The organism is Nocardioides cavernae (genome assembly GCF_016907475.1).
GTDB lineage: Bacteria > Actinomycetota > Actinomycetes > Propionibacteriales > Nocardioidaceae > Nocardioides > Nocardioides cavernae.
The window spans coordinates 2326161-2382579 of the sequence record NZ_JAFBCA010000001.1 but is presented as its reverse complement, the minus strand read 5'-3'; the positions used below and the strand labels follow the sequence as shown (position 1 = coordinate 2382579).

The 56419-nt window shown below is 71.8% G+C and carries 54 protein-coding genes (2 of these 54 only partly in view); 18 read left to right on the top strand and 36 right to left on the bottom strand.

Translation table 11 applies throughout. The features are described 5' to 3' along the window. The 5 genes in view from JOD65_RS11120 to JOD65_RS11100 are tightly spaced (at most 13 nt apart) and all read right to left on the bottom strand, a layout consistent with a single transcriptional unit that may run on beyond the window. On the bottom strand, positions 1–547 hold the beginning of the coding sequence (locus JOD65_RS11120) for a GAF domain-containing sensor histidine kinase (protein WP_191196813.1). The gene continues 623 nt to the left of window position 1, outside the view; only the first 547 of its 1170 coding nucleotides appear in the window; the start codon lies at positions 545–547; the stop codon falls past the left edge of the window. Beyond that, positions 544–1116 (bottom strand): PspA-associated protein PspAB, encoded by a 573-nt coding sequence (pspAB, locus tag JOD65_RS11115; RefSeq protein WP_191196812.1) that lies wholly within the window; start codon positions 1114–1116, stop codon positions 544–546. The genes JOD65_RS11120 and pspAB overlap by 4 nt, the downstream gene beginning before the upstream one ends. Positions 1117–1126: 10 nt before the next feature. Beyond that, a complete protein-coding gene (gene htpX / locus JOD65_RS11110; RefSeq protein WP_191196811.1) occupies positions 1127–2041 on the bottom strand; it encodes a zinc metalloprotease HtpX in 915 nt (304 codons plus the stop codon). A gap of 13 nt (positions 2042–2054) precedes the next feature. Beyond that, on the bottom strand, positions 2055–2333 hold the full coding sequence (gene pspAA, locus JOD65_RS11105) for a PspA-associated protein PspAA (protein ID WP_191196810.1): 279 nt from the start codon (positions 2331–2333) through the stop codon (positions 2055–2057). Continuing rightward, positions 2330–3130, bottom strand: a complete 801-nt coding sequence (locus JOD65_RS11100) for a PspA/IM30 family protein (protein ID WP_204811114.1) — start codon at positions 3128–3130, stop codon at positions 2330–2332. The genes pspAA and JOD65_RS11100 overlap by 4 nt, the downstream gene beginning before the upstream one ends. Positions 3131–3324: 194 nt before the next feature. Here JOD65_RS11100 and JOD65_RS11095 point away from each other — a divergent pair, with 194 nt between their 5' ends. The 5 genes from JOD65_RS11095 to JOD65_RS11075 all read left to right on the top strand — a co-directional run bounded on the left by JOD65_RS11095 (position 3325) and on the right by JOD65_RS11075 (position 5913). Further along, positions 3325–3906, top strand: a complete 582-nt coding sequence (locus JOD65_RS11095; RefSeq protein ID WP_191196809.1) for a DUF3043 domain-containing protein — start codon at positions 3325–3327, stop codon at positions 3904–3906. Positions 3907–3961: 55 nt separating this feature from the next. After that, positions 3962–4486, top strand: a complete 525-nt coding sequence (locus JOD65_RS11090; RefSeq protein ID WP_307821089.1) for a GNAT family N-acetyltransferase — start codon at positions 3962–3964, stop codon at positions 4484–4486. Positions 4487–4604: 118 nt separating this feature from the next. Further along, positions 4605–4829 carry a hypothetical protein gene (locus JOD65_RS11085; RefSeq protein ID WP_191196807.1) on the top strand — a complete coding sequence of 75 codons (225 nt, stop codon included), beginning with the start codon at positions 4605–4607 and terminating at the stop codon, positions 4827–4829. Between the two features lie 56 nt (positions 4830–4885). Further along, entirely contained in the window at positions 4886–5617 is a 732-nt protein-coding gene (locus tag JOD65_RS11080) for an AzlC family ABC transporter permease (RefSeq protein ID WP_191196806.1), read from the top strand. Then, positions 5617–5913: an AzlD domain-containing protein gene (locus JOD65_RS11075; RefSeq protein ID WP_191196805.1), complete on the top strand. Its 297-nt coding sequence runs from the start codon at positions 5617–5619 to the stop codon at positions 5911–5913. The genes JOD65_RS11080 and JOD65_RS11075 overlap by 1 nt, the downstream gene beginning before the upstream one ends. Positions 5914–5947: 34 nt before the next feature. On the opposite strand, the gene JOD65_RS11070 is transcribed toward JOD65_RS11075, so the two are convergent. Together JOD65_RS11070 and dapB are read right to left on the bottom strand one after the other, a co-directional pair. Continuing rightward, positions 5948–7561: a M4 family metallopeptidase gene (locus tag JOD65_RS11070; protein ID WP_191196804.1), complete on the bottom strand. Its 1614-nt coding sequence runs from the start codon at positions 7559–7561 to the stop codon at positions 5948–5950. Between the two features lie 121 nt (positions 7562–7682). Continuing rightward, positions 7683–8426 (bottom strand): 4-hydroxy-tetrahydrodipicolinate reductase, encoded by a 744-nt coding sequence (dapB, locus tag JOD65_RS11065; protein ID WP_191197052.1) that lies wholly within the window; start codon positions 8424–8426, stop codon positions 7683–7685. Between the two features lie 116 nt (positions 8427–8542). Here dapB and JOD65_RS11060 point away from each other — a divergent pair, with 116 nt between their 5' ends. Then, positions 8543–9058, top strand: coding sequence for a class I SAM-dependent methyltransferase (locus JOD65_RS11060; protein WP_191196803.1), 516 nt, complete (start codon positions 8543–8545; stop codon positions 9056–9058). Between the two features lie 15 nt (positions 9059–9073). On the opposite strand, the gene JOD65_RS11055 is transcribed toward JOD65_RS11060, so the two are convergent. The 4 genes from JOD65_RS11055 to JOD65_RS11040 form a co-directional block, all read right to left on the bottom strand. Further along, positions 9074–10384 (bottom strand): M16 family metallopeptidase, encoded by a 1311-nt coding sequence (locus tag JOD65_RS11055; RefSeq protein ID WP_307821085.1) that lies wholly within the window; start codon positions 10382–10384, stop codon positions 9074–9076. Positions 10385–10493: 109 nt separating this feature from the next. Then, on the bottom strand, positions 10494–12731 hold the full coding sequence (locus JOD65_RS11050; RefSeq protein WP_191196802.1) for a polyribonucleotide nucleotidyltransferase: 2238 nt from the start codon (positions 12729–12731) through the stop codon (positions 10494–10496). A 272-nt stretch (positions 12732–13003) separates the two neighbouring features. Next, positions 13004–13279 carry a 30S ribosomal protein S15 gene (rpsO, locus tag JOD65_RS11045; protein ID WP_056906479.1) on the bottom strand — a complete coding sequence of 92 codons (276 nt, stop codon included), beginning with the start codon at positions 13277–13279 and terminating at the stop codon, positions 13004–13006. A 209-nt stretch (positions 13280–13488) separates the two neighbouring features. Then, positions 13489–13755, bottom strand: a complete 267-nt coding sequence (locus JOD65_RS11040; RefSeq protein ID WP_191196801.1) for a DUF6458 family protein — start codon at positions 13753–13755, stop codon at positions 13489–13491. Between the two features lie 129 nt (positions 13756–13884). On the opposite strand from JOD65_RS11040, the gene JOD65_RS11035 reads away from it, so the two are divergent. Together JOD65_RS11035 and JOD65_RS11030 are read left to right on the top strand one after the other, a co-directional pair. After that, complete coding sequence (locus tag JOD65_RS11035; protein WP_191196800.1) at positions 13885–16014, top strand: molybdopterin-dependent oxidoreductase; 2130 nt, start codon at positions 13885–13887, stop codon at positions 16012–16014. A gap of 98 nt (positions 16015–16112) precedes the next feature. Continuing rightward, complete coding sequence (locus JOD65_RS11030) at positions 16113–17063, top strand: TauD/TfdA dioxygenase family protein (protein ID WP_191196799.1); 951 nt, start codon at positions 16113–16115, stop codon at positions 17061–17063. A gap of 88 nt (positions 17064–17151) precedes the next feature. Here the strand turns inward: JOD65_RS11030 and JOD65_RS11025 are convergent, their stop codons facing one another. The 4 genes from JOD65_RS11025 to ptsP all read right to left on the bottom strand — a co-directional run bounded on the left by JOD65_RS11025 (position 17152) and on the right by ptsP (position 22928). Next, positions 17152–17586: a PTS mannitol transporter subunit IIA gene (locus JOD65_RS11025; protein WP_204811112.1), complete on the bottom strand. Its 435-nt coding sequence runs from the start codon at positions 17584–17586 to the stop codon at positions 17152–17154. 156 nt (positions 17587–17742) lie between these two features. Continuing rightward, positions 17743–19251, bottom strand: coding sequence for a PTS mannitol transporter subunit IIBC (locus tag JOD65_RS11020; RefSeq protein WP_191196797.1), 1509 nt, complete (start codon positions 19249–19251; stop codon positions 17743–17745). A 131-nt stretch (positions 19252–19382) separates the two neighbouring features. Beyond that, entirely contained in the window at positions 19383–21125 is a 1743-nt protein-coding gene (locus JOD65_RS11015; protein WP_191196796.1) for an alcohol dehydrogenase catalytic domain-containing protein, read from the bottom strand. Positions 21126–21236: 111 nt separating this feature from the next. Further along, positions 21237–22928 carry a phosphoenolpyruvate--protein phosphotransferase gene (gene ptsP, locus JOD65_RS11010; RefSeq protein ID WP_191196795.1) on the bottom strand — a complete coding sequence of 564 codons (1692 nt, stop codon included), beginning with the start codon at positions 22926–22928 and terminating at the stop codon, positions 21237–21239. 99 nt (positions 22929–23027) lie between these two features. Here ptsP and JOD65_RS11005 point away from each other — a divergent pair, with 99 nt between their 5' ends. Genes JOD65_RS11005 through JOD65_RS10990 form a run of 4 tightly spaced genes read left to right on the top strand, consistent with a single transcriptional unit; the run spans position 23028 to position 27181 of the window. Then, positions 23028–23795: a DeoR/GlpR family DNA-binding transcription regulator gene (locus tag JOD65_RS11005; RefSeq protein WP_191196794.1), complete on the top strand. Its 768-nt coding sequence runs from the start codon at positions 23028–23030 to the stop codon at positions 23793–23795. Next, positions 23792–24757: a 1-phosphofructokinase family hexose kinase gene (locus JOD65_RS11000; protein WP_191196793.1), complete on the top strand. Its 966-nt coding sequence runs from the start codon at positions 23792–23794 to the stop codon at positions 24755–24757. Before JOD65_RS11005 ends, JOD65_RS11000 begins: the two co-directional genes overlap by 4 nt. Further along, positions 24754–26883 (top strand): PTS fructose transporter subunit IIABC, encoded by a 2130-nt coding sequence (locus tag JOD65_RS10995; protein WP_191196792.1) that lies wholly within the window; start codon positions 24754–24756, stop codon positions 26881–26883. Before JOD65_RS11000 ends, JOD65_RS10995 begins: the two co-directional genes overlap by 4 nt. 55 nt (positions 26884–26938) lie before the next feature. Next, positions 26939–27181, top strand: coding sequence for an HPr family phosphocarrier protein (locus JOD65_RS10990; RefSeq protein ID WP_135840713.1), 243 nt, complete (start codon positions 26939–26941; stop codon positions 27179–27181). A gap of 183 nt (positions 27182–27364) precedes the next feature. Here the strand turns inward: JOD65_RS10990 and JOD65_RS10985 are convergent, their stop codons facing one another. The 9 genes from JOD65_RS10985 to rimP form a co-directional block, all read right to left on the bottom strand. Then, on the bottom strand, positions 27365–28357 hold the full coding sequence (locus JOD65_RS10985; RefSeq protein WP_191196791.1) for a hypothetical protein: 993 nt from the start codon (positions 28355–28357) through the stop codon (positions 27365–27367). After that, on the bottom strand, positions 28354–29289 hold the full coding sequence (locus tag JOD65_RS10980; protein ID WP_191196790.1) for a bifunctional riboflavin kinase/FAD synthetase: 936 nt from the start codon (positions 29287–29289) through the stop codon (positions 28354–28356). Before JOD65_RS10980 ends, JOD65_RS10985 begins: the two co-directional genes overlap by 4 nt. Before the next feature lie 80 nt (positions 29290–29369). After that, the gene (locus JOD65_RS10975) at positions 29370–30230 is read right to left on the bottom strand and encodes a hypothetical protein (protein WP_191196789.1); all 861 of its coding nucleotides are present in this window, start codon (positions 30228–30230) and stop codon (positions 29370–29372) included. Positions 30231–30385: 155 nt separating this feature from the next. Continuing rightward, positions 30386–31258, bottom strand: coding sequence for a tRNA pseudouridine(55) synthase TruB (gene truB / locus JOD65_RS10970; protein ID WP_191196788.1), 873 nt, complete (start codon positions 31256–31258; stop codon positions 30386–30388). Beyond that, positions 31258–31761, bottom strand: coding sequence for a 30S ribosome-binding factor RbfA (gene rbfA, locus JOD65_RS10965; RefSeq protein WP_191196787.1), 504 nt, complete (start codon positions 31759–31761; stop codon positions 31258–31260). Before rbfA ends, truB begins: the two co-directional genes overlap by 1 nt. A gap of 130 nt (positions 31762–31891) precedes the next feature. Beyond that, a complete protein-coding gene (gene infB / locus JOD65_RS10960; protein ID WP_191196786.1) occupies positions 31892–34717 on the bottom strand; it encodes a translation initiation factor IF-2 in 2826 nt (941 codons plus the stop codon). Positions 34718–34816: 99 nt separating this feature from the next. Then, on the bottom strand, positions 34817–35110 hold the full coding sequence (locus JOD65_RS23715) for a YlxR family protein (protein ID WP_307821368.1): 294 nt from the start codon (positions 35108–35110) through the stop codon (positions 34817–34819). Between the two features lie 110 nt (positions 35111–35220). After that, a complete protein-coding gene (gene nusA, locus JOD65_RS10950) occupies positions 35221–36198 on the bottom strand; it encodes a transcription termination factor NusA (protein ID WP_191196784.1) in 978 nt (325 codons plus the stop codon). After that, positions 36198–36695, bottom strand: a complete 498-nt coding sequence (gene rimP / locus JOD65_RS10945; protein ID WP_191196783.1) for a ribosome maturation factor RimP — start codon at positions 36693–36695, stop codon at positions 36198–36200. Before rimP ends, nusA begins: the two co-directional genes overlap by 1 nt. 116 nt (positions 36696–36811) lie before the next feature. Here rimP and JOD65_RS24010 point away from each other — a divergent pair, with 116 nt between their 5' ends. Then, on the top strand, positions 36812–37327 hold the full coding sequence (locus JOD65_RS24010; protein ID WP_191196782.1) for a hypothetical protein: 516 nt from the start codon (positions 36812–36814) through the stop codon (positions 37325–37327). Continuing rightward, positions 37324–37758, top strand: a complete 435-nt coding sequence (locus tag JOD65_RS24005) for a ferritin-like domain-containing protein (RefSeq protein WP_191196781.1) — start codon at positions 37324–37326, stop codon at positions 37756–37758. Before JOD65_RS24010 ends, JOD65_RS24005 begins: the two co-directional genes overlap by 4 nt. Positions 37759–38040: 282 nt before the next feature. Here the strand turns inward: JOD65_RS24005 and JOD65_RS10930 are convergent, their stop codons facing one another. From JOD65_RS10930 to JOD65_RS10920, 3 genes are all read right to left on the bottom strand, one after another. Then, positions 38041–38766 (bottom strand): HAD family hydrolase, encoded by a 726-nt coding sequence (locus JOD65_RS10930; RefSeq protein WP_191196780.1) that lies wholly within the window; start codon positions 38764–38766, stop codon positions 38041–38043. 75 nt (positions 38767–38841) lie between these two features. Next, positions 38842–39723: a hypothetical protein gene (locus JOD65_RS10925; RefSeq protein ID WP_191196779.1), complete on the bottom strand. Its 882-nt coding sequence runs from the start codon at positions 39721–39723 to the stop codon at positions 38842–38844. Positions 39724–39730: 7 nt separating this feature from the next. Further along, complete coding sequence (locus tag JOD65_RS10920; RefSeq protein ID WP_224748071.1) at positions 39731–41509, bottom strand: proline--tRNA ligase; 1779 nt, start codon at positions 41507–41509, stop codon at positions 39731–39733. A 124-nt stretch (positions 41510–41633) separates the two neighbouring features. Between JOD65_RS10920 and JOD65_RS10915 the strand changes: the two genes are divergently transcribed. Next, entirely contained in the window at positions 41634–42638 is a 1005-nt protein-coding gene (locus JOD65_RS10915; RefSeq protein ID WP_191196778.1) for a hypothetical protein, read from the top strand. Positions 42639–42806: 168 nt separating this feature from the next. On the opposite strand, the gene JOD65_RS24000 is transcribed toward JOD65_RS10915, so the two are convergent. Further along, positions 42807–45392, bottom strand: a complete 2586-nt coding sequence (locus JOD65_RS24000) for a CHAT domain-containing protein (protein ID WP_191196777.1) — start codon at positions 45390–45392, stop codon at positions 42807–42809. 79 nt (positions 45393–45471) lie between these two features. Here JOD65_RS24000 and JOD65_RS10905 point away from each other — a divergent pair, with 79 nt between their 5' ends. Beyond that, the gene (locus JOD65_RS10905) at positions 45472–46755 is read left to right on the top strand and encodes a S8 family peptidase (protein WP_191196776.1); all 1284 of its coding nucleotides are present in this window, start codon (positions 45472–45474) and stop codon (positions 46753–46755) included. A gap of 36 nt (positions 46756–46791) precedes the next feature. Here JOD65_RS10905 and JOD65_RS10900 read toward each other — a convergent pair whose 3' ends face one another. The 6 genes from JOD65_RS10900 to dxr form a co-directional block, all read right to left on the bottom strand. After that, a complete protein-coding gene (locus JOD65_RS10900; protein WP_191196775.1) occupies positions 46792–47250 on the bottom strand; it encodes a hypothetical protein in 459 nt (152 codons plus the stop codon). After that, positions 47247–47840 (bottom strand): RNA polymerase sigma factor, encoded by a 594-nt coding sequence (locus JOD65_RS10895; protein ID WP_204811110.1) that lies wholly within the window; start codon positions 47838–47840, stop codon positions 47247–47249. The genes JOD65_RS10900 and JOD65_RS10895 overlap by 4 nt, the downstream gene beginning before the upstream one ends. A gap of 89 nt (positions 47841–47929) precedes the next feature. Further along, positions 47930–48781, bottom strand: a complete 852-nt coding sequence (locus tag JOD65_RS10890; protein WP_191196773.1) for a GNAT family N-acetyltransferase — start codon at positions 48779–48781, stop codon at positions 47930–47932. 49 nt (positions 48782–48830) lie between these two features. Continuing rightward, positions 48831–49982 (bottom strand): flavodoxin-dependent (E)-4-hydroxy-3-methylbut-2-enyl-diphosphate synthase, encoded by a 1152-nt coding sequence (ispG, locus tag JOD65_RS10885; RefSeq protein WP_191196772.1) that lies wholly within the window; start codon positions 49980–49982, stop codon positions 48831–48833. A gap of 163 nt (positions 49983–50145) precedes the next feature. Then, a complete protein-coding gene (locus JOD65_RS10880; RefSeq protein ID WP_191196771.1) occupies positions 50146–51492 on the bottom strand; it encodes a M50 family metallopeptidase in 1347 nt (448 codons plus the stop codon). 30 nt (positions 51493–51522) lie between these two features. Further along, positions 51523–52608 carry a 1-deoxy-D-xylulose-5-phosphate reductoisomerase gene (gene dxr, locus JOD65_RS10875; RefSeq protein WP_191196770.1) on the bottom strand — a complete coding sequence of 362 codons (1086 nt, stop codon included), beginning with the start codon at positions 52606–52608 and terminating at the stop codon, positions 51523–51525. Positions 52609–52634: 26 nt separating this feature from the next. On the opposite strand from dxr, the gene JOD65_RS10870 reads away from it, so the two are divergent. Together JOD65_RS10870 and JOD65_RS10865 are read left to right on the top strand one after the other, a co-directional pair. Beyond that, entirely contained in the window at positions 52635–53699 is a 1065-nt protein-coding gene (locus tag JOD65_RS10870) for a tetratricopeptide repeat protein (protein WP_191196769.1), read from the top strand. Positions 53700–53720: 21 nt separating this feature from the next. Then, entirely contained in the window at positions 53721–54965 is a 1245-nt protein-coding gene (locus tag JOD65_RS10865; RefSeq protein WP_204811108.1) for an AAA family ATPase, read from the top strand. Between the two features lie 4 nt (positions 54966–54969). Here the strand turns inward: JOD65_RS10865 and JOD65_RS10860 are convergent, their stop codons facing one another. Continuing rightward, entirely contained in the window at positions 54970–55578 is a 609-nt protein-coding gene (locus JOD65_RS10860; protein WP_191196768.1) for a hypothetical protein, read from the bottom strand. 2 nt (positions 55579–55580) lie between these two features. Further along, positions 55581–56419: the 3' portion of a M1 family metallopeptidase gene (locus tag JOD65_RS10855; protein ID WP_191196767.1), read on the bottom strand. 607 nt of this gene lie beyond the right edge of the window; 839 of the gene's 1446 nt are visible here — the last part of the coding sequence; the start codon falls outside the window, past its right edge; it ends in the stop codon at positions 55581–55583.

Genomic DNA, 56419 nt, shown 5'->3' with positions numbered 1-56419 from the left:
CCTGGCCGGCGAACTGGGCGAGGCGCTCGTTCGAGGTGCTGAGCCGGGCGTTGGCCTCGCTGAGGCGACGCGAGGCGAGCTCGAGCTCGAGGACGTCCACCACGCGGTCGGCGAGCTGGGCCAGGCCTCGGGCCGCCTGCGGCGTCACCTCGTGGGACCGGTCGTCGAAGACGCAGAGCGTGCCGATGGTGACACCGGCGGGCGTCGTGAGCGGGTGGGAGCCGTAGTACTTCACCTCGGCGATCTCGCCGGTCGTCCACGGGTTGTGCGCGAAGCGCACGTCGTCACCGGCGTCCTCGAGCATGATCGGCTTGCCGCTCTCCACGACCAGCCGGCACATCGAGTGGTCGATCGGCGAGTCGGCTCCGTCGAAGCCGGACGTCGCGACCTGGTGCTGCGAGTGCGAGCTCAGCAGGTTGACGGCGGCGAAGGGAACGCCCGCGACCTGGGCGGCGAGCTGCACGAGGGCGTCGAGCTCGCGGCGCGGCGCCCCGTCGAGGACGTCGTACGCCGCGATCGAGCGGTCGCGTGCCTCCGCGTCCTTCACAGCCCCGGGGCCTTCCAGACCGCCAGCCACCGCTGCAGGTCCGGCTCCATGGGCAGCTCGGCTCCGAGCAGGTCGCGCACCGACAGCTCCAGCAGCGTGTCGCGGGTCTGCTCGCCCGTGGGCGCGAACGGGTAGAACGTGCCCTGCTTGTAGAGGTAGGTGAGCCCGAAGCGCTGACCCGACGCGTTGGCGAACGGGACCATCGAGCACAGCAGCCCGGAAGCGAAACCGTTGAGCTCGAGCGTGGTGTTGACGGCGTGGAGGTCGGTGCACAACCCGGCCACGTCGTCGCTGTCGCCGGCGACCACCAGCCAGGTGAAGCCGAAGTCGTCCTGGGTGACCTCCACGTCGGGCGCCTCGGCGTCGTCACTGATCAGGGCCAGCACGTCGGCCTGGGTCTGGGCGAAGGCTGCTCCGGCCGCCGACCGGTAGCAGACGGACCCGGTGCCGGTGGGCTCGAAACCCAGCGCGGTCTGGAGCGTGATCGCCGCGCTCGGCACGTGGAAGAGCGCGTCGAGGTCGTTGCGCTTGGGCTGCGTCCTCGCGCGCATCGCCTCCCAGAGTCCCATCGCCGTCCCCTCAGCCGTTGGGCCGGCTCAGCTCGGCCTGGATCCGGGCGAGCTGCTCGAGCCGTTGCTGGAGGGGTGGGTGGGTGGCCATCAGGCCGCTCAGGCCACCTGCGAACGCGGGGACGATGCACAGCGCGCTCGCCGAGTTGGCGGTGCGCAGGTCCTTCGTCGGGGTGGCCGCGGCCGACTCGCCGCTGATCTTCTGCAGGGCCGAGGCGAGCGCGGCCGGCTTCATCGTCAGGTAGGCCCCCGACCGATCGGCGCAGAGCTCGCGGTAGCGCGAGAGGACGCGCAGCATCACGAAGCTGACGGCGTACACGGCCAGGCTGACGAGCAGCACCACCAGGGCGACCGGCAGGGCGCTGTTGTTGTTGCCGCGCGAGCGGCCCATGCCGCCGAACTGCGTGAAGCGCATCAGCAGGCCCGCCGCGATGCCGGCCGACGACGCGATCGTCATCACCAGCACGTCGCGGTGGGCGACGTGGCTCAGCTCGTGGGCCAGGACCGCCTCGAGCTCCTCGGCATCGAGCCTCTGGAGGATGCCGGTCGTCACGCAGACCACCGCACGGTCGGGCGAGCGACCGGTCGCGAACGCGTTGGCCACGGGCAGGTCGGAGACACCGACCCGCGGCTTGGGCATGTCGGCGAGCGCGCAGAGCCGGTCGATCATGCCGTGCAGCTCGGGCGCCTCCTCCGGGCTCACCTCACGGGCGCGCATCGCCCGCATCGCGACCTTGTCGGAGCTCCACCACTGCCAGAACGCGATGCCGATCGCGATGGCAGCGACCGCGACGGCCCCGCCGGCGCTGTTGACGTACGCGATGACCAGCGAGACGAGGCCCACGAACAGCGCCCCGAGCAGGAACATGGTGAGGGTCATCCGGGCGGTCAGCCCGGAGTCCTTGATGAAGCGGGAGGTGGCCACGAGTCGGGCGGCCTCAGCCAGGGATGAGGCCGTCGTCGCCCAAGAGCTCACGGACCTCGTCGATGGTCGCGTCCGGCGGCGGCAGGATCAGGTCGGACTCGTCGAGCGAGTCGAGCTGGTGGTGCGAGCCACTCGCGCGGACGGCGGACAGCAGGCCGTGCAGGGCGGTGCGGAACATCGCCTCGTCGCCCGAGTCGACGGCCTGCTCGATCTGGTTGTCGAGGCCGTTGAGGGCGTCGAGCGCGTGGTCGTCGAGGTCGTACTGACCCTCGCCGAGGATGCGAACGATCATGCGCGTCCGCCCTCGTTGCTCTCGCCCTCGGCGCGCACGGTCTCGGGCTCCTCGGCGAGGATGTCGCCGCCCGTCTCGGAGGACTCGATGGCCTGCGGCGAGCTCGCAGCCTTGAGCCGCGCGAGCTCGGCCTCGACGTCGGAGCCGGAGCTCAGGGCGTCGAGCTCACGCGTGATGTCGTCGCCGGCGTTGAGCTGGGAGGCGTCGTCGAGGGCGCCGGAGGCGATCAGCTCGTCGATGGCCTGGCCGCGCGCCTGCATCTGGGCGGTCTTGTCCTCGGCACGCTGGATGGCGAGGCCGACGTCGCCCATCTCCTCGCCGATTCCCGACATCGCCTCGCCGATGCGCGTCTGGGCCTCGGCTGCGGTGTAGGTGGCCTTGATGGTCTCCTTGCGGGTGCGGAAGGCCTCGACCTTGGCCTGCAGCCGCTGCTGGGCCAGGACCAGCTTCTCCTCCTCGCCCTGGAGCGTCGCCTGCTGCTCCTTGAGGGCGGTGATCTGCGACGCGAGCCCCGACTTGCGGGTCAGCGCCTCGCGGGCCAGGTCCTCACGACCGGCACCGATGGCCTTCTCGGCCTGTCCCTGTAGCTTGGCCGCCTGCTGCTCGAGCTGGTTGACCTGGAGCTCGACGCGCTTGCGGCTGGTGGCCACGTCGGCGACACCGCGGCGGACCTTGGAGAGGAGCTCGAGCTGCCGCTGGTAGCTGTAGTCGAGGGTCTCGCGGGGGTCCTCCGCCTTGTCCAGGGCCTTGTTGGCCTTGGAACGGAAGATCAGGCTGATGCGCTTCATGAGACTCATCGGGGTGGAGACCCTCTCTTGGTCATGCGGGGGTGGTGGCTGGGACGACTGGATGTCCATCTCACCCTAGAACCAAACCCAAGGCGGAGGTAGGGCATCCCGCGACGCCGCGCCCGGCGGGTCGCGGCGATAGGCTGGTCCCACCGTCCGATCCGTCCATCCGTTCCTCTCGTAGCCATGTGAAGGCAGCACGCGTGTTTCGTCGTACCAACTCCGAGCCGGAGACCCCCACCACCGACCTGAAGGCGGGTGGCAAGGGTCGACCCACGCCGACGCGCAAGGAGGCCGAGGCTGCGGCCCGGGCCCGCGCGAAGGTGCCCCGCACGCGCAAGGAGCAGGCCGCCGCCCAGCGCGCCGCCCGTGGCGACACGTCCCGCAAGATGCGCCAGGCCATGAAGACCGGCGACGAGAAGTTCCTGCCGGCCCGCGACCGCGGTCCCGTACGCCGCTTCATCCGCGACTTCGTCGACTCGCGCTTCTCGTTCATCGAGCTGATGGTCCCGCTGCTGATCGTGTCGATGGTGCTGGGCTACTCCGGCAGCTCGACGATGGTCCAGCTCGGCAACACGGTCCTCTTCACCACACTGCTGGTGATCGTCTTCGACATCGTGATGCTCCGGTTCCGGCTCCGGCGCGAGCTCGCCCGCCGGTTCCCGGACGAGCCGACCAAGGGCACCACGCTCTACGCCGCGATGCGCTCGCTGCAGATGAAGTTCCTCCGCCTGCCCAAGGCGCAGGTCAAGATCGGCGAGAAGCTCCCCGAGACCTATCGATGAGCCCGCGCTGATGTCGCACGACCACTCCCCCGCAGGCGGGGGACCCAGTGCCGACGTGTCCGTGCGGATCGCCTGGGCCGACGACGCGCCTGCGATCGCCGCCGTGCAGGTACGGGCGTGGCCGGAGCTCTACGCCGGCCTCCTTCCGGCCGAGGTGCTGCCGACCGACGTCGACGCCGTCGCCGAGCAGTGGCGCCAGCTGCTCGCGCGCCCGGCCGACGCGCGCAACCGGGTGCTCGTCGCCCTCGAGCGCAACCGGGTGGTGGGCTTCGCCCTGACCTCGGCTGCCGCCGACCCCGACTGCGACCCGGTCGCCGACGGCGAGCTGGCCGAGGTGACCCTCGACCCCTCGGAGCGGGCGAAGGGCCACGGCTCGCGGCTGCTCCAGGCGGCCGTCGACACCCTTGCCGCCGACCGCTTCACCCGCGCCGTCACCTGGGTCAACGCCGGCGACGACGCGCTGCGGACGTTCCTCACCGACGCCGGCTGGGCACCGGACACGGCCCACCGCGAGCTCGATCTCGACGGGACCGGCGAGACCACCGTCAAGCAGGTACGCCTCCACACGGCGATCGCCTGACCTCGTCCCTCGCGGCGTGACCCGTTCGGGGTAATTCACCCCTGCGACACTTGCTTTTCGCGTGACGCCCGTCACCATGGAGTGACCGGTCACTCGCCGGTCCACCACGGGGGTCCAGATGCTAGGTCCGCTTCCCGCTCTGCACAGGTACGTGCTCGTCCTCGCCGCGCTCGTCGTCTGCGTCGGCATCGGCCTCTGGTTCGGCGCCGTGCCGGAGCTCCCGCTCAACCTGCGGGTGGGGCTGGTCGCCGGCGCCGCAGCGGGGGCCGCCGCGGCGTTCGTGCTCGTCCACGACTTCCACCAGCAGCAGGGCCGCGCCGCCCGCGTACGCCGTCGCCACTGAGCTGCGGGTCCCGGACGGGCTCCGAGTCGGCCCGGCAGATGACCTAGCCTCGGGGCGTGTCCGATGCCGCCCTCAGTCCCGCTGAGCGGTCGGCGATCGTCCGCGACAGCCTGGCGGTCGGCGTGGCCACCGGGGCGTACGGCTTCGGCTTCGGCGCCGTGTCGGTCGCCTCCGGCCTGAGCATCGCCCAGACGTGCGTGCTGTCGCTGCTGATGTTCACCGGCGCCAGCCAGTTCGCCCTCGTCGGTGTCGTGGCCGCGGGAGGCGCCCCGGTGTCGGGCGCGGCGACGGCGCTGCTCCTCGGCACCCGCAACACCCTCTACGGCCTGCGGATGGCGCCGCTGCTGCGCTGGCGCGGCTGGCGACGCGTGGCGGCCGCCCACGTGCTGATCGACGAGTCGACGGCCATGGGGGTGACTCGCGACACCACCGAGGGAACCCGCCTGGGATTCCTCACCACCGGGGTCTCGGTCTTCGTCCTGTGGAACCTCGCGACCGCCGTCGGGGCGGTCGCCGGCGAGGCAGTCGGCGACCCCCGCACGTTCGGCCTCGACGCCGCCGTGGGCGCCGCGTTCCTCGCCCTCCTGTGGCCCCGGCTCCGTGACCGCCGCAACATCCTCGTCGGCGTCCTCGCCGCGGCCGTCGCGCTCGCGGCGGTGCCCGTGACCCCAGCCGGCGTACCGGTCCTGGCCGCAGGCGGAGTGGCCCTGCTCGTCGGGGTGCTCGGCAAGCGGCAGGACCCCACCGAGGTCCCCGGCCCCGACGACGTGGCAGGGAGGCACCACTGATGTGGACCGCGGTGCTGCTGGCCGGTGTCGGCTGCTACCTGCTCAAGCTGGCCGGGCTGTCGCTTCCGGAGCGGGTGCTCGCGCACCCGACGGTCGAGCGGGTCGCCGACCTGATCCCCGTCGCGCTGCTGTCGGCGTTGGTCGCTGTCCAGGTCTTCTCGACAGGTCCCGAGCTGGTGCTCGACGCGCGCGCGCTGGGCCTCGCCTTCGCCGTGGTGGCCCTGCTGCTCCGCATGCCGTTCCTCGTCGTGGTCGTGGGGGCGTCGGTCGTGGCGGCCGTGGCTCGCCTCGTCTGACGCCCCCACTCCCCATGAGGGTCGGCTGGGGTGGTCAGCCGACCGAGACGGCGCTCCAGGCCGCGGCCACAGCGTTGTGCTGGGCCGAGCCGGCGCCGTACAGGTCCCGCGCCGCATCGAGCGTCGCGGTGCGCGCACCGGCGTACGTGGTGCCGGAGGTCATGTAGACCGCCAGCGCGCGGTACCAGATCGACGCTGCGGCATCCCGGCCGATGCCGGTGACCGACGAGCCGTTGCAGGTCGTCGAGCTGTGGCTCACGCCGCCGATCGTCTTCGTGCCGCTGCCCTCGGCGAGCAGGTAGAAGAAGTGGTTGCCGATGCCGGACGAGTAGTGCACGTCGACGTCTTTGGCGGTGCTGCTCCAGCAGTCGAGCGAGCTGCCGTCGGACGACGGGCGGTCCATCCGGCGGAACCCGACGTGCTCCTTGAGGTCGAACTCCTCGCCGATGAGGTAGTCCGCCGGGTCGTTGGCGTTCGCCGCGTGGAACTCGACGAGGGTGCCGAAGATGTCCGAGGTCGCCTCGTTGAGGCCACCGGACTCGCCGGAGTAGGTCAGGTTCGCGGAGTTCTCGGTCACGCCGTGGGTCATCTCGTGGCCAGCGACGTCGAGCGAGACCAGCGGCCCGAAGTCGACGCCGTCGCCGTCGCCGTACGTCATCTTGCTGCCGTCCCAGAACGCGTTGACGTAGCCGTTGCCGTAGTGGACCCGGTTGTAGGACCCGCGGCCGTCGTTCCAGATGCCGTTGCGCCCGTGCACCGCCTTGAAGTAGTCCCAGGTGACGTCGGAGCCGTACTGCGCGTCGGCGCCGGCGCTCGCCCGGTTGCTGGTCTGGCCGTTGCCGAAGGTGGTCGACGTCGAGGTGAACGTCGTCCCCGTCGAGCACCCGGCACCGAAGACCTGGCAGAAGATCGAGTCCTCGGCGTTCTTCATGTCGGTCGTGTAGGTGCCGCCGCGCGTGGCGTCCTTGAGCGTGTACGCCGTCCCCGACCCGCTGACCTGCAGCGGGACCGTGCCGCTGTAGAGCGTCTGACCCTGGCCGTCGACGTTGACGACCTGCTCCTCGCTCCGGATCACCATGCCGGTGCGTGCGTCAACGTACGTCGCCAGGCGCGAGGGGGTGCCGTCGGCCTGGGTGCCGCCGGTCACGACCTCCCACGCCAGGCGCGGCGTGGCCCGGGCGGCGTCGACGACGAGCTCACGCGCCTCAGCGCGATCGTCGCCGCGGACAGCGGCGGTCCGGGCGCTGCGGGCCAGCACGGTCCGCGTGGCCGCGGACTTCGCGATCGAGGCGTCGGTGCCGACGGTCAGCGGCGCGGCCACCGTCTGGCTGACGCCGTCCCAGCCGCCGGAGGCGTCACGGTGGACGACGAGGTCACCGCCGACCACGCGGAGACCGTCCAGGGTGCGGTCGAACCGCACGTGCGTGCTGCCGTCCGGGTCGACGAGGGTGGTGCCGGCGACGAAGGCCTGGCCGGCGGTGCTGCGCGCCGCGCCCGGGTGACGCTGCAGCGCGGCGAGGGCGTCGGACACGACGTCTGCGCGGACCACGGCGGGCGCGCCCTGCGCGGTCGAGGCGGTGGTCAGCGGCAGCGCCGCCGCGGTGGCGGCGGCGACGGCGAGCGCGGCGAGTCCTGCGGTTCTGCGCATGGATGGAGCCTTCCGAGAGGTGAGCCGGGCACCCGAGTGGGCCCGACATCCTCACCAACGAGCGGCCGCGATGGCGGGTTACGCCCGGCGGCGCTCCGGGAAGGGTGCTCCGGTCCGGGCCTCAGTCGAGGTCGAGGAAGGCGTCCAGACCGACGGTGAGGCCCGGGTGGTCGCCGATCGCGCGGATGCCCGCGAGCACGCCGGGCGTGAACGAGACCCGGTCGAGCGAGTCGTGGCGGATCGTAAGGGTCTCCCCCGCCGTCCCGAGGATGACCTCCTGGTGCGCCACGAGGCCGCGGACGCGCAGGCCGTGCACGCGGACACCGTCGACGTCGGCGCCACGTGCGCCCTCGAGACCGGTGGACGTCGCGTCGGGCATCGGGGCGCTGCCGGCATCGCGGCGGGCGGCCGCGATCAGCTCTGCCGTGCGCCGCGCGGTGCCGGACGGGGCGTCGGCCTTGTCGGGGTGGTGCAGCTCGACGACCTCGACCGACTCGAAGAACGGGGCGGCCTGCGCGGCGAAGCGCATCATCAGGATCGCGCCGATGGAGAAGTTCGGGGCGATCAGCACGCCGACACCCGGCGCGTCGGCGAGCCAGGCCTCGAGCTGGTCGAGCCGGGGCTGGTCGAAGCCGGTCGTGCCGACGACGGCGTGGATGCCGTGCTCGACGCAGAAGCGCAGGTTGTCCATCACCACGTCGGGGTGGGTGAAGTCCACGACCACCTCGGCGCCTGCCCGCGCGAGCTCCTCGAGGTCGTCGCCGGCGTCGACCGAGGCCACCAGCTCGGCGTCGGGGGCCCTCTCGACGGCCCGGCAGACCTCCGAGCCGACCTTGCCGCGGGCGCCCAGCACGCCCACCCGGATCTGTGCCCGGACCTGTGCGTCGTCTCCTGTGCTCACGCGGTCAACCGTATCGGCCGGTGCGTATCGGTGTGTGGCGGTGGCTGACTCGCGAACAGCCGTCTGGCAGGCTGTGGGCCATGCCTGCTTCGACCATCCCGCCGCGCATCAAGTGGGCCGTCGACCTCATGGACGTCCAACCGGCCGACCAGGTCCTCGAGATCGGCTGCGGTCCCGGCGCCGGCGCCGAGGCGATCTGCGCCAAGCTGGAGACCGGCAAGCTGTTCGCGATCGACCGATCCGAGTCGGGCGTGGACCGCACCAAGCGCCGCAACCAGAAGTACGTCGACGCCGGCCGGCTCGTCGTACGCCAGATCGACCTCGCCACGCTCCGCGTCCCGGTCAAGCGTCTGAACAAGGTCTTCGCGTTCAACGTCAACCTGTTCTGGGTGCGCCCCTGCGACGACGAGGTCGCCCTCCTCCACGAGCGCGTCGTCCCCGGGGGCGCGGTCTACCTGTTCTACGAGGCCGCCCGCCCCGAGCTGGTGCCCAACATCGTGAAGAAGGCCTCCGAGAACCTCCTCCGCGGCGGCTTCCGGGTCAGCGTCGTGGAGCAGAAGGCTCCCCCGGTCATCGGGATCATCGCCAAGCGCTGAGCCGGCCCGGACCGGTCAGGACTTCGTGGGCCCCACGACCGCGAGCAGCTCAGGCTGGGTGAAGAGCTCGCGGGCGAGCGTCGCGACGTCCTCGGCGGTGACGGCCTCGATCCGGTCGACGACCTCGTCGATCGTGAGCAGCTCGTCGTGGACGAGCTCGGCCTTGCCGATGCGCGACATCCGCGAGCCGGAGTCCTCCAGGCCGAGCACGAGGCCGCCCTTGAGCTGGCCCTTGCCGCGCTCGACCTCCTCGTCGGTCAGGCCCTCGGCCGCGACCTTGGCCAGCTCGTTGCGCACAGTCTCCAGCACGGCGGCGTACTTGCCCGGCAGGCAGCCGACCGAGACGCCGACGACACCCGCGTCGGCGTGGTGGCTCGCGAAGGAGTAGACGGAGTAGGCCAGGCCGCGCAGCTCGCGCACCTCCTGGAACATCCGCGACGAGGTGCCGCCGCCGAGGGCGGTGTTGAGCACGCCGAGGGTGTAGCGGCGGGGGTCGGTGCGGGTCATCCCCTTGACCCCGAGGACGAGGTTGACCTGCTCCTGCGGGCGGATGGTGCGCGCCTCGCCGGGGTTCACCTTGCGGGCGCGCTCGGACTGCGTCGAGGGGGTCGGGGCGGCGACGCCGTCGAGGAAGCCGCCGCGACCGAACGCCTGCCGCACCTGGCGTACGACGGTGGTGTGGTCGAGGTTGCCGGCGACGGACACCACCATGTTGTCGGGGCGGTAGTGGCGCCGGTAGAAGCGCTGGATCTGGGCGCGGGTCATCGCGGTGATCGAGGCGTCGGTGCCGGCGATCGGGCGACCGAGCGGCGTGTCGCCCCACGCCTGGTGGGCGAAGAGGTTGTGCACCACGTCGTCCGGGTCGTCGTCGTGCATGGCGATCTCGTCGAGGATGACGTCGCGCTCGGCCTCGACGTCGGCCGCGGTGATGGTCGAGGCGGTGACCATGTCACCGAGCACGTCGACCGCGGTGCCGAGGTCCTCGTCGAGGACCCGCGCGTGGAAGACCGTGTACTCCTTGGTCGTGAAGGCGTTGAACTCGCCGCCGACCGCGTCGAGCGCCACGGAGATGTCCATCGCCGTGCGCTCGGGGGTGCCCTTGAAGAGCAGGTGCTCGAGGAAGTGCGAGCAGCCGTGCAGCGCGGGCGTCTCGTCGCGCGAGCCGACCGCGACCCACACGCCGATGCTCGCGGACCGGGTGCCGGCCATCTGCTCGGTGACGACGCGCAGGCCGCTGGGCAGGACCGTGCGTCGCACGCGCGAGGTGACCGCGCCGTCGGCGTCCTTCACGGTGTGGAGGGTGCGGGTGGTGCCGTTCTTCTGCACAGGGGTCCTTCCGGGGCGGAGCAGGGGTGAAGAGGGTGGAGCAGGGGTGAAGCGCCACGACCGGCCGGCCAGACGGCCGACCGGTCGTGGGTGGAGCAGGAGCGTCAGGTCACTCGGCGTCGACGGTCTCGGGGGCGTCGGCCGACTCCTCGGAGTCGCCCTCCGCCTCGTCGACGACGGGGACCAGCGAGAGCTTGCCGCGGTCGTCGATCTCGGCGATCGAGACCTGGACCTTCTGGCCCACAGCCAGCACGTCCTCGACGGCCTCCACGCGCTTGCCACCGGCCAGGGCGCGGAGCTTGCTGATGTGGAGCAGGCCGTCCTTGCCGGGCATGAGCGAGACGAAGGCACCGAAGTTGGTCGTCTTGACCACGGTGCCGAGGTAGCGCTCGCCCACCTCGGGCATCGTCGGGTTGGCGATCGCGTTGACCGCGGCCTTGGCGGCCTCGGCCGCCTCGCCGTTGGTCGCACCGATGTAGACCGTGCCGTCGTCCTCGATGGACAGCGTCGCGCCCGTGTCGTCCTGGATCTGGTTGATGACCTTGCCCTTGGGACCGATCACCTCGCCGATCTTGTCGACGGGCACGCGGACGGTGATGATGCGCGGCGCGTGCACCGACATCTCCTCCGGGGCGTCGATGGCCTCGGCCATCACGTCGAGGATCGCCAGGCGCGCGTCGCGGGCCTGGTTGAGGGCGGAGGCCAGCACCTCGGCGGGAATGCCGTCGAGCTTGGTGTCGAGCTGGAGGGCCGTGACGAACTCGCGCGTGCCGGCGACCTTGAAGTCCATGTCGCCGAACGCGTCCTCGGCGCCGAGGATGTCGGTCAGCGCGACGTACTGGGTCTCGCCGTCGACCTCGTCGGAGATGAGGCCCATCGCGATGCCGGCGACGGAGGCCTTCAGCGGCACACCGGCCTGCAGCAGCGACAGGGTCGAGGCGCAGACCGAGCCCATCGAGGTGGAGCCGTTGGAGCCCATGGCCTCGGAGAGCTGGCGGATGGCGTAGGGGAACTCCTCGCGCGACGGCAGCACGGGCAGGATCGCGCGGCGCGCGAGCGCACCGTGGCCGACCTCGCGGCGCTTGGGCGAGCCCACGCGACCGGTCTCGCCGGTGGAGAACGGCGGGAAGACGTACTTGTGCATGTAGCGGCGGTGCTTCTCCGGCGACAGCGTGTCGAGCTGCTGCTCGAGCTTGAGCATGTTGAGGGTGGTGACGCCCAGGATCTGGGTCTCGCCACGCTCGAACAGCGCCGAGCCGTGGACCCGCGGGATCACGTTGACCTCGGAGTGCAGCGGACGGATGTCGGCCAGGCCGCGGCCGTCGATGCGGATCTTGTCGCGCAGCACGCGCTGGCGGACCAGCGCCTTGTTGAGCGAGCGGAACGCCGCGCCGATCTCCTTCTCGCGACCCTCGAACTGGCCGGAGAGCTTCTCGACCAGCGCGGCCTTGATCTCGTCGACCTTGAGCTCGCGCTCCTGCTTGTCGGCGATGGTCATCGCGGCGGCGGTGTCGTCCTTCGCGGCGGCCTCGACGGCGGCGTAGACGTCGTCCTCGTAGTCGAGGAAGACGGGGAAGTCCTGGACCGGCTTGGCGGCCTCGGCCGCAAGCTGGGCCTGCGCCTCGACGAGCTGCTTGATGAAGGGCTTGGCGGCGTCGAGGCCACCGGCCACGACCTCCTCGGTCGGCGCCTGGGCACCGCCCTGGACGAGGGCGATGGTGTCCTCGGGGGCCTCGGCCTCGACCATCATGATGGCGACGTCACCGGTCTCGGTGACGCGACCCGCGACGACCATGTCGAAGACGGCCGACTCGAGCTGCGAGTGGCTGGGGAACGCGACCCACTGGCCGTCGATCAGGGCCACGCGGACGCCGCCGACGGGGCCGGAGAACGGCAGGCCGGAGAGCTGGGTCGACAGCGACGCGGCGTTGATGGCCAGCACGTCGTAGGGCATGTCGGGGTCGAGCGCCATGACGGTGATGACGACCTGGACCTCGTTGCGCAGGCCCTTCTTGAAGGTCGGGCGCAGCGGGCGGTCGATGAGGCGGCAGGTGAGGATCGCGTCCTCGCCCGGGCGACCCTCGGACCGGAAGAAGGAGCCGGGGATCTGGCCCACGGCGTACATCCGCTCCTCGACGTCGATCGTCAGGGGGAAGAAGTCGAAGTGGTCCTTGGGCGTCTTGCCCGCGGTCGTCGCCGAGAGCAGCATGGTCTCGTCGTCGAGGTAGGCCGTGACGGAGCCGGCGGCCTGACGGGCGAGCAGACCGGTCTCGAACTTGACCGTGCGCTTGCCGAACTTGCCGTTGTCGAGGACGGTCTCGACAGCGGAGATGATGGGTTCACTCATGGAAGCAGGATCCTGCTTTCTCTTCGCGGAGCGATCCGCGGCGTCCACCCCTCATGCGGTGGACCATCGAAGGTCCCGCGGGGCCGGTCTTCGATCGAGGCCCGCAGATCGACGCGCCCGAGGGCGGGGATCTGAAAGCCACTACCGAGGACCGGGCGACGAGGCGGGTCGCTCCTGTTGGGTGTTGTTTCAGTTGTGCCGGGTCGACACTAGCGCGGCGCGGCCCGGATGTGAGAGGAGCGGCTCCCCGTGGCGGGGAGCCGCTCCGAAACTCAGCGGCGGAGGCCGAGGCGCTCGACGATGGAGCGGTAGCGCTCGATCTCCGTCTTCTGCAGGTAGTTGAGCAGCCGGCGACGCTGGCCCACCAGGAGCAGCAGGCCACGACGGCTGTGGTGGTCGTGCTTGTGGGTCTTGAGGTGCTCGGTGAGGTGCGAGATGCGGTGGCTGAGCAGCGCGATCTGGACCTCGGGGGAACCGGTGTCACCCTCGGTCAGGGCGTACTCGGCGATGATCTTCTTCTTGGTCTCCGCGTCGGTACCAATCGACATGGGGGCTCCTTCGGTTCTCGTTGCGCGGCGCGCCCGGGCCTGTTCACCGGGGCACTCTGGTTCCGCGGCCGTCGTGACGGCGTGTCGCCCTCCCGGGCAACCGGTCGAGCGTACCAACGAGCGGCTCGCCTCCCCCAATCCACGCCCGACGCCGCAGGAGCCCCCGCCGTGTCCCGGCGGGGGCTCCTGTCACGTGGACCGCGTGCGGCTCAGACGGCCGGCGGGGCCGGCGGGTCGGACTCGGTGGTCCGCTGGGTCGACGCCTGGCGGCCCTGCGCGTCGGTGGTGGTGGCGGTCGTGGTGTGCTGCCGCTTGGTGTTCTGCTGGATCAGCGTGAGCACCAGCCACAGCACTCCGGCCAGGACCAGGATCCATCCCAGGGTGGTGACCTCGAGGGGACCCACCTGCTGCTGGTTGAACGCCAGCGCGAGGATCAGTCCCACGACGATCAGGCCGATCGGCCCTCCGAAACCCATGACGTGCTCCGTTCTGTTGGTGGATGCTGCCCGGCGACCGAGTGGCCCGGCCCGGGCTGGGCAGAGTCTGGCGCGCGACCGCTCCGCTGTCATCCCCCTGTGGGAGGTGCGGCGTGCGACGATCCACACATGGGCGAGAAGCGGATCGGCGTCTGCAACCTCTGCGAGGCGATCTGCGGCCTCGAGCTGACGATCGAGGGGCGCGACGTCGTCGGCGTGCGCGGCAACCCGGCCGATCCCCTGTCCCGCGGGCACATCTGCCCGAAGGGGGTGGCGATCGCCGACGTGTACGCCGACCCCGACCGGCTGCGGCGCCCGGTCCGTCGTGTCGGCGAGGGCACCGACGCCCGGTGGCAGGAGATCGGCTGGGACGAGGCGTTCGACCTGGTCGCCGACAACCTCGCTCGCGTGATCAACGAGCACGGCGACGACGCGCTCGGCGTCTACCTCGGCAACCCCAACGCCCACAGCCTGGGATCGATGACGCACGGCACCGCGATGTTCAAGTCGTTCCGGACGAAGAACCGCTACTCCGCCACGTCGGTCGACCAGCTCCCCCACCAGCTCGTCGCGCACCTCGTCTTCGGCCACCAGCTGTTCCTGCCGATCCCCGACATCGACCGCACGTCGTGGTTCCTCGTGGTCGGCGGCAACCCGATGGCCTCCAACGGCTCCCTGATGACGGTGCCCGACTTCCCGCAGCGCGTGCGCGACCTCCGGGCGCGCGGCGGCAGGATGGTCGTCCTCGACCCACGCCGCACCGAGACCGCCAAGGTGGCCGACGAGCACCACTTCGTCCGCCCCGGCACCGACGCCTGGGTGCTGCTCGCGATGCTGCACGTCCTCACCGCCGAGGCCTCCCCCGACGACGTGCCCACGGTTGCGTCGTACGTCGACGGGCTGGACACGGTGGTCGAGCTGGTCGCCGAGTTCACCCCCGAGCGCGCCGAGGCGGTCAGCGGGTTGCCGGCGGCAGAGATCCGCCGGCTTGCCCGCGAGCTCGCGGCAGCGGACTCCGGCGTCGTCTACAGCCGGATCGGCGTGTCCGCCGGCCCGTGGGGCACGGTGTGCCAGTGGGCGGTCACCTGCCTCAACGTGCTCACCGGCAACCTCGACCGTCCCGGCGGCGCGATGTTCACGACCCCGGCGATCGACGCGGTCGGCACCGGGCTGATCGGCCGCGGGCACCACGACGCCTGGCGCTCGCGGGTCCGCGGGCTGCCGGAGACCGCCGGCGAGCTGCCCGTGGCGGCGCTGCGCGAGGAGATCGAGACGCCCGGCGAGGGACAGGTCCGGGCACTGCTCACCGTCGCCGGGAACCCGGTGCTGTCCACGCCCGACGGCGCCCGGCTCGACCGCGCGATGCGCGGCCTCGACTTCATGGCCGCGGTGGACATCTACGTCAACGAGACCACCCGGCACGCCGATGTGATCCTGCCGCCCACCACGGCGCTCGAGCGCGACCACTACGACCTCGTCTTCCACCTGCTGGCCGTGCGCAACACGGCCCGCTTCACCCCGGCGGTCTTCGAGAAGGAGCCCGACCAGCGCCACGACTGGCAGGTCTTCCGCGAGATCACCCTGCGCACGGCCGCGCGCCTCGACCGCAAGGCCCCGCTCAAGAAGCGGCTCGTGCAACGGGCGCGGCTGACCGCGAGCCCCACCTTCCTCATCGGGCAGCTGCTGCGCCGCGGGTCGAGCGGCGTCACCCTGGCCAAGCTCCGCAGGCGACCGGCCGGCGTCGACCTCGGCCCGCTCCGTGGCGGCCAGCTGCCCGACCGGTTGCCGGCGCGGAGCAAGCGGGTCGACCTGGCGCCCGCCCTCGTGGTGCAGGACGTGGCCCGGCTCGCGAGCGTCCCGGCCCCCGCCGGCGACGAGCTGGTCCTCATCGGCCGCCGCGACCAGCGCGACTGCAACTCCTGGATGCACAACTCCGAGCGGCTCACCCGCGGCCGGCCGCGCCACCAGCTGCTGATGAACCCCGGCGACCTGGCGCAGCGCGCCATCCAGAACGGCTCGCGCGTGCGGGTCACCTCGCGGGTCGGCTCGGTGGAGGTCGAGGTCGCCGCATCGGACGACCTGATGCCGGGCGTGGTCTCGCTCCCCCACGGCTACGGGCACGCGGGAGACGGCGTCCTGATGTCACGCAGCCGCGACGTGCCGGGCGTGTCCGTCAACGACCTCACGGACCCCGAGCTGCTCGACGTGTCGGGCAACGCCGCGCTCAACGGCGTACCTGTCGCGGTCACTCCTGCCTGACGCCCGACAGGGCGAACCCCGCACGTCGGCCTTGGCTGACGCGACGTCAGCGCGTTGAATGTCTAGTCAACTGCTAGACAATCATCGAAGGGAACGCCATGACGCTCCAGCTCGATCAGGACCTCGCGACCGACCGGCTCGACGACCTGCAGGTGCACCGCCTGGGCGGCCGCATCGGCGCCCACATCGACGGCGTACGACTCTCCGGCAACCTCGACGACACCGCAGTGGCGCGGATCCGCGCGGCGATCCTGCAGCACAAGGTCGTGTTCTTCCGCGGCCAGGACCACCTCGACGACGACACCCACATCGCCTTCGCCGAGCGCCTCGGCACCCTGACGACCGCGCACCCGACGGTCAACACCGGCAGCGAGCGGATCTACACCCTCACCGCGAACAAGGGCATGGCGGCCAACAGCTGGCACACCGACGTCACGTTCGTCGACCGCGTCCCGGCCTTCAGCGTGCTGCGCGGCGTGACGATCCCTCCCTACGGCGGCAACACGGTCTGGGCCAACACCGTCGACGCCTACGACCGGTTGCCCGACTCACTGAAGGCCCTGGTCGAGAACCTGTGGGCCGTGCACACCAACGCCTACGACTACGCCGACCGCGACGAGTCGGTGGACCACGACGACGCGGTTGCCGTGGCCCGGCGCAAGGAGTTCCGTCGCACGACCTACGAGACGAAGCACCCGGTGGTGCGCGTGCACCCCGAGACAGGCGAGCGGGCCCTGCTGCTGGGCCACTTCGTGAAGCAGTTCGTCGGGCTCAACCAGCTCGAGTCGAGCACGCTCTTCAACCTGCTCCAGAACCGGGTGACACGCCTGGAGAACACGATCCGGTGGACGTGGCAGCAGGGTGACGTGGCGATCTGGGACAACCGCGCGACCCAGCACTACGCCGTCGCCGACTTCGGGGAGGAGCCGCGCGAGGTGCGCCGGATCACGGTCGCCGGCGACGTGCCGGTGTCGCTGCACGGCGAGCGGAGCGAGGTGCTCGTGGGCGACGCGTCGGGCTTCGCCGACATCGACGCCCTGATCAGCTGACTCGCGGCCACGAGTCCGGACGCACACGAGCCCCCGCCGGGACCGGCGGGGGCTCGTGGCTCGGGTCAGGTGGCCGCCGGGTCGCGGCTCAGGTGCTGACGTCGCCCAGGACGGCGAGCACGTCGTCCGGGGTCTGGGCCGCGTCGAGGGCGGCGATGCTGGCGTCGTCGGTGAACGCGCCGGCCAGGGCCTGCAGCACGGTCAGGTGGTCGTCACCCGCACCCGCGATGCCCACGACGTAGCGGGCCGGGCTGCCCTTCCAGTCGATCGGCTCGTCGTAGCGGACGAACGAGATCGCGGTGTGGCGGATGAGCGCCTTCGCCTCGTTGGTGCCGTGCGGGATGGCGAGCCCGTTGCCCATGAACGTCGAGACCGAGGTCTCGCGCTCGTGCATCGCGTCGACGTACGCCTCGTCGACCGCACCGCTCGCGACCAGCAGCCGACCGGCCTCGGTGATCGCTGCGTCCCTGTCCGTGGCCTGGCCGCCGAGCACGATGGCCTCCCTGCTCAGTACGTCGCTCATGGGGCGTCTCTCTTCCTCGCAGTGTCGGGTTGGCTGGAAATCTGGGGTGAGATCGTGGGTGGAAGTCATCAGACCACACGCTCGCGGCAGAGGGTCGTCGCCGACGGCCGAGCCCGGCCCCCACCGGGGGGAGGGCCGGGCTGGACCGTCAGGGCGTCAGGTCCGGTTGTTGTCGCGGACCATCTCCACGATCTCGTCGTAGCGTGGACTGGCCATGAAGTTGTCGACCGAGACGTGCTCGGCGGACGGGGTCTTCTGGCGGGCCCGGTCGGTGAGGTCCTGGTGGCTGACCACGAGGTCGTAGCTGTCCTCGAGGTTGGCGATCGCCTTGTTGACGACCGTCACCTCGGGGTGCCCGGCGTCCTGGATCTTCTTGCGGAGCACCGAGGCACCCATGGCCGAGGACCCCATCCCCGCGTCGCACGCGAAGACGATGTTGCGGATCTCGCGGGTGGCGGTCGCGGTGGCCGTGGCCACACCACCGGTCAGGGCGCCTGCGACCGACGACTTCTTGCCCTTGTTGGCCTCCATCTGGGCGGTCGCAGCGGTGAGGTCACCCTCGTCCTCGGACTTGTCCATCTTCAGCAGCAGCCCTGCCACGACGAGCGTGACGGCCGCGGCGCCGAAGACACCGAGGGTGACTCCGAGGTAGTCGCCCCTGGCCGTCTGTGCGTACACGGCGAAGATCGAGCCCGGGGCCGCCGGTGCCCGGAGGCCCACGTCGAACGCCACGTTGATCGCGACGCCGGTCATGCCGCCGGCGATCATCGCGAGGATCAGTCGCGGCTTCATCAGCACGTAGGGGAAGTAGATCTCGTGGATGCCGCCGAAGAACTGGATGATCGCCGCGCCGGGGGCGGTCGCCTTCGGCACACCGCGGCCGAAGAACGAGTAGGCGAGCAGCAGGCCCAGGCCCGGCCCGGGGTTGGCCTCGAGCAGGAACAGCACCGACTTGCCGGTGTCCGCGGCCTCCGCGAGACCGAGCGGGGTCAGCACGCCGTGGTTGATGGCGTTGTTGAGGAAGAAGACCTTCGCGGGCTCGATGACGATCGAGGTCAGCGGCAACAGGCTGTTGTCCACCAGCCACTCGACTGCGTTGCCGAGGACCTCCATGACCTCGTTGACCACGGGAGCGACGACGTAGAACCCGACGAGCGCCATGACGAACGCCAGGATGCCGGCCGAGAACATGTTGACGAGCATCTCGAAGCCGGCCTTGACCTTGCCGTCCCAGAGGGCGTCGAGCCGCTTCATGATGTAGGCCGACAGGGGGCCGAGGATCATCGCGCCGATGAACATGTGCACCTGGCCGAGCGGGGCGTCGCCCGCGGGCAGGTCGGCGTTGAAGTTCGCGACGATCAGGTCGGAGCCGGCGATCGCGCCCATCACCGCGAAGCCACCGACCACGGCACCGCGGTCGCCGTGGACCATGCGGCCGCCCGTCGCGGCGATGAGGATCGGCAGGGCGTAGTGGATGATCGGGCCGACCATCGTGGCGAGGTCGGCGTTCGGCAGCCAGCCGACGTCGATGACCAGGGCGGTGAGCAGTCCCCACGCGATCAGTGCCGGGATGTTGGGCATGATCATGTTGGAGAGGAAGGTGCCGAACTTCTGCACGCGCACCCGGGCACCGGAGCCGGTGGGGGCCGTGAATGTTGTGGCCATGCTGATGTCCTCCAGTCGAACGCGGGGGTGACCCCCATCACATGATGTCGCGATTAAACCTCACGTTCGGGCATGTTGCCAAGCATTCGGGCACGATTTGTGCCCGACCTTGTGGCTTTGCCCCAGGGCAGTCAGCTCGAGCCGCTCAGCTGGCTGTCGAAGAGCGCCTTCTCCGCCTCGTCGTTCCACGTTTCGCCGGGACCCAGCTTCGCGGCGACGTCCGGCAGCTGCTCCTTCAGCTCGTCGAGCCCCATGAGGGGGAGGTCGTGGATCTGGGGAAAGATCAGGACCTTCCCGGAGTAGCTGCCGTCGACCAGGGCCTGGAGCCCGTCCTTGGCCGCCCGCATGCCGCCGACGGCGCCCACGATGGACCCCGGGGAGAGCTCACCCCGGTTGGCCAGGTCGACCACCTGCTGCTGATCGTGGATGGTCAGTCCTGACGTCCCGGTGTACTGGGCGTTGTCCAGGTACACCGCGCTCAGGTTCAGCGGCGCCAGGGTGCCGTTGGGGACACCGGCGAAGAAGACCAGCATGCCGTCGGAGTTCATCAGGGTGTCGGCCTCGGCCATCACGGCGGAGATGGGGACACTGACCACCACGTCGTCGGCCCCCTGGTTGTCGGTGATCCCCATGACGAAGTCGTGGAGGGACTGGTCCGACGTCTGGGAGTTGAAGGTGAGCAGCTCGCAGTCGTTGCTCTCCGCCAGGTGGGCCAGACGGTCCTCGAGGGCCTTCAGGCGCTCGTCGCTCACCTCGGTGGCGACGATCTTCCGGGGGCCGTCGGGCTGCTGGATGGCCCGCTGGACATGCATCAGCCCCATGGGGCCGCCGGCGCCCACGAAGACCGTCGTGCCCTGCGGACGCAGGTCGCAGCGGTTGCGCGCTTCTCCGTAGGAAGCGGCGATGTCCGGACCCCGGCCGCCGAGGTAGGCGGTGTAGTCGTAGTGCAGACGGCCCACGTCGGTGTCCACCAGACCGTCCAGAGCGGTCTCGCCCACCATGTTGAGGGTGCCCCGCCGGGCGATGTGCTTGGCCACGGCACCTGCCGTCGCGGCGGAACGAGGATCGAGCATGACGATGTCGTCGAAGCCCGCGCCGTCGGTCAGCTCGTCCACCAACCCCTGGTAGTCCTCGGTGCCGATGCCGTTGCGCACGACCGTGTCGGCCGAGGTGCGCTCCACGAGCGCCACCACCGAGGCGGGCACGTCGGTCATCACGATGGTGGCCGGAGCATCCAGGCCGGAGGAGAAGAGGTAGTCCCGCTCGTCCCCGGGCCGGCCGACGATCCACATGGTCCCGCCGGCCTTGGGCTCGAGGCGGCGACGCTGGGTGTAGGCGGCCATCACGCAGCCCCAGGGCTCGAGCGTGGAGCCCTCGGCGTACCCCATCGTGTCGGGGAGCGGCAGCAGGCAGGCGCCGTCGTCGGTCTCGAGCATCTCCGCACCCATGAGGTGGTACTGGATCAGTCCGCCGGGGATGGTGTAGCCGTAGGCCGTGCTCTTGCCGTCCTGGTAGATGTCGGGCTGCACGGCCAGCCGCTGGCCGGCGTGGTACTGGCCCTTGAGGTGGTCACCGACCTCGATGACGGTGAGGCTCACCTCGTGCCCCAGCCGGGTGGGCTCCTTCGCCAGGTCGCGGTCGTAGAGCTTGGGGTGGCTGCCGCCCTGACGCATGATCTTCACGTCGGAGAAGCAGAGGCCCACGCTGTCGATGCGCACCAGCATGTGGTCGGCATCGGGCTCGGGGATGGCGACCAGCTCGGGCGCGCCGTCCTTGCCCATGTTCTCCTCGCCCGCGCCCCACAGGTTCCAGGCCCAGGCCTCCTCCGGCAGGTCGAGATCGGCCGCGCGGTAGCGGTCGTACGCTGATGTCATGGTTCCTCCGTGTTGAGGTGGACGGCGCCTCCGGGGCCATCACCAGAGCCACGGGCCGGAGGCCGATCTCCCGAGGCCGGTCCCGCCTGACGAGGCGGGGTCCATCTGCGCTCAGTGACCGAGCAGCTCCCGGACGGCTGCTCGCCCGGCCATCGGGTCGGGAGCGCCGAGGGCGGCCTCGGCGGCCGCCTCGCAGGTCTCGAAGCTGACCTTGCCGAGCTGGGCACCCACGGGGCGTACGGCGCGCGCTGCCATCGAGAGCGACGTGATGCCCATGCCGATGAGCGCCGTGGCGAGCAGCGGGTCGGCGGCGGCCTCGCCGCAGACGCCGACGGGCTTGCCCGCCTCGGTGCCGGCGTGGGCGGTGATCGCGATGAGCTGGAGCACGGCCGGCTGCCACGGGTCGGTCAGGTGCGCGAGGTCGGTGGCCATCCGGTCGGCGGCCATCGCGTACTGGGTGAGGTCGTTGGTGCCGATCGAGAGGAAGTCGACGACCTCGAGCATCCGGTGGGCGAGCAGCGCGGCACTGGGGATCTCGACCATCACGCCGGCCTTGAGCCCGCGTGCGCGGACCTTGGCGGAGAAGTCGGCGGCCTCGGCCACCGTGGCGACCATGGGCGCCATCACCCACGTCTCGGTGCCGGTCCGCTCGGCCGCGGCGGCGATGCCGTCGAGCTGGCGGTCCATCAGGCCGGGGTTGTCGAAGCTGAGCCGCAGTCCGCGGACACCGAGGGCGGGATTCTCCTCGCCCTCGTGGGTCGCGAACGCGATCGGCTTGTCGGAGCCGGCGTCGAGGGTGCGTACGACGACGTAGCGGCCGTCGGCGTAGGGCGCAAGGACCGCGCTGTAGATCTCCGCCTGCTCCTCGACGGTCGGCTCCTCCTTCTGGTCGAGGAAGCACAGCTCGGTGCGGAACAGGCCCACTCCCCCGACGGGCTCGACCCCCGCGGACTCGGCGGAGGCCCCGTCGGCGACGTTGGCGAGCAGCTTGACCGGCATCCCGTCGGACGTCGAGGCGGGGCCGCTCCAGCTGGCGAGCTCCTCGCGGAGGCGACGGCTCTCCTCGACGCGCGCGCGTGCCTCCTCGGGGTCGGCGCCCTGCTCGATGGTGCCGGCCTCGCCGTCGACGACCACGAAGGCACCGGCCGGGACCTCCATGATGCCGGCGGCGCCGACCACGCAGGGGATGCCGAGCTGGCGCGCGATGATGGCCGTGTGGCTGGTCGCGCCGCCGCGCTCGGTGACCAGGGCGGTGACCAGCTCGGGGTCGAGTCCCGACGTGTCGCTCGGGGCGAGGTCCTCGGCCACCAGGATCGACGGCTCGCTCGGGGTCGGCACGCCCGGGGCGGGCTCCCCCACCAGGTGGGCGACCACGCGCCGCTCGATGTCGCGCAGGTCGGTGACGCGCTCGGCCATCAGGCCGCCCATGTTGGTGAAGATCGTGACGAACTGCTCGACCGCGCCCTGCACCGCGGCGACGGGACCCTGCCCGGCCTGCAGGTTCTTGGCGACGCCCGAGCGCAGGCCTTTGTCGCGGGCCAGCCCGGCGCTCGCGGTGAGGACCTCGGCCGCCGCCCCCTGGGCGGAGGCCGCCTTGGTGGTGAAGGTCTCCGCGACCGCGGCCGCGGCGTCGTCGTACGCCGTCAGCGCGGCATCGGCATCGGGGAAGTCGCCGTCGCCGTAGCGGGCGATCGCGGCGGGCGACACCTCGCCGCGGACGTGGAGGACGGGTCCTGCGGCGACTCCCGGGACGACCGGGGTCCCGCTGAGCGTGGTCGCGGATGACTCGGCGGATGTGGTCATGGACACACCGTAGAACACCGGGTTGTTGACAAGCAACACATTCGGGACTAAAACAACACATACACAGATCGCTCGTCGATGTACGTGGAGGTGGACCGAATGTACGCGGAAGAGCGCCAGCAGGCGATGGCCCACCTGATCAGTCGGCGCGGCCGGCTCTCGGTGGTCCAGCTGTCCGAGCAGTTCGAGGTCACCACCGAGACCGTGCGCCGCGACCTGTCCACGCTCGACCGGATGGGACTGGTCCGACGCGTCCACGGCGGCGCGGTCCCGGCCGGTTCGCTCACCGTCATCGAGTCAGGCATCGGCGAGCGCGACCAGTCCAACACGCAGGCCAAGGAGGCCATCGCCAATGCCGCCGTCTCCCTCCTGCCGCCCCCGGACTCGGTCATCGTGATCGACGCGGGCAGCACCACCGCACGCTTCGCCGCCGCCCTCCCCCGCGACCACCGGCTGACCGTCATCACCCACGCCGTGCCGGTCGCGACCCGCCTGGCCGGTCTGCCCCAGATCGAGCTCCACCTGCTGCCGGGCAAGGTGCGGCCCACGACCCACGCCGCGGTCGGCGCCGAGACGGTCGCCGCCCTGTCGGACCTCCGCGCCGACGTGGCGTTCATCGCCACCAACGGGCTCACCGTCGGCCACGGGCTCACCACTCCCGACAGCGACGAGGCGGCGAGCAAGCGGGCGATGATCGCCTGCGCGCGCAAGACCGTCGTGCTCGCCGACTCCACCAAGCTCGGCGTCGAGACCGCCGTGCGGTTCGCGACCCTCGACAGCCTCGACGTGCTCGTCACCGACAGCGACGTGGAGCCGGCGGACCGCCGGGCACTCGAGAGCGCCGGGATCGAGGTGGTGGTCGCATGATCCTCACCCTCACCCCCAACCCCAGCATCGACCGCACGGTCGCGCTCGACGGCGAGCTGGCCCGCGGCCAGGTGCACCGGGTGGCGTCGGTGACCTCGCAGGCGGGAGGCAAGGGCGTCAACATCTCCCGCGCCGCCGTCACCGCCGACATCCCCAGCATCGCCGTCGTACCCGCTGCCAAGGACGACGCCTTCGTCCTCGAGCTGCTGGGCGCGGGCATCGACTGCCGGCCGGTGCGACCCGCCGGCGACGTGCGGGTCAACCTCACCATCACCGAGCCCGACGGCACGACGACCAAGCTCAACTCCCCCGGCGCCGCCGTGCTCCCGCTCCACCTCGAGCTGATGGCGCAGGCCGTGCTGGTCCGCGCCTCCAGCGCCGACTGGACGGTGCTCGCCGGGTCCCTGCCCGCGGGCGCCCCGCCCGAGTTCTACGCCGAGCTCGTAAGACGACTGCGCGAGGTGGGCGGCCGCGTGGCCGTCGACACGAGCGAGGCACCGTTGCAGGCGCTCGTCGACGCACTGCCGGCATCCGCACCCGACCTGATGAAGCCCAACGGCGAGGAGCTCGCCTCCTTCACCGACGGCGACGCCGACGAGCTGGAGTCCGACCCCCGCGCGACCGCGGTGGCCGCCCGCCAGCTCATCGACCGTGGCGTCGGAGCCGTGCTGGCCACCCTCGGTGGCAACGGCGCGGTGCTCGTGACGCCCGACGGCGCCTGGCACGCCACCCCGCCCCCCACCACAGTCGTGAGCACAGTCGGTGCCGGCGACTCCAGCCTCTTCGGCTACCTGCTCGGCGACATCCGGGGGCTGCCCGCCCCGGAGCGCCTGGCACTGGCCGTCGCCTACGGCAGCGCCGCCGCAGGGCTCCCCGGAACCACCATCCCCCAACCGTCGCAGCTCCGCACGGAGCTCGTCGGCGTCACCGCCCTCACCCCCTCAACGGGAGGCACAGCATGACCTCACTGATCACCACCGACCTCGTCCGCCTGGGCGCCGACTGGGGCTCGGACAAGCACGACGTCATCCGCGCCCTCGCCGGCGTCGTCGACGACGCCGGCCGAGCCACCGGCAAGGACCAGCTCATCGAGGACGCGTTCGCGCGCGAGTCCACCTCCGCCACCGGCCTCCCGGGTGGCATCGCGATCCCGCACTGCCGCACGGCCGGGGTCGAGGTGCCGACGCTCGCCTTCGCGCGGCTGGATCCGCCCGTCGACTTCGGCGCGAAGGACGGTCCGGCCGACCTGGCGTTCCTCATCGCCGCGCCGGCCGGCGGCGACGCCGACCACCTCACCATCCTCACCAAGCTGGCCCGCGCCCTGGTCAAGCCCGCCTTCACCGACGCGCTCCGGGCCGCGGAGAGCGACGAGGAGGTCGTGGACCTCGTCGCCCACGAGCTCGGCGAGCCCGCCCCGGCCCCGAAGCACGCCGCCGCCCCGGCGTCGGGTGCGGCCTCCGGCGCAGCCGTCCCCGGTGGCGGGGAGACCGCCCCCGGGCAGGCCGCCGGAGCCGCGGCTCCTGCGGCGACAGCCGTCGCTGCTCCCGCGGGAACGACCTCCCTCGTCGCGGTCACCGCCTGCCCGACCGGCATCGCCCACACCTACATGGCCGCCGAGGCCCTCGAGGCCGCCGCCGAGCGCGCCGGGGTCGACATCCAGGTCGAGACGCAGGGCTCCGCCGGGTCGACCCCGCTCGCCCACGACACCATCGCCCGCGCCGGCGCGGTCATCTTCGCCGTCGACGTCGGCGTGCGCGACCGTGGCCGGTTCGCCGGGAAGCCCATGGTCAGCTCGAGCGTGAAGCGGCCGATCGACGACGCCGACGCCATGATCAGCGAGGCGCTGCGCTACGCCGCCGACCCCACCAATTCACCGAGGGTCGAGGGCGACGCCGCGGCTGCCGGAGGCGACACCGGCGGCGAGGAGTCCTGGGGCGCTCGCGTCCGCCGGGTCCTGATGACCGGCGTCTCCTACATGATCCCGTTCGTCGCGGCGGGTGGCCTCCTGATCGCGATCAGCTTCCTGCTGGGCGGCTACGAGATCGCCAACCACGCCGGTGCCGTGCTGGCCGACTCGACGCTGTTCAACCCGCCGGACATCTCGGCGTACTCCGACCCCGGCCTCGACCACGTGCTCTTCGACTCGAGCGTCATGGCCTACCTCGGGGCCGCGCTGTTCATGCTGGGCAAGATCGCCTTCGCCTTCTTCGTCCCGGCGCTCGCCGGCTACATCGCGTACGCCATCGCCGACCGCCCCGGCATCGCCCCGGGCTTCGTGATGGGCGGCCTGGTCACCGACATCTCGGCCTTCGGCGCCCCGCAGAGCGGCTTCCTCGGCGCCATCGTGGGTGGTGTGCTCGCCGGCGTGATCGCGCACTGGATCGCCAGCTGGAAGGCGCCCACCTGGGCCCGCGGCCTGATGCCCGTGCTGATCATCCCGCTCCTGACCACCCTCATCGCCGGACTGATCATGATCGTGGTGCTCGGCAAGCCGATCGCCTGGCTGATGGAGCAGCTGACCGAGGGCCTGAACTCGATGACCGGTGAGAGCGCCGTCCTGCTCGGCGTCATCCTCGGCCTGATGATGGCCTTCGACATGGGCGGTCCGCTCAACAAGGTCGCCTACAGCTTCGCCGCCGCCGGCGTCGGAGGGGCAGCCCTGGCCAGCGACGCGCCCGAGCTGAAGATCATGGCCGCGGTCATGCTCGCCGGCATGGTCCCGCCCCTCGCGCTGGCCCTGGCCACGGTCATCCGCCCCGGCCTGTTCTCCATCCCGGAGCGGGAGAACGGCAAGGCGGGCTGGGCACTCGGCGCCTCCTTCATCACCGAGGGAGCCATCCCGTTCGCCGCCGCCGACCCGCTGCGCGTCATCCCCGGGATCATGCTCGGCAGCGCCGTCACGGGCGGCCTCTCGATGGCGATGGACGTCGCCGTCCGCGCCCCGCACGGAGGCATCTTCGTCCTCTTCGCCGTGCAGAACGTCCTCGGCTTCCTGATCGCGCTCGCCGCCGGCACGGTCGTCGGCGCCTTCGCCGTCATCGCGCTCAAGAGCATCGGCAAGCGCGACACGGACGTCGCTACTGTCTGAGCACCATCACCCGTCCGACCCCGTCCCGACCCCAGTCCAGACCTGAAGGAGAACCATGCCCAGCAAGTCCGTCGTCGTCGGCTCCGCCGTCGGCCTCCACGCCCGTCCCGCCGCGATCATCGCCGAGAAGGCCGCCGAGCTCGGCTCGGACGTGACCATCAACGGCGTCGACGCGAGCTCCTCGCTGATGATCATGACCCTGGGCGCCGGCAACGGCGACACGGTCGAGGTCGCCGGTGACGACCAGGCCGCGGTCGACACGATCGCCGCGCTGGTCGAGCAGGACCTCGACGCCTGACCTCAGGCACCACCGTCGTCGGGCGGTGCGTGAGGAGGGTTCCGGGCAGCCGGAACACCCCTCATGCACCGCCCGTCGGCGTTCACCGGCGTGTCGTCGTACGAGCGGTGCGTGAGGAGTACTCCGACGCCGCCGAATGCCCCTCACACACCGCCCACGCGCGTGTCCGGGCGAACGCGCCCGTCAGGCGCCGTGGCCGTCCCGCTCGCGGGTGGCGAGGTAGACCGCACGCATCCCGACAGCCCGCGCGAGCTGGCTCTCGACCACGGAGAAGAACTGCCGTCGGTAGGTGTCGTCGGTGACCGCGGAGACGGTGAAGTAGAAGCCGCTGAACGACGCGAGGAACAGCGAGACCTTCACCAGCGACAGCGAGACGTGGGACAACAGCGGAGCCTGCCCGACCGTGTCCGCCCCGGTCCAGGCCAGCTGGGTCTCGGTCTCCATCACCAACGAGCCGAACAGCATGAAGAACACGAACACCGTCACCGAGAGCAGCAGCACCTGCACGGTCTGGATGACCAGCAGCACGAGGATGAGGTTCCACCGCTCGAAGCCGGAGACCTGCGCGTGGTCCTGCGGGTCGATGCTCGGGTCCGCGGCGACCTCCCGGCTCGCCTGCTCCAGCGGCGTGCCGGCGCATGCGCGCACGACGAAGTCGTCGTCCACCTCGTCGTCGACCCGGTCGACCTCCTCGGGCAGCCGCACGAGCAGGAACAGCACCGCCAGGCCGAACATCAGCAGGACGGTGAACCACAGCAGTCCGAACGGGAGGTTCGTGGTCATCTGCCACGCCTCGGCGTTGACGAAGAGGAAGGTCACGAAGACGAGCAGCAGCGGCAGCGCGCGCGAGGCCATCGGCACCAGGAAGCGCACGCTTCCCAGGGTGCGTGACAGGGCGAACCCCAGGATCGGTCGCGCGTGCAGGGCGGTCGCGGCGTACCACAGCAGCGCGAGCCCCGCGACCGAGAGCCAGACCGCCGGGCCGACGGCGTACGACGTCTCGGTGGCCCAGGCCAGCGCCCCCACGCCGGCGGCGAACAGGACGAGGACCAGCGCCAGGGAGACCAGGCGGCGGGGCCGCAGCCCGGCACGGGCGGCGGCGCGCTCCTCGGCGACGAAGTAGGGCAGGCCGTGCGAGAGGAACCAGGCCTCGACGCTGGTGTGGTGTCGCGTCACGCCAGGAGGTCCCGGGCGCGGCGTACGTCGTCGTGCATGGTTTCGATCAGGGCCTCCATGCCCTCGAACTTCACCATCCCGCGCAGCCGGTCGACGAAGGCGACCTCGACCTCGACGCCGTAGAGCTCGAGGTCGTCGCGGTCGAGGACGTAGGACTCCACACGACGGTCCCGCTCACCGTCGAAGGTCGGGTTGGTGCCGACCGAGATGGCGGCGGGGTAGGTCTCCCCCGTGTCGAGCCGGGTCAGCCGGCCGGCGTACACGCCGTCGGCGGGGGCCGCGTCGACGGGCGGGATCGGGACGTTGGCCGTCGGGTAGCCCATCTCGCGGCCACGCTTGTCGCCCTCGACGACGGTGCCGCGGACGGTGAACGGACGTCCCAGCGCCTCCGCTGCTCCCGCGACGTCACCGGTGGCCAGGCACTGACGGACGTAGGTCGAGCTCCACACCTGCGGTCCGCCGTCGAGCGCCACGCCGACGGTCTCGAAGTCGCGGGACGCCCCGGCCCCGACCAGCGTCGCGACCTCGCCGGCGGCCTTGGCGCCGAAGCGGAAGTTGGAGCCGACGACGACCGCACCGGCGTGCAGCGTGTCGACGAGGATCCGGTCGATGAACTCCAGCGGCGACCAGGACGCGATCTCGCGGTCGAAGCCGATCACCAGGATCGCGTCGACGCCGGCGCCCTCGAGCAGCCGGGCGCGCGTGTGGATCGAGGTCAGGGTGGGCGGGGCGTGCTCGGGCCGCAGGACCGCCATCGGGTGCGGGTCGAACGTCACCGCCACGACCGTGTCGATGCCCAGGCGCGCGGCGCTGGCCCGCGCCTCGCGGAGCACGTGGGCGTGCCCGAGGTGCACGCCGTCGAAGTTGCCGATGCTCACCACGGTGCGGCCGAGGTCGGCCGGCACGTCGTCGACGTCTCGCCAGATCTGCACGGGCCGAGCCTAGTAGCAGCGGCGGACGTCCCCGTCGCCCAGGCCGGGGCGACGGGGACGTCCGTGCCGTGCGGTGGGCCTCAGCGGACCGTGACGACCCGGTACATGCCCATGAACGCGTGCGGCATGCCCTTCATCGAGGCGTCCGGCCAGAAGCAGGTCAGGACGTAGTTGCCCTTCGGCAGCCGGTACTTCATCGCCATGTCGTGGCCGGGGCTGAGCGCGCCGGAGTCGAGACCGAAGCGCGGGTCGATCGGCGGCGGGCCGGACTCGTCCTTGATGAAGTCGTCGAAGTCGTCGATCGTCTTCCCCCTGGCCAGCTTGGCCAGGATGATGAAGTGGTTCTGGTCAGCGCGGTTCTTGAACCGCAACCAGCCCGACCGCGGGATGGACGCGGGTTCCTTGGCCCACTTCGTGCTGTCGACGGCCTTGAGGGTCGCGCCGGACGGCATGGTGGCGCCGGTGTCGACGCCCGCGACCGTGAACGGGGTCCAGGGCGCCCCGAACCTGTTCGTCTCCAGCCCGTAGTAGGTGCCCGGCTCGAGGTCGAGCACCAGCTTGCCCGCCTTGTCCCGAGTGGCGCCGGTGCCGCCGAGCAGCGTCACGTTGGCCTCGAACCGCTTGAGCGCCTTGATGTTGTTCTTCTCCAGGCCCTGGTTCCCGTCGGCCATGGCCTGGTCGACGCTGTAGCCGGTGGCCAGGCTGAGCACCTGGAACGCTGCCCTCCGCTTGGTCGTGGAGATCTTGTAGGTGGTGACGCCGGGCGCGACCACGCTCGGCATCGTGACGGTGCTGGCCCGGTCGATGCTGACCTGCACCATGGTGGCTGCTCTCTCCGACGGAGCGGGCTGACCCGTGGCGCCGACCGTGCTACCAGTGAGCGCTCCTGCGGTCAGCACCGTGATGCTGGCCCCGAGCGTGGCGATGCGATGGATGGACATGCCGTACCTCCCTCGGGCAGTGGCTCGCACCTTGCGACCCAGACCTCAACCCTGCGCCTCCCGCACCGGGTCCCACCAGCGCTCGGTGGGGTGGTCAAGACCAGGGATGTCGACCCTTCAGGGGTACGCCTGTCCGCGGTCCGTCCGGTGCCGCGTCATCCGACGAAGACCGCCACCGAGCGGGCCTGCTGCCCGCGCTGCTCGTAGAGCGCGAGGAACTGCCCGTCAGGCGCGAACACCGCATGGGGGCCGTCCCCGGGGAGGGTCAGGTCGAGCCCACGACCGACCCGCACGTCGCCGGCCTGGTCCTCGTCGAGGTCGAGCGACGCGAAGCTCGCGCGCGCCGCCTCGGCGATCGGCAGGACCGCGAAGTCGTCGGCCAGCTGCTCGAGGGTGCGGGCGGCGGAGAGGTCGAAGGGCCCGACGGCCGTACGCCGCAGCGCGGTCAGGTGGCCGCCAACACCGAGCGCCGCCCCGACGTCGCGTGCGATGGCGCGGATGTAGGTGCCGGACGAGCACCGCACCGAGATGTCGACGTCGAGCCAGTCGCCGGCGACGCGCTGGTCGTGCACCACCAGCTCGTGGATCGTCACGGGCCGGGCCTTGAGCTCGACCTGCTCGCCGTCGCGGACGCGCTGGTAGGCCCGCTTGCCGTCGACCTTGATCGCGGAGACCGCGGTCGGGACCTGGAGGATGTCGCCGACCAGCTCCTCGAGCTCGGTCTGCACCAGACCCGGCTGCAGGTGGGACGCCGGGGTGGACGCGGTGACCTCACCCTCGGCGTCGTCGGTGGTCGTCGAGACCCCGAGCCGCACCGTGGCGTCGTACGCCTTCTCGGTGAGCATGAGGTGACCGAGCAGCCGGGTGGCGCGGTCCACGCCCAGCACGAGCACGCCCGTGGCCATCGGGTCGAGCGTGCCGGCGTGGCCGACCTTGCGGGTGCCGGCGAGCCGGCGTACCCGGGCCACCACGTCGTGCGAGGTCATGCCCGGGGCCTTGTCGACGACGACCAGACCGGGGTCGACCATCAGGCGCGGTCGTCCTCGGCGCCGAGGTCGTCGAGGTCGTCGCCCTCGTCGGCAGGGTCCTCGAGGTCGTCGGCGAGCTCGTCCTCGGCCACCCGGGGCTTCTTGTAGGGGTCGGCCTCGCCCGCGTACGCCTCGACGCGACGGGCGGCGACCTCCTCGTCCTGCTGCTTGGCGCGCGCCAGCACCTCGTTCAGGGCGCGGGCGTTCTCGGGCAGGGCGTCGGGGATGAACGTCAGCGACGGCACGATGCGCATCCCGAGCTGCTTGGCGACCTCGGAGCGGATCACGCCCTTGGCCGACTCGAGGGCGGCGGCGGTGCTGGCCAGCTCGTCCTCGGCGCCGAGCACCGTGTAGAAGACCGAGGCCTGCTGGGAGTCACCGGTGACGCGGACGTCGGTGATGGTGACGAAGCCGAGGCGAGGGTCCTTGATCCGACGCTCGAGCATCTCGGCGACGATCACCTGGATCCGGTCGGCGATCTTGCGGACGCGGGGATTGGTCATGGCTCCAGTCTCTCCTACTCGGTGACCGGGCACTTCCTCGCGCCCGGACGTGCTGACCGGGCACCTCCTCGCGCTGGTGCGCGAGGAAGTGCCCGGTCGGTGACACAGCGGGCACGAAGTGCCCGGTCGATCAGGTGCGCGCGATCTCGCGCATCTCGAACGCCTCGACGATGTCGCCGATCTTGATGTCCTGGAAGTTCCGGAGCACCAGACCGCACTCGAAGCCCTCGCGGACCTCGGACGCGTCGTCCTTCTCGCGGCGCAGCGAGGACAGGTCGAGGTTGTCGGCCACCACCGCTCCGTCGCGCAGGATCCGCACCTTGGCGTTGCGGCGGATGAGACCCGACGTGACCATGCAGCCCGCGATGTTGCCGGCCTTGGACGAGCGGAAGATCTCGCGGATCTCCGCCTGGCCGAGGGTCGACTCCTCGTAGATGGGCTTGAGCATGCCCTTGAGCGCCGCCTCGATCTCCTCGATCGCCTGGTAGATGACCGAGTAGTAGCGGATCTCGACACCTTCCTTGTCGGCCATCTGGCTCGCCTTGCCCTGCGGGCGGACGTTGAAGCCGATGATGATGGCGTCGGAGGCGGCCGCGAGGTCGACGTTGGTCTCGGTGATCGCACCGACACCGCGGTCGATCACGCGGAGGGAGACCTCGTCACCCACGTCGATCTGCGACAGCGCGTCCTCGAGCGCCTCGACCGAACCGGACACGTCGCCCTTGAGGATGAGGTTGAGCTCCTGGCTCTCGCCCTTCTCCATGGAGGCCATGAAGTCCTCGAGGCTGCGGCGCACGCGACGCTTGGCCTGCATGGCCGCCCGCTCGCGCGCCTCGCGCTTCTCGGCGATCTGGCGGGCCATGCGGTCGTCCTCGACCACGATGAAGTTCTGGCCCGCACCCGGCACCGCCGAGAGACCCAGCACCATCGCCGGACGCGACGGGTCGGCCTCGGTGATCTCCTGGCCGTGCTCGTCGAGCATGGCGCGCACACGACCGTGGGCCGGACCGGCCACGATCGAGTCGCCCACGCGGAGCGTTCCGCGCTGGACGAGCACCGTGGCGACCGGACCGCGACCGCGGTCGAGGTGCGCCTCGACCACGAGGCCCTGGGCGTCCTGGTCGGGGTTGGCGCGCAGGTCGAGCGACGCGTCGGCGGTGAGGACGACGGCCTCGAGCAGCTTGTCGAGGTTGAGCCCGGCCTTGGCCGAGACGTCGACGAACATCGCGTCGCCGCCGTACTCCTCAGGGATCAGGCCGTACTCGGTGAGCTGGCCACGGACCTTGGTGGAGTCGGCCTCCGGCTTGTCGATCTTGTTGACCGCCACCACGATCGGCACGTTGGCCGCCTTGGCGTGGTTGAGCGCCTCGACCGTCTGCGGCATGACGCCGTCGTCGGCCGCGACGACCAGGATCGCGATGTCGGTGGCCTGGGCACCACGGGCACGCATGGCGGTGAACGCCTCGTGGCCCGGGGTGTCGATGAGGGTGATGCGACGGTCGTCGCCGTCGACCTCGGTGTGGACCTGGTAGGCACCGATGTGCTGGGTGATGCCACCGGCCTCCTTGTCGACCACGTTGGCGTCACGCAGCGCGTCGAGGAGCTTGGTCTTTCCGTGGTCGACGTGACCCATGACGGTCACGACCGGCGGACGGATGACCAGGTCGGACTCGTCGCCCTCGTCGGCACCGAACTCGAGGTCGAACGTCTCGAGCAGCTCGCGGTCCTCGTCCTCGGGAGAGACGATCTGGACGACGTAGTTGAGCTCCTCGGCGAGCAGCTCGAACGTCTCGTCACCCACCGACTGGGTCGAAGTGACCATCTCGCCGAGCGAGAACAGCATCTGCACGAGGGCAGCGGCGTCCACGTTGATGCGCTCGGCAAAGTCGGTCAGCGAGGCGCCACGCGGGAGACGCACGGTCTCGCCGTTGCCCTTGCGGACCCGCACGCCACCCAGGGTCGGGGCGTCCATGGCCTCGAACTCTTGACGACGCGCGCGCTTCGACTTGCGACCACGACGCGAGGGGCCACCGGGGCGACCGAAGGCACCCTGGGTCTGGCCACGCTGGCCGGGACGACCGCCACCGGGGCGACCGCCACCGGACGGGCCGAAGCCACCGGGACGACCGGGAGCACCACCGGGGGCGCCGGCGCCGGGACGACCCGGAGCACCGCCGCGGCTGGGGGCACCCGGACGGCCGGGACCGCCACCGGGACCGCCGCCGGGACCGCCACGGGCCGGACGACCACCCGGACCGGCACCGAAGGCCGCAGGGGACTTCGGCATCATCGCCGGGTTGGGGCGCGGCATGCCGGGACGGCCCTCGCCGCCAGCCGGCGGACGGGGCGGACGGCTGTCGTCGCCACCGGTGCGCGGGGCGGGGCGCTGGCCCATGCCCTGGCTCGGGGCGAACGGGTTGTTGCCCGGGCGCGGGGCGCCGGGGCGACCGACCGGACGAGGTGCGGGGCTCGGGGCCTTCGCTGCCGGGGCAGCAGGTGCCTCGGGCTCGGCCGGCGGAGCCTTCGGCTCGGCGGCCGGCGCCTTCGGACCGGGCTTCGGGCCGGGCCGGGCAGCAGGGGCCGCCGGCTCGGCGGCCGGGGCCGCGACCTCTGCAGGCGCCTCGGCCGGGGCCTCGGGAGCCGCGGGGGCCTCAGCGACCTCGGCGACCTCGGGGGCCTCGACGGCAGCGGGGGCCGGTGCGGACTTGGGGCCGGGCTTGGGCGCGGCCTTCTTGGCGGCAGGCTTCTCGGCCGGCGCCGCAGTCTCGGCGGGGGCTGCGGCCGCTGCGGCCTTCAGCTCGTCGCCGTACTGCTTCTTGAAGCGCATCTCGACGGGCGGTTCGACAGTCGACGATGCCGACTTGACGAACTCCCCCATCTCCTTGAGCTTCTCGAGAACGAACTTGCTCTCGACTCCGAACTCCTTGGCGAGTTCGTGGACTCGGGTCTTTGCCACGGTTGTTTCTGTCTCCTTCTGGTCCGTGACCCCAGAAGGAGAGGGGAAACGGAACAGCTAGTGGGTGTGCACACTCATTACGAGTTACTCATCGAGTGCTCATGAGCTGCGTGCTCCAGTTTCTGGTCGGTGCTGCGGTGAATCGGACTGGTGGATCTCGGCGAGGTGGTCGGCCACCGGCGCCGCGCTGAGCCCCTCGCTCGAGCGGAGGGCCCGGGGAAGTGCTCGGCGTCGCACCGCGAGCTGCCAACACTCGGGCGTGGGGTGGACGTGCGCCCCGCGGCCGGGTGCCCGGCGGTCCGGATCGGGCACCAGGGCGGGTCTGCCCTCGGCGTCCGAGCCTGCGACCACGCGCAGCAACTCGCTCGCAGCGGCCTTCGCCCGACAACCCACACATGTCCGGACAGGTCCGGGCGCAGGGGTGTCAGACGTGGTGGCCACTGACCTCCACTCTAGCCGGTGCGGCCACTGGTTTACGAACTGGGCGGTCGCGGGGGCCGGGGCTACTCCGGCGCGGGCGCCTCGTCCGAACGGATGTCGATGCGCCAACCGGTGAGCCGGGCGGCGAGGCGGGCGTTCTGCCCCTCCTTGCCGATGGCCAGGGAGAGCTGGAAGTCGGGCACGACCACCCGGCACGAGCGAGCGGCCAGGTCGACGATCTCCACCGACGTGACCCGGGCCGGCGAGAGCGCGTGCCCAACGAGCTCAGCGGGGTCCTCGGCCCAGTCGACGATGTCGATCTTCTCGCCGTGCAGCTCGCTCATCACGTTGCGCACGCGCTGACCCATCGGACCGATGCAGGCGCCCTTGGCGTTCACGCCGGGGACGGTCGAGTGCACCGCGATCTTGGTGCGGTGACCGGCCTCGCGAGCGATGGCGGCGACCTCCACGGTGCCGTCGGCGATCTCGGGCACCTCGAGCGCGAACAGCTTCTTGACCAGGGTGGGGTGGGACCGGGAGAGCGTGATCTGGGGGCCGCGCATGCCCTTGCGGACCGACGTGACCAGGCACTTGATGCGCTCGCCGTGGACGTACTTCTCCCCCGGCACGCGCTCGCTGACCGGCAGGATGGCCTCGATCTTGCCGAGGTCGACCATCACGTCGTCGGGGTTGCGCCCCTGCTGGATGATCCCGGAGATGATGTCGCCCTCCTTGCCGGCGAACTCCCCGAACTTGATCTCGTCCTCGGCGTCGCGCAGCCGCTGGAGCATGACCTGCTTGGCGGTCGTCGCCGCGATCCGGCCGAAGCCCTGGGGCGTGTCGTCGTACTCCGCACCGGCCGTGCCGTCCTCGTCGATCTCGCGCGCCCAGACGGTGACGTGACCGGTCTTGCGGTCCAGCTCCACGCGCGCAGGGTGCGAGGACTCGGTGGCGCGCTGGTAGGCGGTCAGCAGGGCCTGCTCGATGGCCTCGGCCAGCACCTCGAAGGAGATCTCCTTCTCCCGCTCCAGCATGCGCAGGATGCTCAGGTCGATGTCCATCAGTCGTCCTTCTTCTCGGGCTTCTCGGTCTTGCGGTTGAACTCGATCTGCACGAGCGCCTTGGCCACGTCGGCGTAGGCGACCTCGAGCTGCTCCCCGGACACGTCGATGGTCGCCGACTCCTCCGACGACGTCAGGATGCGGCCGGTCAGGCTCGACCCGTCGGCGAGGGTGGCCTTGACGAGGCGGTCCTCGTTGCGGCGCCAGTGGCGCGGCAGCGTCAGCGGACGGTCGACGCCGCGCGAGGTGACCTCCAGCGTGTAGGGCATCTCCCCCATCACGTCGGACTCGTCGAGCACCCGCGACACCTCGCGCGTTGCGTCGGCGACATCGTCGAGGGTGACCCCGCCGTCCTTGTCGACGGCGACGCGGAGGACGCGGCGCTTCCCCGCGGGGGTGACCTCGACGGCCTCGACATCGAGGTCCATCGCTCGCAAGGGGTCGACCAGCTCCGCCTCTATGCGGTCCCGGGTGGCGTCCTGCTTGGGGGTGCTCATCGGGTTGCGACCTCCTTGTGTAGTTGTCCGGGGACCACGATAGCCGTCCCGACCCGAGCGGCGACAAACACCCGTGGCCGGTCCGGACCGGGCCATGGGGCGGCTAGGGTTCGGGGGTGCCCGGACGCTCGCTGACCCGTCGTACGGCGGTGGGCGCGGCACTCGTCGCTCCCCTGGTGGTGACCGCCTGCGACATCGATCCGCCGTCTCGCGACGACGGGTCCGCCGACGCGGCGCCGCCCCCGCCCGAGGACTCCGAGCTCGTGACAGCCGTCGTCGCGGCACTGGTCCGCGCCCGGTCGGTGGTGGAGGCCGCGACGCTCTCGGTCCCCGACCTGACGCCCCTCCTGGAGCCGGTGGCGACCGCGCACGCCGCTCACCTGCAGGTGCTCGAGGGGGCGGTCGCCGACGCGGACGTCCCGACCCCGCCACCACCCCTCGTCCCTGCCGATCGAGCCGGGGCGTTGACGGCGGTGCGCCGCTCGGAGCAGCGGCTGCTGCGCGAGGTGCGCCGCGGGTCCGTCGACGCGGCGAGCGGCGACCTCGCCCGGGTGCTGGCCAGCATGGCCGCGTCCACGGCACAGCACGGAGCGGCGCTCGCCGAGCCCCCGGCCGGACAGGAGGGGTCGTGACCGTCCTCGACGCCCTGCAGGCGACCCTCGCCGACGAGCACGCCGCGCTCTACACCTACGGCGTCCTCGGCGCGCGGACGTCGCAGGCCACCGCGCCCGCGCTCTTCGAGACCCTGACGTCCGGCTACCGCCGCCACCGTGCACGTCGCGACCAGCTGCAGCTCATGGTGCGCGACGCGGGCGGCGATCCCGTCGCCGCCGAGGTGGCGTACGACCTCGACGGCTCCCTGCTCCGTCCGCCTCAGCTCGAGCGTGCCGCGGCGGACCTCGAGGCCGCGAGCGTCGAGGGGCTGCTCGCGCTCGTCGCGCAGTCGACGGGATCCGTGCGCGAGTGGGCGCTCACCGAGGCGACGTGGTCGGCGGTGTGGCGCCTCCAGCTCGGCGGGACCGCCGAGACGTGGCCGGGAGCTCCCGAGCTCGACCGGGCCTGACCGGCCCCTGCGGCCGGGCGCTCCGTGCCCCGACACAGGGAAAGCGGCCCGCGGCCTCAGCCTTTGGGAAAGTCCCGAGATCTCTCCCAAAAGCCGAGGACGCGGACCGCTTCGTGGGGTTGGTCAGCATCACCCTGTGTCGCCCAACCTGTGGGGGTGGTGGAGCGACATGCACAATCATGCATTCGATCCACCAGAAGCGAAAGCCGGATCCACTTGCATGTTCCTGCAACGCACGAAGTTGCAGAAGTGCCACGCTCAGGAGTCGCGGCGGCCTCCTCCTCAGGAGGCGTCGAGCCGGCGTACGACGTCCGGGACCTCGCGCAGGGACGTGATTGTGGCGTCCGGCTCGCCCTCGGTGTGGCCGACCTGGTTGGCGGGGATCGACGACAGCGGGACGTGGATCGCCCGCATCCCCGCGTTGTGGGCGCCCCACACGTCGTCGAAGAGCCGGTCCCCCACGTAGACGCACGCAGCCGGATCGCTCACGCCCACGGCGTCCATCGCCGCCCCGAACGCGAGCGGGGAGGGCTTCGTCCAGGGGACCTCGCTGGTGTAGACGTCGCCGTCCACGAGGTCGTACACCCCGTCGCGCTCGAAGAAGCCGACGTGCCACTCCCGCGGCCAGATGGTGTTGGACAGCACGCCGACCTTGACCCCTGCCGAGCGCAGCTCCTCCCACATCGGCCGCACCTCGGGGTCGGTGAGCGTGTGCGGCTCCCAGAACTCGTAGTAGGCCGCGAGCAGGTCGGGGTCGTGGTCGAGCCCTGCCTCGGTGAAGAGGTCGGCGATGGTGGCGCTCTGCTGGTGGTCGCGGCTGCGCCCCCAGATGACGTCGCCGGCGCGGTGCAGGCGCTCGGCGTGGGCGTGGTGGTCGTCGTCCGGCGAGGGCGTGCGACGTACGGCCTGGGCGAGCGCCACCGACTCGGCGTGGAAGTCCACGTCGTGCCAGCGCGTCAGGGTGCCGCCCCAGTCGAAGATGACCGCCTCGATCCGCGCATGAGCCATGTGCGCGAACCTATCGGTCGCCGCCGCGCAGATGGCGGAGTCGTGGGGTCACCGGGTGACCCCGGGACTCCACCATCACGCGTTGACGATGTCGGCGCCTGCCCACAGTGAGCCGTCGACCGGCCACGGCAGCACTTCGAGCCGCTCGTCGGCCAGCAGGTCGTCGACCAGTGCGCGGCTTCCACCGACCAGGGTGGAGTCGAGGTCGGTGTCGCTGGACGTCGCCCACGTGTGGTCCGCCGGCCACCAGGCGCTGGGACTCTGCCACTGGTGCGGCGCGAACGACTCGAACTGCTCGTCGGGCGTCGGGATCCACGACGGCGTGCCTTCGGCGAAGGCGATGGCCGTGCCCGTCGGTGTGCCGAGGGCGTACCCCACGGCCGGCGCCTCGGCGCACAGTGTCACCACCTCGGAGATCGGGCGCTCGAACACGTACGACTCGCGTGCTGGGCGGTGGGTCGTCGGTGCGTCGTCCCAGGAACGCGGCCACAGACCATGGCCCACCCAGAACGCGACGAACGTCGGGTCCGGGGTGGCGGTGTGCGAGGCCAGCACGTCGGCGAGTGCCTCGAACAGTGGCCGCTCGAGCGTCCCGACCATGGGCTCGTTGCCCGGCCACCGCGCTGGGTCCGGACCTGCCCCGCGGGGGTCCAGGTCGCGACCACCGGCCAGGCGGTGCCACTGGGCCTCGGGGTGGAGCGTGGTGCCGCTCTCCACAGCCACCGCGGCCCACCTGACGCCGCGCCCCTCCCGGTCGCGTGCCGGGTGGAGCACCCGGGCGTACGCCTCGAAGCCACGCGGGATGAGGAAGCCGACGGCTGCCGGCGTCCCTGACTCCCAGGTGGTGTCCCACCAGTCCGCCTCGGACGGGTCGGCGTCAGGGCGGATGGCGGAGAGGTGGGCGCGCCACGCAGCCAGGTCGCGTGAGGGCGCTTCGTCCTTCCTCGACCGGCCCACGCGGCGCCTAGCTGCGGACGATCTCGGTGATGCGCGCGACCGCGGAGGCGACCGGGACGTCCTCGCGCTCGCCGGTGCGGCGGTCGCGGACCTCGACGTTGCCGTCGGCCAGGCCACGGCCGACGGTGACGATCGTCGGTACGCCGATGAGCTCGGCGTCCTTGAACTTCACGCCGGGGCTGACCTTCCCGGCGCGGTCGTCGAGGAGCACCTCGACGCCGGCGCCCTTCAGGCCCTGGGCGAGCACCTCGGCGGCGGAGAAGATCGCCTCGTCCTTGCCTGCGGCCACCACGTGGACGTCGGCGGGGGCGACGTCGCGCGGCCAGCACAGGCCCAGGTCGTCCAGCGTGCCCTCGGCGATCGCGGCCACGGCGCGGGACGGACCGATGCCGTAGGAGCCCATCGTGACGGTGACGAGCTTGCCGTTCTCGTCGAGCACCTTCAGCCCGAGCGCCTCGGCGTACTTGCGGCCGAGCTGGAAGATGTGGCCCATCTCGATGCCGCGGGCGGACTCGAGCGTGCCTGCGTCACAGTTCGGGCAGGGGTCGCCGTCGCGCACGTCGGCCGCCTCGATCGTGCCGTCGGGCGTGAAGTCGCGGCCGACGACGAGGTCGAGCACGTGGGAGCCCGGCACGTTGGCGCCGGTGACCCAGCGGGTGCCCTCCACGACCCGGGGGTCGACGAGGTAGCGGATGCCCGACTTGGACTCCTCCCCCAGCGCCTCGGGGCCGATGTATCCCTTGACCAGGGCGGGGTGCTTGGCCATCTCGGCCTCGTCCATCGCCTCGACCTCGATCGGCTCGAGCTGGCCCTCGAGACGCTTCTGGTCGACGTCGCGGTCACCGGGCACGCCGATCGCGAGCGGCTCGCGGGTGCCGTCGGGGTGCTTGAGGACGACCAGGACGTTCTTGAGGGTGTCACCGGCGGCCCAGGGTCGGTCGTCGCGCGGGTAGGCGTCGTTGAGGTGGGCGACGAGGGTGCCGATGGTCGGGGTGTCGGGGGTGTCCTCGGCGTGCGCGGCGGGCGCGTCGTCGTACGGCAGTGCGGGCGGCGCGGGCACGGCGACGGCCTCGACGTTGGCGGCGTAGTCGCAGAGGGTGCAGCGGACGTAGGTGTCCTCACCGACGGAGGCCTTGGCGAGGAACTCCTCGCTGGCCGAGCCGCCCATCGCGCCGGAGGTCGCCTTGACGATGACGTACTCGAAGCCGAGCCGGTCGAAGATCCGGATGTAGGCGTCGCGGTGCTTCTGGTAGGACTCCTCGAGCCCGGCGTCGTCGATGTCGAAGGAGTAGGAGTCCTTCATGATGAACTCGCGGCCGCGCAGCAGCCCGGCACGGGGACGCGCCTCGTCGCGGTACTTCGTCTGGATCTGGTAGATCGAGAGCGGCAGGTCCTTGTAGGACGAGTAGAGGTCCTTCACCAGGAGGGTGAACATCTCCTCGTGCGTGGGTCCGAGCAGGTAGTCGGCGCCCTTGCGGTCCTGCAGCCGGAAGATGTTGGGGCCGTAGTCCGCCCAGCGCCCGCTCGCCTCGTAGGGCTCCTTGGGCAGCAGCGCCGGGAACGACAGCTCCTGGGCGCCGATCTCGTCCATCTCGTCGCGGATGACGTCCTCGATCCTGCGGAGGACGCGGAGCCCCAGCGGCAGCCACGTGTAGATGCCGGGTGCGGCACGGCGGATGTAGCCGGCGCGGACGAGCAGCCTGTGGCTCGGCACCTCGGCGTCGTTGGGGTCGTCGCGCAGGGTGCGCACGAACAGGGTCGACATGCGGAGGATGCGGCCAGTCATGGGCGCAACGATAGGGGTGCGCCTGTTGCGGCCGCGAACCAGATTGCCGGGTGGGCGGAGGCAACCCCGACGGCCCCGTCGGCGTCTCCCGGGTGACACCATGTCCTTTTCGGGGGTAACCACCATGCCGCGCTCCACCACCGTCCTCGCGGCCGCCATGCGGCCCGTGCTCGCCACCGCCGTCGCCGCGGTCGCCGTCAGCGCCGCTGTCGGCCTGCCCGCCGCTCGGGCGGCAGCGCCCACCGTCGACCTGCAGCCGCAGGCGCTGGCCCGCGGCGCTGACATCGCCGTCCCCCACATCGAGGACGGCCTCTTCGTCGACGGGGAGCGCCGCATCGAGCTGCCGGGCAACGACGGGGACGTCCTCGGCGCGTCGGGGGCCGCCTGGATCGCCGCGACCTGGACGAACAACCGGGTCGGCGAGCAGCGACGGGCCCGGATCGTGCGGGTCGAGCCCGACGGGTCCGTGCGCACGATCTTCGTCGGTTTCGAGTCCCGCTGGGCGCTGCTCAGCGAGGACGGCTCGCGGCTGGTGACGATGGCGGAGTCCGGCTTCCGCAGGGCGGCGGTGACGGTGCGGTCGGCGAGCGACGGCTCCGAGGTCCGCAGCCGGGTCTTCGACGGCTGGCCCCAGGCCGTCACGGCCGACGACCGCAAGGTTGTGGTGCAGACGCTGCGACGCACCGTGCTCTGGCGCGTCGGGCCGGACCGCGTGGGGACTGTGACGCGCGATGCCGCCGGCGCCGTCAGCATCGAGCACGACCTGCTCGCCACCTCCACGACCGACCCCTACATCGGCGGGTGCACGCGTCTCGTGCGGTTGAGCGACCCGGGCACGACGGTGTGGCGGTCCTGCAAGGAGCGCGTCGCCGCCATCTCGCCGGACGGCACGCAGCTGCTGACCTTCCACATCCTCACCGATGGCGTGGGCCCGGGCAGGATCACGCTGCGCACCCTCCGCGGGACGCGGCTCGCCACCTGGACGACGGGGTGGATCAGCGGCTGGCAGTGGGAGTCCCCCGGCACGGTGCTGCTCGAGGTGAACGGCACGCGGAAGTCGGCGACCGTACGCTGCACGCTCGCGGAGTGCGAGAACGCGACCGACCCGGTCAAGGTCACGCCTCCCTGATTGGGCTCAGGGCACTGGTTGCGTTCGCCGCGGTCCGTCCGTGGGTGGCGGCAGATCGCAACAGAGAGACCCCTCCACGTGCGATGTGCCGCCACCCCGGGTGGCGGCAGATCGCACCCAACAGACCCCTCGACGTGCGATGTGCCGCCACCCCGCGGCAGCAGCCCCTCAGATCCCGAGCACGGTGAACGACGCGGCGGTCGCGGCCAGCACGGAGTCACCCGCCGCGGCCTCGCGAGCCGCGAGCATCGCGTCGCCGAGCCCGCCTCCCTGCCGGAGCCGGGCGTGGAGGGCGACCATCACGTCGACGGTCGCGGCGTCGTCGACCTCGGCGAGGCTCGAGACCACCCCGGCGGTGCCCATGGACAGTAGCGCGGCCGCCAGGCCGAGGAGCTCCTGGTCGCCGACCGGCTGCATGACGCCCGACTCGCAGGCCGACAGCACGACCCGGTGGGGCGGGCGCCCCAAGCCCTGGAGGTCGTGCACGAGCAGGGGCCCGTCGGCGAGGGTGAGCGAGGAGAAGAGCGGGCTGTCCTCGCGGAAGTGACCGTGGGCGGCGACGTGCGCCAGCGCGACCCCGTCCAGCGCCGCGAGCGCGGCCGACACGGTCGCCGCCTCGCCGTCGAGCACCTCTGCCCGCGGGTCCTCGGCCGCCACCGCCGGGACCTCTGCGCCACCGCTGCCGAGCCCCGGCCCGACGAGCATCACCCGACGGTCGTCCGCCGGCGCGGACGTCCGGGCCCGTAGCCACAACCGCGCCGACGGCGTGCCGGTCACGGGTCCGTGCGCCAGGGACGGGAGCAGGCCCCAGGGGACGCCTTGCAGCGCTGCGGGTGCGCAGACCACGACACGCTGCTCCCCCAGGCCGTCCAGCGCGGCCCCGAGCAGCGCGCGCTCGAGCCGGCCGCCGGCCACCTCGAGCTGGGCCCGGCGCCCGCGAGCGGCCTGGCGCAGGGTGAACAACGAGAAATCCACGGCAGCGGCAGCGGCAGCGGCATCGCCGACCACCCGGTGGCGTACGCGCCCGCGACCCGCCACGAGCGCGTGCAGGACGCCGTCGAGCTCGGTCAGCTCGACGAGGACCGTGTCGTCCTCGGTGAGCGCCGCGAGCAGGGGCTCGACGTCGAGGGTCGCGGCCGCCTCGCCCGAACCCCGCTCCTGCAGCAACCGGCGGCGCACCGTCTGCTCGAGCCGCGTCGCCCGCGCCTCCAGCGCGTCGGTGGGTGCGCCCTCCGAGCGGGCCTCGTCCAGCCGTCGGCGCTGGGCCCGGAGCGCTGTGAGGTCGGCAGCGGTCTCCTCATCGTGGCCCGCGCTCCTGGCCGGCGTCGAGAGGGCGGTCGCCCGCCACCGCTCGGACCACCGCAGCAGCTGCCTGGCGTCGCCGCTGGCCATCGCGGTGCGTGTGCCCAGCTCGGCGAGCGCCGCGCCGTGCCCGGCCGACCCGGCCCGTAGCTCCTGGCTCCCGAGGGTCGCACGGTGCTCGTCGAGCGCGCGCAGACCGAGCTCGCACGCACGCAGCACGCCGCCGGAGTCCCCGAGCAGGTCGCGGGCTCGTGCCTGGGCGAACCAGCCGAGCGCTCGGACGGCGCCGGTGGGGGCCTGCCGGAAGGACGCCGCCTCGGCGAGCCAGTCGGACGCGAGCCCGGCCGCACGAGCCGACCGGACGCGGCTCGCCAGCCCGGCACCCAGCAGGAGCGCGTGCGGCAGCTGGGGGGCACGAGCGTCCCGCAGGCCGGCCACGACGCGCTCCGCCCGGCGCAGGAGCGGGCCGGGCTGCTGGCCCGCCCGGTCTCGGGCGGTGATCGACAGCAGCTCCGCCTCCAGCCGGTGAACGGGCCTCGCCTGGGCGCGCAGCATCGCCGCGCCCTCGTCGGCGGCGGACATCGCCCGCCGCGAGTCACCGGCCGCGAGGGCGGCCTCCGCGACCCCGATCAGCAGGTCGGCACGTTCGCGACCCTGCAGGGGGCGAGCGACGAGGGCCGCCTCGACGATGGCGACGGCGTCCTCGGCGAGACCCCCGGCCAGGTAGGCGGACGCCTGGTCGAAGACGAGGTCCACGTTGGTGACGCCCAGCCCCTCGAAGCGAGCCGCCGCGTCGGCGAATCGCTCCATCGCCTCCGGCAGGTCACCGCGCACGAAGGCGAGCCAGCCGCGGTTGTGGACGCTGACCGCGACGGCCTCCCCGTCGCCGACCTCGGCGGCCAGCACGCCGTACTCCGCGAAGGCCCGCTCCGCCGACTCGATGTCGCCCTGGTTGACGTCGACGAGGCCCTGCAGGTTGAGTGCTCGCGCCTCCCAGACGTGGTCCCCACTGCCGGCGAACAGCTCACGTGCCCGCCGCAGGTCTGACGCGCTGTCCTCGAAGCGCGCGAGCAGATGGCCCAGCACGAGGGCCCTACGCACCAGCATGCGCCCGAGCGGGACGCCGTGCAGCGCGGCCTCGGCCTCGCCGAGCAGGCGGAGCCCCTCGGTGGTCCGGCCGCCGAGGCAGAGGGACGCGCCGAGCGTGGCCAGCACGTCGCCGGCGCGGGCGGTGTCGCCCGATCGCCTGGCCAGGCGCAGGGCCGTCCGCAGCTCGTGGAGTGCGACATCGGCGTGGCCGAGGTCGCGGAGCACGATGCCGATGATCTGGTGGCCTATCGACGAGACCGCCGGGTCGTCGTCGGTGACGAGGACGGCCTCGGCCGTGGCCCGAGCGGCTCCGGGATCGGCGAACAGGGTGCGGAGCAGCTCCTCCGCCTCGTCCCGATCCACGGGTCCATCCTCGCGGATCCGCGCGGAAATCTCTCGAGAACCCCTCGGCCCGGGACCCCGACGACGCTAGCGTCGGACCATGTCAGGTGACTGGAAGATCGGCGACGACCGACGACGACGTACCACCGACCAGATCCGCGCCTTCCAGAAGGCCAACGACGGTGAGGTCGCGTGGGACACGCTGGCCCCCGCCGACTTCACGTACGTCTTCCATCCCGACCGGGTCCTGGTGGGCGTCGAGGACGTCGAGGCGTTCGAGCGCCTCGTGGCCCAGGTGGGCGATCGGATCCTGACCGGCGAGCTGCGTCGCGACGACGTCAATCTGCTCGACGGCGAGGTCGTCCGCTACGTCCTGCCCGAGCGTCGTGACGGACAGTCGGTGCCCGAGGTGCTCGACCTCCTCGAGGACAACGGCCTGCCGCGCGGTGCCGCGTCACCCGACCACTGGGTGCACGTCTCCCCCGGCGGCGGCGGAGGCAGCATGTGCCCGGCGATCGAAGCCCAGGAGACCGGCCTCACCGAGCCGTGGCCGCCGGTCGCGCCGCTGGAGAAGGGCCGCGAGGTCAGCGTCGTCGTGGTCGACACCGGCTGGCACCCGCCGGCCGCGACCGACCCCCGCACCCCGTGGCTCAAGGGCGTGAAGGGCGACGACGAGCTCAACGGCCCCGACCTGCGTCCGTACGCCGGCCACGGCACGTTCATCGCCGGGGTCGTGCGGTGCGTCGCCCCGGAGACGAATGTCTACGTGGAGGGTTTCGCGATCGGTGGTGTCGGTGGCGGCGGGATCCTGGAGTCCGACCTCGTCGTGCAGCTCGAGGAGGCGCTCCGGCACGACCCGCAGGTCATCAACCTCTCGGCCGGCTGCCGCACCCGGCGCGACCGGCCCTCGATCGCGATGCGGAAGTTCCACCACAAGCACCTCAAGGAGCGCGACTGCGTGCTCGTCGCCGCTGCCGGCAACGACTCCTGGGCGGCCCCCTTCTGGCCCGCCGCCTTCGACTGGTGCGTCGGCGTCGGCTCCCTCGACCGGGACGGGCGCGTCTCCAGCTTCTCCAACTTCGGCGTGTCCGCCGACGTCTACGCGCTGGGCCGCAACGTGGTCAACGCCTTCCCCGACGGGACCTTCGAGTGCCACGAGACACCGAACAAGGGTGACGTCCGGGTCTTCACCACGGGGATGGCGCGGTGGAGCGGCACCTCGTTCTCCGCTCCGGTCGTGGCCGGCCTCATCGCCCGGGAGATCAGCGAGACGGGCGTGTCGGCACGTGACGCGCGCGACGCCGTGCTCGCCAGGTCGGTGTACGACTCCGACCCGACGATCGGCCCCCACCAGGAGCTGCGCCAGCCCTACCCCGGCCCCTGAGGGGAAGGGCAGGGCCGGCGTCAGGATCGAACGAGGTCAGAGCTCGATCCAGCGACTGGTCGCCGACCGGCCGCTGTCGCGCACCGTGAAGCGCACGGATCCGGTCGGCTCGGCGCCGAGGGTGAAGAAACCCACCTCGTCGAGCGCGGTGGTCCAGCTCTGCCCGTCGGTCGTATCGACCACGATCTCGACGGCCCCCATGTCACCGTCGAAGTCGAGCAGCTGTCCACGGACCTGGCCGTCGTCGAGCTCGGCGTCGAGCGACCAGCCCTCTGCGGCGGTGAAGTAGAGGATGCGCGAAGTGGCGAGTCCCCTCACCTGGGCAGCGGGCTCGTCGCGCGAGTCGCGGACGAGGGTGAGCATCTCCCATTCCGCGTCGAGGTCGGCGGCAGCGACGGCAGCGATCATCGTCGCGACGAGGCCGGGCGGCGGCGGGTCATAGGTCATCCACATGTCACGCAGTTCCTCGAGGAGAGCGGCGTCCCCATCAGTCATCGCTCGCCTCCTTTCATCAGAGCGGTCCGGACCTTCGCCAGACACCGCGCCCGCGTGGGCCCGATGCTCCCGACCGGCATGTCGAGGTCCTGGCTGATCGACTGGTAGTCGGGGCGGTCCATGAAGGCCACGACTCTCAGCAGCTTGCGGCAGCGCTCGTCGACGGTCGCCACGGCCCCCCACAACCGTGACGCCTCGTCGTCGAGCATCGCGAGCGCCTCGGCCGACTCCGCGTCCGGGAGTGCGGCGTGCAGCGTCTCGTCCTGCACCGGGGTCGCACGTCGCGCGGCCCTGGTATGTGCGGCTGCGCCGCGCCTGGCTGAGGTGATCAACCAGGACGCGACCGCCTGCGGGTCCTCGATGGTCCGGTGGAGGCGTACGAAACCGAGCCAGGTCGCCTGGATCACGTCCTCGGCGGTCTGGCGGTCGTGCCCGTATGCCCGCACCACGTGCCACAGGATCGGCGTCATCGTGGCAACCAGCTCGTCCATCGCTGCGGCGTCCCCCGAACGCCAGGCGATGAACGCCCCACTGGCCATGTCCCACGGTGACTGGTCGGACTGCCCCTCAGTCCTTCGGTCCTCTGACATGGTGACCATTGTCCCCATGTCAGCACAGGTGCGCGTACACCCCTGCGTGATACACCCGGACAAGAACTTTTTTCTGCACCTCGACCGGCCTAGAACATCAGCGTCGCGAAGGTCGCCGTCTGCTCGAAGCCGACCCGCGCGTAGGCCGCCCGCGCGGCGGTGTTCCACTCATTGACGTAGAGCGAGACCACCGGTGCCACGCCGGAGGAGACGACATGGGAGACCACGGCCGCCATGCCGCTCGTCGAGAGCCCCTCGCCCCGACGGTCGGGGCGGACCCACACGCCCTGCACCTGGGCGGCGTACGGCGTCACGCAGGCGATCTCCGCCTTGAAGACCACGCCCTGGTCGTCGAAGCTCGCCATCGACCAACCGCGGCCGATCAGCTGCTGGATGCGCGCGCGGTAGAGGTCTCCCCCACCCGCGTCGTTCTCCGGCGAGACGCCGACCTCCTCGGTGTACATCGCCACGCACGCGGGGTAGAGCCGGTCGAGGTCCTGCGGGGTGGTGACCCGCACACCGGGGTCGGCGGCAATGGTCGGAACCCGACCCATCTCGAGGTGCGGCTGGTCGGGACGGATCTCCCGCGGCGTCGCCCAGCGCGGCTCGATCTGCTCCCACAGCGCCGCCACGACGGCGGCGGGGCCGACGATGGTGCCGACGGTGTTGCGCCGGCGGAGCGCCACGTCGGCGAAGGCGCCCACGTCGTCGCGCGTGCACTGCACCGGGACGAGGTTGGCCCCGAGGTGGCAGCCCGCGACGAGCCGGTCCCCCTCGAAGCGGCCCCACACCTGTCCGCCGAGCCACCGTTCGTCGAGGTTGGTGAGCCGGGCGCGGTAGTCGGCGAAGACGTTGACGACGGGGTCCTGCTCCGCGAGCGCGATAAAGGCGTCCCGGTCGCCCGGGCCCAGCACGCGCACCTGCTCGCGGGTCCTCAGCACGCTTGGAGCCTAATGGGACCGAGCGGCTCGCTGTCGCGCCCCGCGACGGTCAGGAGACGCTGACGGTGGCCTCCGCGCCGTCGACCGGTTCCATGCCCTCGGCGATGCGCATGGCCTCCTCGATGAGGGTCTCCACGATCTGCGACTCGGGGACGGTCTTGACGACCTCGCCCTTGACGAAGATCTGGCCCTTACCGTTGCCCGAGGCGACACCGAGGTCGGCCTCGCGCGCCTCGCCGGGACCGTTGACGACGCAGCCCATGACGGCGACGCGCAGCGGCACCTCCAAGCCGTCGAGGCCGGCGGTGACCTCCTCGGCGAGCTTGTAGACGTCGACCTGGGCGCGGCCGCAGGACGGGCAGGAGACGATCTCGAGGCGGCGCGGCTTGAGGTTGAGCGACTCCAGGATCTGGAGGCCCACCTTGACCTCCTCGACCGGCGGCGCGGACAGCGAGACGCGGATCGTGTCGCCGATGCCCTTGCTGAGCAGGTGGCCGAAGGCGACCGAGGACTTGATGGTGCCCTGGAACGCGGGGCCGGCCTCGGTGACACCGAGGTGCAGCGGCCAGTCGCCGGCCGCGGCCAGCAGCTCGTAGGCCCGGACCATCACGACCGGGTCGTTGTGCTTGACCGAGATCTTGAAGTCGTGGAAGTCGTGCTCCTCGAAGAGGCTGGCCTCCCACACCGCGGACTCGACGAGCGCCTCGGGGGTGGCCTTGCCGTACTTGTCGAGGATCCGCTTGTCGAGCGAACCGGCGTTGACGCCGATGCGGATCGAGGTGCCGCGGTCCTTGGCGGCCCGCGCGATCTCCTTGACCTGGTCGTCGAACTTGCGGATGTTGCCCGGGTTGACCCGCACCGCCGCGCAGCCGGCGTCGATGGCGGCGAAGACGTACTTGGGCTGGAAGTGGATGTCGGCGATGACCGGGATCTGCGAGTGCTGGGCGATCTCCGGCAACGCGTCGGCGTCGTCCTGGCTCGGGCACGCGACGCGCACGATGTCGCAGCCCGTCGCGGTGAGCTCGGCGATCTGCTGGAGGGTGGCGTTGACGTCGGAGGTCAGCGTCGTGGTCATCGACTGGACCGAGATCGGCGAGTCGCTGCCGACACCCACCGAGCCCACCTTGATCTGGCGGGTCTTGCGGCGGGGGGCCAGGACGGGGGGCGGGAGCGCAGGCATGCCCAAGCCGACGGAAGTCATGGCCTCATCGTACGGGCCGGGCAGCACGGCACCGCTGCTCGGGCACGCCTCCCGCGCACGCCCGGGCAGCGGCACGTCTCGCAGGATTCCACAGCGATCGCGACCGCTCAGACGGTTGCGTGAACTTTTGCCTGCGGCCCCACCCGCTCGGGTGCGGGCCGGGTCAGCTCAGGCGCAGCGGTACGACGATGTCGGCGACGATCAGGACCACGCCCATGACCAGCATCGCGAGCCCCACGACGTAGGCCACCGGCAGCAGCTTGGCGACGTCGACGTGACCAGGATCGGGGCGGCCGAGGAGCCGGGCGATGCCCCGCTTGAGGCCTTCGTAGAGCGCCCCCGCGATGTGGCCACCGTCGAGGGGCAGCAGCGGCACGAAGTTGAACATGCCGATGAAGAAGTTGAAGCTGGCGATGAGGAACAGCAGCGTGACGACCTTCTCGGTGAGCGGGAAGGCCTCGCTGGCCGCCGCCTCGCCGGCGAAGCGGCCGCCACCCACGATCGACACCGGGCTCTCGGGGTCGCGCTCCTGCAGGCCGACGATGGCGCGCCCGACCTCGTAGACCTTGACCGGCAGCTGGCCGAGAGCCTTGACCGTCTCGACGGTCATCGTCTCCATCTGGATCGCGGTGTAGACGACGCCGCCGGTCTCGAGCCGGGTCTCGGGCTGCACGCCGAGGAAGCCCACCTCGGTGAGGGTCTGGTCCTCCATCGAGGTCTGGCGCAGCGTGACGGTGGTGTTGGTGGTCAGCGTGAGCTGCTCGTCGCCGCGTCGTACCTCGATGACGGCGTCGCCGTCGGCGTTCGCGCGGATCTGCGACTGGAGGCTGTCCCAGTCGCTGAAGGGCGTGCCGTTGAAGCTGAGGATCTCGTCGCCGGCCCGGAGCCCGGCCTCCTTCGCGGGCGTGGGCGGGTCGTCGGCGGCGCAGGCGCGGCCCTGCTCCTCGACGGGCACCACGCACGCGGGCACGGCGGCCACGACCGGCTCGACGACCTCGTCGCGCGGGTTGCCGTAGGTCGCGAAGAGCAGGACGAACAGGCCGAACGCGATGGCGATGTTGACCATCGGCCCGCCCGCCATCACGATCACCTTCTTCCACCACGGGAGGCGGTAGAAGAGCCGGTCGGTCTCGTGCTGCTTGACGTACTCCCACTCCGCTGCTCGCGCGTCGGAGATCAGCTGGGTGAAGAGGCCCGTGTTGGAGCGGCGGACCTTGTGGACCGCCTCGCCGTCCTCGTCGTACGTCGTCTCCTCGACGAGGTCCTCGGCGCCGGGGGGCAGCATCCCGACGATCTTGACGTAGCCGCCGAGCGGGATCGCCTTGACGCCGTACTCGGTGTCACCGATCTGCTTGCTCCACACCGTGGGGCCGAAGCCGATGAACCACTGGGGCACCTTGCAGCCGAACTTCTTCGCGGGCACGAGGTGCCCGAACTCGTGCAGCCCGATCGAGACGAGGATCGCCAGGACGAAGGCGACGACACCCAGGGTGTAGAGCAGGGCGGACATGTGCGTGGAGGGTCCTTCTGGGGAGGGGCGTCAGATGAGGGCTGCGGCCTCGGCTCGCGCCCAGGAGTCCGCGGCGAGGACGTCGTCGACGGTGAGGTGCGCCTTCGATGGTACGTCGTGACGGTCCAGGACGTGTGCCACCGTGGAAACGATGTCGGGGAAGCGCAGCCGGCCGTCGTGGAAGGCGTCGACGGCGACCTCGTTGGCGGCGTTGTAGACGGCGGGCGCGGTGCCGCCGCGCTCCCCCGCGGTCCGGGCGAGGGTGACGGCGGGGAAGACCACGTCGTCGAGGGGCTCGAAGCGCCAGTCCGCCGCCCGGGTCCAGTCGATCGGCGTCTCGGCGTCGGGGACCCGGTCGGGCCAGCCCATCCCGAGGGAGATCGGGACCAGCATGGTGGGCAGGCCGAGCTGGGCCACCACCGCGCCGTCGACGAACTCGACCATCGAGTGGATGAGCTGCTGCGGGTGGACGACGACGTCGATGCGGTCGAAGGGGATGTCGAAGAGCAGGTGCGCCTCGATGACCTCGAGGCCCTTGTTGACCAGCGTCGCGGAGTTGGTGGTGATCACCCGGCCCATCGCGAAGTTGGGGTGCGCCAGCGCCTGCTCCGGGGTGACGTCGGCGAGCTCCTCGCCCGTGCGACCGCGGAACGGGCCACCGGAGGCGGTGAGGACGAGGCGTCGTACCTCCTCGGCGGAGCCGGCACGGAGGCTCTGGGCGATGGCGCTGTGCTCGGAGTCGACCGGCACGATCTGGCCCGGGCGGGCGCGCTCCTTCACCAGCGGGCCGCCGATGATGAGCGACTCCTTGTTGGCGAGGGCCAGCGTGGTGCCGGCGTCGAGGGCGGCGAGGGTGGGGCGGAGGCCGACGGCTCCGGTGATGCCGTTGAGCACGACGTCGCAGGGTCGTCCGGCGGCCTCGGTGGACGCCTCCTCCCCCAGCCCGGAGTACGCCGGCGCGAACTCCGCGACCTGGGCCTCGAACAGCTCGGGGTTGGACCCGCCGGCCGTCAGGCCGACCACGCGGAACCGGTCGGGGTGGGCGCGGACGAGGTCGAGCGCCTGGGTGCCGATGGACCCGGTCGAGCCGAGGATCACGATGTCGCGGGCAGTCACCCCTGCAGTTTGTCAGGATGGGCCCCGTGGACAGCGGAGGGGCGGACTGGCGGGCGCTCGCGCACGCCGAGCAGTTGCTCGACCTGCGCCGCGACGTCGAGGCGGAGCAGCGCTTCCGCGACGTGCTGACCGGTGACCCCGGGTCGGGCCGCGCCCTGCTGGGGCTGGCCCGCGCCCTCAACCGCCAGGACCGCCACGCCGAGGCTGAGCAGGTCGTGCGCAGCGCGCTCGCCCTCGACCCGGAGGACGCCGGCGCCCACCACGTGCTGGTCGACGTGCTGTGCGACCGCAAGGACGGGACGGGCGCCGTCACGGCTGCGGAGTCCGGCCTCCGGCTGGCGCCGCACGACTTCACCTCGCACTACCAGTACGCCCGCGCGCTGCTGAGCCTGCGCCGCCCGCGCACCCGCGACGCCTACGAGGCGGCACGGCGCGCGGTGGAGGCGGCGCCGCACAGCCCCGACGCCCACAACCTCGTCGGTCTCTGCCTCGACGCCCTCGGCAACCACGAGGGCGCGCAGGCGGCGTTCCGCAACGCGATGGCGCTCGACCCGCAGCACACGCTCGCCCAGAACAACCTCGCGGCGTCGGAGATGGACCGCGGGCGGCTCGGCAGGGCGGCCGGGCTGCTCCGCGGCGCGGTCGGCAGCGACCCCCAGCAGAAGCAGGTCCGCGACAACCTCGACACGGTGCTCCTGCTGCTCGGCCGGCGGGTGATGTGGTCGCTGTTCGCCGCGGCCGTGGTGCTCGGCATCCTGCTCGTGACCGGCGCCCCGTGGTGGTCGCGGGCGCTCGCGGGAGCGGCGTACGTCGCCGTGGTGGTCGTCCTCGTGCGGGGCGTGGTCCGCGACCTGCCGCGCGGCGTCGGGAGCTGGGGTCGCGGGCTGTTCCGGCGCGCGCAGTGGCAGGGCAAGTACCTCCTCGCCCTGCTCGCGCTGCTGTCGGTCGCCGTGGTCGTGATGGCGTTCGCGCCGTACGCCGTCGCGGCTGGCGCCGGGATCGTCCTGGCCGGCGTCCTCCGCACGGTCGGCGTCATCTGCGTGGTCGGCTGGTTGGTCATGGCGCTCGTCAACCTCGTGCGCGGCCGCTGACGGCTCTCCTAGGGTGGGGCCGTGGACGAGCGCCTGATCGAGAGCCTGGCCGCCGCCGTGCGGGCCGCCCCCGACGACCTGCCGCTGCGGCTGCACCTGGCCGGCCTGCTCGTCGAGGCCGACCGTGGCGCCGAGGCGGTCGAGCACGTCGCGACGGCGCTCGCCAAGGACCCGACCTCGGCGCAGGCACGCGAACTGATGGCGCGGGCGATGGGCACCGCGCCGGGCGAGGCTGGCGCCGAGGCGGCTCCCGCGGCGGGTCCTGCCGCCCCGTCGGACGACGCGCCTCCGGCGAAGCCGGCGACGTTCGACTGGCGCGCCGCCGAGTCCGACCTCGGCGAGACGGTGGGCCCGATGTTCGTCGACGGCTCCACCGAGGACCCCGGCCCGTCGGCGTACGACGTCGAGAGTGCCGGGGTGCGGCTCGCCGACGTCGGAGGGCTGACGGAGGTCAAGAAGCGCCTGGAGGCGAGCTTCCTCGCGCCGCTGCGCAACCCCGAGCTGCGAGCCCTCTACGGCAAGTCGCTGCGCGGCGGGCTGCTGCTCTACGGGCCGCCCGGCTGCGGCAAGACGTTCCTCGCCAAGGCCGTCGCAGGCGAGCTGGGGGCGTCGTTCCTGCACGTGTCGCTCGCCGACGTGCTCGACATGTACATCGGCCAGAGCGAGCGCAACGTCAAGGAGCTGTTCGAGGTCGCCCGTTCGTCGGCGCCGTGCGTGCTGTTCCTCGACGAGCTCGACGCCATCGGCGGCAAGCGCTCCCTCAACCGCAGCTCCGGGGCGCGGACGACGGTCAACCAGCTGCTCACCGAGCTCGACGGCGTCGGGTCGGACAACGAGGGCGTCTTCGTGCTCGCCGCGACCAACCACCCGTGGGACGTCGACCCCGCGCTGCGCCGCCCCGGCCGGTTGGACCGCACCCTGCTCGTGCTGCCTCCGGACCGCGAGGCGCGCGAGGCGATCCTGCGCACCCACCTGCGCGACCGGCCCGTCGAGCGCATCGACACCCGGCGCCTCGCCAAGGCGACCGAGGGCTTCAGCGGCGCCGACCTCGCCCACCTGTGCGAGTCGGCCTCGGAGAACGCCCTGATGGAGTCGGTCGGCTCCGGGCAGGTGCGGATGATCGGGATGTCCGACTTCGACCAGGCGCTGTCCGAGATCCGCCCCTCGATCGGCCCCTGGGTGGAGACCGCGCGCAACGTCGCGCTCTACGCCAACGCGTCCGGGGAGTACGACGAGCTCGCCAAGTGGCTGCGCAAGCGACGCTGAGCCGCTAGTCCTGCGGCGCGTCGAACGACCAGAAGCTCAGACCGCCGACCTCGACGAGCGTGGCCCCGGCGGGCACCGGCAGCTTCTGGTCGTCCGACGCGCCGAGGGCGTCGAGGACCGTGAGCGTGTCGGCGCCGTGCCGGGCGAGGACCGCGTCGCCGGGTACGTCGGCGCACCCGGCCGGGTCGGTACGACCGGCGCGCATCGCGACGTCCCACGCGAGGTCCTCGCCGTCGACCGACACGACGACGCCGTCGGTGGTGCCGCGGACCACGACCTTCCCAGTGGCGCCCGGCGAGTCGTCGTACTGCACGACGGCGCCCACCCGGGCGGCCGCGAGCACGGTCACGACACCGGTGCCCTGCGGCACGGCCCCGAGCGCGACCTGGTCACCGACGTCGACGCCGAAGGCGCGCAGCACCCCGGCGCACGCGGCCACCTCGGTGAGCAGCCACGCGAAGGTGTGCCTCGTGCCGTCGAGGTCGGCCGCGACGTCGTCGGCACGGCCGCGGACGACGTGGATGTCGAGCGCGTTGTAGCAGGCGTTGAGGATGCCGGGGTGGCCGTCGACCGGCGCCCGGAACCACGCCACGCCCGTGGTCTGGCTGGTCATCGTCAGCCGAGCCCGTTGGTGGCGGTGGCGGCCGGCTTCGCGAGCGTACGGAGCCAGGTGCCGAAGAACGAGCCGAGGTCCTGCCCGCTCACCCGGGCGGCCACCTCCTCGAACTCCGCGGTGGAGCCGTTGCCCCCACGCTGCTCGCGGATCCAGGTGCGTACGACCCGCCAGAAGGCCTCGTCCCCGACCCGGTTGCGCAGGGCCTGGAGCGCCATCGCGCCGCGACCGTAGACCGCGCCGTCGAACACCTTGGCAGCGCCCGGGTCGTCGACGGCGACCTTCCAGAACGCGGAGCTCGCGTCGACGTTGGCGTAGTAGCTGCGGAGGACGGCGTCGGCGGAGCGGCCACCGTGCTTCTCGGCCCAGCGCCACTCCATGAAGGTGGCGAAGCCCTCGTTGAGCCAGATGTCGGACCACTGCTCCACCGCGATGTCGTCGCCGAACCACTGGTGGGCGAGCTCGTGGACGACGAGGCTCGTGTCGCTGCCGCCGACCGCCGGGTAGGTCGGCCGGGTCTGGTTCTCCAGCGCGAAGCCCGGGGCGAGGCCCGTCGTGAGGCCGCCGACGACCGAGAACGGGTAGTCGCCGAGGTCCTTCTCGAGGCCGGCGACGACCGCCGGGGTCTTCTTCATCAGCCGCATGCTGGCCGCCTGGTCGCGCTCGGCCAGGTCCTCCGAGACCGCGACGAGCCACGGCACGCCGCGGTGCTTGCCCTTCTCGATCGCGAAGTCGCCCGCGGCGAAGAACGCGAGGTAGGGCACCATCGGCTCGTCGGCACGCCAGTGCCACTGGGTCGAGTGCTTGCCGACGCGGCGGCCCTTGAGCTCGCCGTTCGAGA

Bases quoted from the DNA above. Each gene is read 5' to 3' on its own strand.
- pspAB (WP_191196812.1), bottom strand. From the start codon at position 1,116: ATGGGACTCTGGGAGGCGATGCGCGCGAGGACGCAGCCCAAGCGCAAC.
- pspAA (WP_191196810.1), bottom strand. From the start codon at position 2,333: ATGATCGTTCGCATCCTCGGCGAGGGTCAGTACGACCTCGACGACCAC.
- JOD65_RS11100 (WP_204811114.1), bottom strand. From the start codon at position 3,130: ATGAGTCTCATGAAGCGCATCAGCCTGATCTTCCGTTCCAAGGCCAAC.
- JOD65_RS11085 (WP_191196807.1), top strand. From the start codon at position 4,605: ATGCTAGGTCCGCTTCCCGCTCTGCACAGGTACGTGCTCGTCCTCGCC.
- JOD65_RS11075 (WP_191196805.1), top strand. From the start codon at position 5,617: ATGTGGACCGCGGTGCTGCTGGCCGGTGTCGGCTGCTACCTGCTCAAG.
- JOD65_RS11070 (WP_191196804.1), bottom strand. From the start codon at position 7,561: ATGCGCAGAACCGCAGGACTCGCCGCGCTCGCCGTCGCCGCCGCCACC.
- JOD65_RS11060 (WP_191196803.1), top strand. From the start codon at position 8,543: ATGCCTGCTTCGACCATCCCGCCGCGCATCAAGTGGGCCGTCGACCTC.
- JOD65_RS11050 (WP_191196802.1), bottom strand. From the start codon at position 12,731: ATGAGTGAACCCATCATCTCCGCTGTCGAGACCGTCCTCGACAACGGC.
- rpsO (WP_056906479.1), bottom strand. From the start codon at position 13,279: ATGTCGATTGGTACCGACGCGGAGACCAAGAAGAAGATCATCGCCGAG.
- JOD65_RS11040 (WP_191196801.1), bottom strand. From the start codon at position 13,755: ATGGGTTTCGGAGGGCCGATCGGCCTGATCGTCGTGGGACTGATCCTC.
- JOD65_RS11035 (WP_191196800.1), top strand. From the start codon at position 13,885: ATGGGCGAGAAGCGGATCGGCGTCTGCAACCTCTGCGAGGCGATCTGC.
- JOD65_RS11030 (WP_191196799.1), top strand. From the start codon at position 16,113: ATGACGCTCCAGCTCGATCAGGACCTCGCGACCGACCGGCTCGACGAC.
- JOD65_RS11025 (WP_204811112.1), bottom strand. From the start codon at position 17,586: ATGAGCGACGTACTGAGCAGGGAGGCCATCGTGCTCGGCGGCCAGGCC.
- JOD65_RS11020 (WP_191196797.1), bottom strand. From the start codon at position 19,251: ATGGCCACAACATTCACGGCCCCCACCGGCTCCGGTGCCCGGGTGCGC.
- JOD65_RS11015 (WP_191196796.1), bottom strand. From the start codon at position 21,125: ATGACATCAGCGTACGACCGCTACCGCGCGGCCGATCTCGACCTGCCG.
- ptsP (WP_191196795.1), bottom strand. From the start codon at position 22,928: ATGACCACATCCGCCGAGTCATCCGCGACCACGCTCAGCGGGACCCCG.
- JOD65_RS11005 (WP_191196794.1), top strand. From the start codon at position 23,028: ATGTACGCGGAAGAGCGCCAGCAGGCGATGGCCCACCTGATCAGTCGG.
- JOD65_RS11000 (WP_191196793.1), top strand. From the start codon at position 23,792: ATGATCCTCACCCTCACCCCCAACCCCAGCATCGACCGCACGGTCGCG.
- JOD65_RS10995 (WP_191196792.1), top strand. From the start codon at position 24,754: ATGACCTCACTGATCACCACCGACCTCGTCCGCCTGGGCGCCGACTGG.
- JOD65_RS10990 (WP_135840713.1), top strand. From the start codon at position 26,939: ATGCCCAGCAAGTCCGTCGTCGTCGGCTCCGCCGTCGGCCTCCACGCC.
- JOD65_RS10975 (WP_191196789.1), bottom strand. From the start codon at position 30,230: ATGTCCATCCATCGCATCGCCACGCTCGGGGCCAGCATCACGGTGCTG.
- truB (WP_191196788.1), bottom strand. From the start codon at position 31,258: ATGGTCGACCCCGGTCTGGTCGTCGTCGACAAGGCCCCGGGCATGACC.
- rbfA (WP_191196787.1), bottom strand. From the start codon at position 31,761: ATGACCAATCCCCGCGTCCGCAAGATCGCCGACCGGATCCAGGTGATC.
- nusA (WP_191196784.1), bottom strand. From the start codon at position 36,198: ATGGACATCGACCTGAGCATCCTGCGCATGCTGGAGCGGGAGAAGGAG.
- rimP (WP_191196783.1), bottom strand. From the start codon at position 36,695: ATGAGCACCCCCAAGCAGGACGCCACCCGGGACCGCATAGAGGCGGAG.
- JOD65_RS10930 (WP_191196780.1), bottom strand. From the start codon at position 38,766: ATGGCTCATGCGCGGATCGAGGCGGTCATCTTCGACTGGGGCGGCACC.
- JOD65_RS10920 (WP_224748071.1), bottom strand. From the start codon at position 41,509: ATGACTGGCCGCATCCTCCGCATGTCGACCCTGTTCGTGCGCACCCTG.
- JOD65_RS10915 (WP_191196778.1), top strand. From the start codon at position 41,634: ATGCCGCGCTCCACCACCGTCCTCGCGGCCGCCATGCGGCCCGTGCTC.
- JOD65_RS10905 (WP_191196776.1), top strand. From the start codon at position 45,472: ATGTCAGGTGACTGGAAGATCGGCGACGACCGACGACGACGTACCACC.
- JOD65_RS10900 (WP_191196775.1), bottom strand. From the start codon at position 47,250: ATGACTGATGGGGACGCCGCTCTCCTCGAGGAACTGCGTGACATGTGG.
- JOD65_RS10895 (WP_204811110.1), bottom strand. From the start codon at position 47,840: ATGTCAGAGGACCGAAGGACTGAGGGGCAGTCCGACCAGTCACCGTGG.
- ispG (WP_191196772.1), bottom strand. From the start codon at position 49,982: ATGACTTCCGTCGGCTTGGGCATGCCTGCGCTCCCGCCCCCCGTCCTG.
- JOD65_RS10880 (WP_191196771.1), bottom strand. From the start codon at position 51,492: ATGTCCGCCCTGCTCTACACCCTGGGTGTCGTCGCCTTCGTCCTGGCG.
- JOD65_RS10860 (WP_191196768.1), bottom strand. From the start codon at position 55,578: ATGACCAGCCAGACCACGGGCGTGGCGTGGTTCCGGGCGCCGGTCGAC.